Source organism: Bergeyella zoohelcum ATCC 43767 (assembly GCF_000301075.1).
Classification (GTDB): Bacteria; Bacteroidota; Bacteroidia; order Flavobacteriales; family Weeksellaceae; genus Bergeyella; species Bergeyella zoohelcum.
Genome location: NZ_JH932293.1, coordinates 1,918,195 through 1,975,865, shown reverse-complemented (window position 1 = coordinate 1,975,865; position 57,671 = coordinate 1,918,195). Strand labels below are relative to the sequence as shown.

The following is a 57,671-nucleotide window of genomic DNA, read 5'->3' as shown; positions in this document are numbered from 1 at the left end:
CCATCTGAGATTTGGCTTCTGCTGGGAAAAACTGATCTACATAGAGCTTACCGAATGCTTCTCCTAAAATGCCATTAATCAGGCTAAGTCCTCTTTTATCCATAGATCTTTGTTCCTTTTGCCCCTGCATATATCTTGAATAGAAATCAAAACTGAGGTCATCAGAAGTTTTGTCCAAGTTAGAAAGATTAGCTCTATACAGGTGAAATTTCAGATAATCTTTAATAAGGGGAAGATTTTTCTGGTTAATGGTTTGGTCTAAATTTTCATAATATTTTAGCTCACCGATGATTACTCTATCTGTTTGTACTCCAGCATTGGTAAGGAATTTAGGGAGGTTAATATGCTTAGAAACGCTCGCTAGTTCCGAAATGGTTTTAGGGTTATATCTTCTGTTGGCATCTCTGCTTTCTTCATTGGTCAAAAGTAAATTTGCCAAAGATTTTTCAAATTCTACTAATTTTTTTGCAGCAACACCTGGATTCTTATATTTTAGTTGTGCATAAAGCTTTTCCGCGAATTTGGTATATTCTTCTAAAGTCTTAGTATTCGCATCGTTTTTCTTTTGGTAGTAGTCTTTTCCCAAGCCTAAAGAAGGGCCGTTGAGGTACACAGCATTCATTTTAGAGTTTTTTAAATCCGTGTACACAGACCAACCATAGAGTCTATTTCCTCCATTTCTGGTGGCTTCATCCATGTATTTTTGGAGGTCATTAAGATTTTTAATGGCATCTATTTTCTTAAGATGTCCCTCGATAGGGGAGAGCCCTAATTGGTTTCGGGTATTCCAGTCTGTATAAGTGCCGTAAAGTGCTTGGATTTTTTGTCCTTCCGAACCTTGTGGATAGCTTTCAGAAAGGATTTTATTGAGAATACTGAGTGAATTATTATCTGTGTCTTCTCTAAGTTTGTTAAAAGATCCCCAGCTTGCTTTATCCGATGGGATTTCTGTGGTTTTGTACCAATTTCCATTTACAAAATTGAAAAAATCATCTTGCGGACGCACATTTCTGTCCATGTGGCTTAGGTTAATACCATGCTCTGCGTAGGAAATGCTTTCTTCTTTTTTAATTTCTTGAACAGTAGTATTTTCTGTTACTTTTTTTTGTGTATTACAAGACTGAGCAGCAAAAATAAGTGCCAATCCTAATACTGAATATTGTAATTTTTTCATAAACGATTTTTTATCACCGCGAATTTACTGAAAAAAAATAGGTTGTGTAGTGGTTTTAGATTTTTTTATCAATTCAAAACCGTAATTTTGCCCTCTAATATTTTACTTTTATGAGAAAAACACAAATTACCATTGATGTAGAGCTAGATGATAATCATATTCCTGAAAAAATATCTTGGAATGCCCAAGATGGTGGCGTAGAAAATCAAGAAACAAAAGCAACGATGATTTCCGTATGGGATGATAAAAAATTTGAAGCACTTAGAATAGATCTTTGGACGAAGGATATGCCTTTGGACCAAATGAAAATGTTTATCCATCAGATTATGCACTCCTTAGCAGTTACTTATCAGAGAGCTTCTGGGGAAGATGATGTAGCCAGATGGATGGAAGAAATGGCTGAAGAGTTCGCTGTAAAATCTGCTATAAAAATGTAATACAATGAAATTTAATACGAAAGTGATTCATGGAGGGCAACATACGGAGCCTGTAACAGGGGCAGTAAATGTACCTGTATTTCTTACTTCTACCTTTAAGCAAAAAAGCCCTGGCGTACACAGTGGCTACGAATATTCCAGAGCAGCAAATCCTACGCGTCAGGCATTAGAAGATGCTTTGGCAAGTATAGAAAATGGAGCCAGAGGTTTAGCATTTTCTTCAGGATTGGCAGCCATAGATTGTGTGATGAAATACTTACAGCCTGGAGATGAAGTGATTGCTTGTGATGATTTATATGGAGGTTCTTACCGAATGTTTACAAGGCTTTTTGAAAAATACGGATTGGTCTTTCATTTTGTCAATATGGATTCTATGACCAATATAGAGGAGCGAATGAATGACAAAACACGATTAATTTGGCTAGAAACGCCCACTAATCCTTTGATGAAATTGATTGATATAGAAAGTGTATGTAAACTGGTTCAAGGTAAAGATATTTTAGTAGCGGTGGATAATACTTTTGCTTCGCCTTATCTCCAGAAACCTTTGGATATGGGAGCAGATATCGTGATGCATTCGGCTACGAAGTATTTAGGTGGTCATTCTGATGTGATTGCAGGTGCACTGATTACCAAAACTCCTGAGTTGGGAGAAGCACTTCATTTCTTGCAGTTTGCGGGAGGTGCCACTTTGGGACCTCATGATGCATATTTGGTGCTAAGAGGTATTAAAACTCTGGCACTGAGGATGCAGAGGCACTCTGAAAACGGAATTCAGGTGGCAGAATATCTATCTCAACATCCAAAAGTAAAATCAGTGATTTATCCAGGTTTGGCTACTTATCCTCAGCATGACTTGGCGAAAAAACAAATGCAAGGTGGTTTTGGTGGTATGGTTTCTTTTAATTTTGTATCGGGGAAAAAGGAAGATGCAGTAGCATTTTTAGAGAAATTGAAAATCTTTACCCTTGCCGAATCATTAGGGGGAGTGGAATCTCTTGCCAATCATCCTGCACTGATGACCCACGCTTCTATTCCAGCAGAAAAACGAGCAGAAATAGGCATTATCGATGATCTGATTCGGCTCAGTGTAGGCATAGAAGATATTTCTGATGTATTGGCAGATTTAGAAAATGCATTAAGTTAAATTAATGGAAATAAAGGAAATAGCCGAGAGATTAAAAAATGGAGAAACATTGCTTTATCCCACAGATACTTCTTGGGGACTGGGTTGCGATGCTATGAGCGTAGTGGCGATAGAAAAATTGTATCAAATCAAAAATCGCTCTAGAGAGAAATCCATGATTATTTTGGTGGATAGTGAACAGAGGCTACAGTCTATTGTAGATGTGCCAGAGATGGCATGGGAAATTATAGATTTGTCTGAAAAACCGGTAACCATTGTGTATCAAAATCCTCGAAATTTACCTAAGGAACTTTTGGCAGAAGATGGAAGCATAGGCATACGAATAGTGAAAAATGATTTTTGTAAGCAATTGATTAGAAGGTTGAATGCCCCTTTGGTATCTACTTCGGCAAATATCAGTGGACAGAAAAGTTCGGTACACTTAAAAGACATTAGCTCCGAAATTAAAGATGCGGTGGATATAGTAGTAGATGAGCAGTATGCTACACCCAATGTGTATAGTGCCTCCTCGGTAATTAAAATTTGGCCTGATGGACAAATTAAAGTGTTAAGGGAATGATTTTTTCAAAATAACAATGAGCTGGATTATTTTAGTCATCGCAGGGCTTTTTGAAGTGGCATTTACCTTCTGTTTGGGAAAAGCAAAAGAAGCGGAAGGGAATATTGCCTATTTATGGTATGCAGGGTTTGTGGTGTGTACTATTATTAGTATGAGTTTGCTCACTAAGGCTACAAAAGTACTTCCTTTAGGAACGGCGTATGGCGTTTGGACGGGTATAGGAGCTGTAGGTACCGTGATTGTAGGGATTATAGTGTTCAGAGAACCTGCTAATTTTTGGCGTTTGTTTTTTATTTTCACGCTCATAGCATCTATTATTGGGTTGAAAATGAATCATTAATTTTTTTATATTGATTTTTTTTAATTATTTTTGGAAAGTAAAATTGAGACGATGGCATAAAATTACCCTTGATTTTAAATTTAATTATTATGAAAAAATCTGTAGTTGTGGGACTATTGTCCTCGGTGTTTTTATTGTCAGCGTGTAGAGAAGACGAAACTTATGACCCTGTACCGTTTTATAAGTATGATCTTTCTACCTCTTGGAAAATAATGTCAATCACCAAAGATGGAGTGGATATAGGCAATGGGAGTCTGTATAATCTTTGTGCTAATGGAAAAGATGTTCGGGCGTATGTTCGGTATGAAGATACAAATAAATTTGATGGAGCTTCCATTCTCTACGAACCTACCGCTGTACCTGATAGTTGTGGAATCCAGAGTCTAAATCAATTTCAAGCCCATTTGGATAGGGAAAAACTTACGATGGATTTCGGAACTGAAACCATTAATGCCACTATAGTAAAGCTCAAAAATGGAGAACTGATTTTAGAATATGAACTTACAGGCGGTGCTGGAAGTGATTATTGGGGATTAGGTGGAGGAAAATACCGAGAAGTTCTGAAGCACTAAATGGTTTTGTGTCATGGATTCACTTTAAAAAATTGAATAATAGGTTATGATACAGGAAGACATTGATTCTACAATCATTTCCTATTGATATAGGATTAAAAAGCCACTTCATTTCCGATGAAGTGGCTTTTTAATAGTATTGAATCTATAATTATTTTTTCAATTCTTTAGAAAGAAAATAATAGAAAAACATGGCTTTCATTGGTTTGGAAAGCTGAATTTTTCTTGGGTTCTCAGGTTTTGCAAATAAGAGCGAAAGGTAAGACTTATCAATGCCTATTTCAGCAGTAAGATCTTTTCTTTTTAGCCCATATTCATGCATTTTGTCATTAATCCATTCAGTGGTTACGCCACTGATTTTCTCCAATACTTTCTCACTATTACTCATAAGATTTTAAAATTTTTGTTAAATATTTTTTACTTTTTTGTTTTTTATTGCTGTTCGAAAAACATTTCTGTTTTTCTTTTATCTTCGTCTAAGCATTGTATTAAGCCATCCACCGAAGGGAATTTAATTTGCTCATGAAGAAAATCTCTGAAAACGACCTTCAATTCTTTTCCATAAATATTTCCAGAAAAACCAAGTATATGTACTTCTGCAGATACTTCTTGTCCATCAAAGGTGGGGTTATTCCCAATGCTGAGCATCCCTGGGTAAAAGTCATCTCCGAGATATACCTCTACAATATACGCACCAAACTGAGGTAAAAGTTTGTTTTTTTTGAAAAAAATGTTTGCGGTAGGATAACCTATGGTGCGTCCTAATTTCTTTCCATGGACGATCTCGCCTGAAAAAAAATAATTATACCCTAGTAAATTATTCGCTTTTTTTATTTCACCATTCAGTAATGCATTTCTTATTTTGGTAGAAGAAACTATTTCTCCTTCCACTTCCATAGCATGAGCTTTTTCTAGTGTGTACTGGTATTCTGTGGCTAGATTTTCTAGTAATTCAAAATTTCCACTTTTGTTTTTACCAAACACATGGTCATGCCCTATGACAATATGCTTTGCTTTTAAATGATGCACTACTACATTTTGGATAAATTCTTTTCCACTCAATTGACTAAAATTTTGGTCAAAAGGTTGAAAAATGACATTATCCACTCCTGATTTTCGGAAAAGTTCTATTTTTTCATCTTGTAAAGTTAGATGCTTGAGGGGATCTTGTGGATTAAAAAATAACCGAGGATGCGGTTCGAAAGTAAGCAGGGTAGAGGACAGATTTTCAGTTTTTGCTTTTTCCACAATACGCTGAATGATAGCGGTATGCCCTATATGGACGCCATCAAACATGCCAATAGAAAGAGCAGTGTTTAGGGGGGGTGAAAATTCTTTGTAATCCCTGAATATTTTCATTTGAAGTGTGAATAATTCGGTGCAAAAATAGTAAAAACGATAATTTTTTCAATAGTGAAATGAAAAATACAATAATTTTTAGAGTTAGAGATTATAAAAACTCATGTTTTTACAAAAAACCGAGTGTTTTAGTAAAAAAGACGATAAATTGCAAACATGATAAAAATCTTATTCATAGTACATTGTAAATTTGATTATTAATATGTATATTTGCACCCAAGAAAAAAAAATAGAATGGCAAACCAAATAAAAGGAAAGATTTCTCAAATCATTGGGCCGGTTATAGATGTTGTGTTTTCAAATGAAGCAGAGCTTCCAAAAATCTATGACGCACTTGAAGTAAAAAAAGACAATGGTGAAACATTGGTCTTAGAAGTTGAACAGCATATTGGTGAAGATACAGTGAGATGTATCGCTATGGACGCTACAGATGGTCTTAAAAGAGGACAAGATGTAGAAGGTCAAGGTCGCCAAATTACTATGCCTACTGGTGAGTCTGTGTATGGTCGTCTATTTAATGTAGTAGGAGACGCTATTGACGGTTTGCCACAAGTAAGCAGAGAAGGAGGACTTCCTATTCACCGTGAGGCTCCTAAATTTGACCAATTATCTACCTCTGCAGAAGTGCTTTTTACAGGGATTAAAGTAATAGACCTTGTGGAGCCTTATGCGAAAGGAGGAAAGATTGGTTTGTTTGGTGGTGCAGGAGTAGGTAAAACGGTATTGATTCAGGAATTAATTAATAATATTGCAAAAGGACACGGTGGACTTTCTGTATTCGCAGGAGTAGGGGAAAGAACGCGTGAAGGGAATGACCTTTTGAGAGAGATGCTTGAGTCTGGAATTATCAAGTATGGTGATGAGTTTATGCATTCTATGGAAGAAGGTGGATGGGATCTTACTAAAACAGATCTTGAACTGATGAAAGATTCTAAGTGTACTTTCGTATTCGGTCAGATGAATGAGCCACCAGGTGCAAGAGCTAGGGTAGCCCTTTCTGGTCTTACCATTGCAGAATATTTCCGTGATGGAGATGGACAAGGACAGGGGAGAGATGTGCTTTTCTTCGTAGATAATATTTTCCGTTTTACTCAGGCAGGTTCAGAGGTGTCTGCTCTTCTTGGGCGTATGCCATCTGCGGTAGGTTATCAGCCAACTTTGGCATCTGAAATGGGTGCAATGCAGGAGAGAATTACTTCTACTAAAAACGGATCTATTACTTCTGTACAGGCGGTATATGTACCTGCGGACGACTTAACTGACCCAGCTCCAGCAACTACATTTGCTCACCTAGATGCTACCACAGTATTAGATAGAAAAATTGCTTCATTGGGTATTTATCCTGCGGTAGATCCTTTGGCTTCTACTTCTAGAATTCTTACACCAGAAATCCTTGGAGAAGACCACTATAATTGTGCTCAGAGAGTAAAAGAGATTCTTCAAAGATATAAGGCACTCCAAGATATCATCGCAATCCTTGGTATGGAGGAACTTTCAGAAGAAGATAAATTAGTAGTATATCGTGCAAGAAAAGTTCAGAGATTCCTTTCTCAGCCTTTCCATGTAGCAGAACAGTTTACAGGAATTCCAGGTGCTTTAGTGGATATTAAAGATACCATCAAAGGGTTTAATATGATTATAGATGGAGAGCTAGACCATATCCCAGAAGCTGCGTTTAACTTGAAAGGAACCATCGAGGAAGCGATAGAGCACGGTCAAAAAATGCTTGCTGAAAACGCATAATAAAAATTGTTTCTGGCTGATGGTGATTTGCTATCAGCTAGAAGCTAAAATCTTGTGAATTATGAAGATACAAATATTAACTCCAGAAACTGTAATTTTTGATGGCGAGGTAGATTCAGTACTTTTGCCAGGAAAAAATGGTGAGTTTCATATTATGAAAAATCACGCCGCTATCGTTTCTGCTTTAGAATACGGAAAAGTAAAAATTTTCGTAAAAGATATTGAAGAAAAATACGCTAAGCATTTTACCAAAGAAAATAGACCTGAATCAGTCTATGCTTTTCCTATCAAAAGTGGTGTATTAGAATTCAATAGCAATAAGGGTATCATCCTTGCAGAATAATTTGTAAAAAAACTTTTTTCATACGGAGCCTTCTTTTTCCCTTGGGAAGAGAAGGTTTTTTTATTTAGATTTGTTACGCATTTATTGAAACAAATGATGAAAAATACACGCTTTATTTTCTTTTTCTTTTTTCTGTACACTGTTTTTATTAGTGCACAGTCATCTCTTGGTTCTTTTGTGATACCTCATTTTAAAAATATAGATGAAATGATGGTAGATGACTATGGAAATCTTTATCTCCAAAATCAAAGCCATTTTAATTTGATAAAAACAGATACCTTAGGTAATGAATTAGGAAGAGTACAGCTGACAATTCCTTTTAAAGTTCAGCCTATTGGTAATCATTTGAATATCATTCTTTTTTCTGAACAAGCACAAGAAATAAAAATGTATGACCAATATTTCACTGAGATTCAAAAAATAAATTTGCAGCATATAGGTTATATTACAGCGGCATATCTCCAAGATTCACAAAACTTATGGCTAATAGATACGGCCAATAGACGCATTATTCAGTATAATTTTCGGCAGGAAAGAGTAATAAACGCCACCACCATTTCTTCAGATATTACGGGGATTAAAGAATTACTATTTTTTAACAATCAATTTTTTGTGCTTCGGGATGATTTTTTTGAGGTCTATGATTCCCGATGGAATATCATTTTTTCTCATGCTCTAGATATGCCTTATCGGCTTCGTAGGGAAAACGAAAGAATATTGATTTTTGCTTCTCAGCATATATGGATCTATGAAAAAGGGCAACTGCAAATGTTCAGAGATGTACAAAAATCAACGCTTGTAGATAAGAATAATTCACACATTTTTTATTTACAAAATGGACAACTGACCACTGAAATCATTCCTAAAAGTAATTAATCATTCTTAAAAGTGATGAATTATTCCAAAAAGTAATGAGTCATGAGAAAAAGGAATGATGGTATTGGAGAAAAATGAAATTTTAAATTACAAGCTCGTCTTGACTTTTTATTTCAAACTATTATTCCAAAGTACTTTGCCAAGTTTTTATTTACCCATTAATAAATTTCTTTATCAAATAAGCCAAGACAACTTTTGTATAAGAGAACAGAGACAAGGTATATCCTTGTCTCTGTTCGTAGTCATTGAAACAATAAAACTGATATTAAATCATACTGTAATCATTTAATTTTGCAGGAAGTTAGGAGTACTAATTTTATCTGGATATTTTTAAAAATCGATAAATTAACATCACTGCGGAAATCGTAAGCCCAACTCCTAAGGCTATCCACATTCCCAAAGCCCCCATTTGTCTCATTACACAGAGGTAATAGCCTAAAGGGATGGTGATTACCCAATAAGCGATAAAAGTGATGATGCTGGGGATTTTTACATCTTGTAAACCTCTTAAGGCACCTAATGTGGTTACTTGGATACCATCAGAAAGCTGGAAAAGTGCAGCGATGACCAGCAGCTGAGAGGCTAAAGAGAGTACTGCGGTTTCCTCTTCTTTGGTGAAATACTGTGGCAGTACTTCTTTGAATACGATGAATACAATACCGCATATCGCCATATAAATAAAAGTGAGTCCGATATTATTCAGTCCTATTTTTCTTACCATAGTATAGTTTTTTTTGCCAAAATTTCTACCTACTAATATGGTAGAGGCAACAGAAAACCCGATACATAAATTAAATGTAAAGGAAGCCATACTCAGTGCTATCTGATGTGCAGCAATGTCTTTAGCAGAAACTAAACCACATATAAAGGCAGCTCCTGCAAATGCTGTAACTTCAAAAAACATTTGTAATGCGGTAGGCAGTCCTAATCTAAGCATTTTTTCAAACATTGTTTTTTTAAACCCGTGGATTTTTAAACTGAAATTTTGAATGTACTGCTTGGTTTTTGCATTTCGCCACAGAATAAAGAGCAGGAAGAAAAACATACATACTCTTGCTAAAAGCGTGGCATATCCAGCTCCTGCTACTCCCATGGGAGAAAAGCCGAATAATCCTTTGATAAAGATGTAATTAAAAACTACATTAATTACATTGGCAGTAATGGTAGCCACCGTCACCCCTATGGTAAAGCCCAGTCCTTCTGAAGTTTCTCTCAGTGTTTGGAAAAACATGAAAGGGATAATAGAAAAAGCCATGATTTTTAGGTAGATAGAAGTATCTGGCAAGATGTGTTCAGGCTGATTAAGATGGTACAGCAAAGGGTTAAAAAGTAAAAGTAGAGATAAGAGCAGTAGCCCTACCACAGTATTGAGTACGAATCCGTGCTGAAAAACCGATTGTATTCTTTGGATGTTATTTTTCGCAGAGGCCTCTGAAACTAATGGTGGAATGGCAAAGGAAATTCCTAATCCGAAGATGAAAATAGAAAAAAATACTGCATTTCCTAGTGATACCGATGCCAATGCATCTGCCCCGAGGAGTTTTCCTACAATGATATTATCCATGATATTTACAGATACTTGCCCCAGCTGGGTAAGCATCACAGGAAGTGCCAAGGTAAGAGTTTCTTTGGTAATGGAACGATGGAATAATTGCATAAAAAAACTTTGCTGCAAAAATACGGCAAAGTTTTTCGATTTTATTGATTTATTCCTTACTATTTCCTTACATACGCTGCTACATCTTCTTTGGTAATGGTTTCTCCACCTAAAATGATGAGTCTTTCCACTACATTTCTCAGTTCTCGGATATTTCCAGTCCAAGAATAGGATTGTAGTGCTTTGATAGCAGAATCATCAAATTTTTTCAGAGGTGTACCTTGTTCATTAGATATGAGCTGAGCAAAATGCGTTACCAGTTCTCCAATATCTTCTTTTCTTTCATCCAATGGAGGTACGAATATCTCAATCACAGAGAGTCTATGGTAAAGGTCTTCACGGAATCTTCCTGCTTCTATTTCTTTACGCATATCTTTATTGGTCGCTGCAAGGACACGCACATCTACCTTTATTTCTTTATCACTTCCTACGGGAGAAACTTTATTTTCTTGTAAAGCTCTGAGCACTTTAGCCTGAGCAATGAGACTCATATCCCCTATTTCATCTAAGAAAATGGTACCGCCGTTAGCAAGTTCAAATTTTCCTTGTTTATCTTTTATGGCACCTGTGAATGAGCCTTTTACATGTCCGAAGAGTTCAGATTCAATGAGTTCTGAAGGGATAGCGGCACAGTTTACTTCTACCATGGGGCCCTTACTTCTTTCACTACGCTGATGGATGCCATGTGCTACCAATTCTTTACCTGCACCATTGGGACCTGTAATTAACACTCGGGCATCTGATGGGGCTACCTTGTCCATCATGTCTTGAATTTTTTTTAAGGCAGGAGAAGAGCCTATCATTTGGTATTTTTTAGAGATGCGTTTTTTGAGTGACTTATTTTCTTGTTGTAAAAACTGATTGGTTTTTTGTAGGTGAGATTTGTCTAAAGCATTTCTTACGCTGGTAAGCAATCGGTTAATATCCACTGGTTTTTGGATAAAGTCAAAAGCTCCTTCTTTCAGGCAATTAACGGCACTATCTATATCTCCGTGTGCAGAAATCATCACAAATACCGTTTCTGGTTTTAGTTGTTTGGCCTGTTTCAGCATTTCATCGCCTGTCATTTTAGGCATTCTAAGGTCAGAAATTACGAGTGCATACTCATCTTTTTCTATTAGTTTTAGTCCCTGGACACCGTCTTCTGCTATTGCTATTTCATAATCAGGAAGTTCTTCTGTAAGGATTTCCTTTAGTATGCCAGAGATGGCTTTTTCGTCTTCTACGATGAGTATTTTTTGCATAATATTATTTTCTAATCGTTTTAGGGTAATAACAAAAATTATACCTCTTTTTTATTTTGTATAGTTTCTTTCGCCAAAAATTGCTGAGCCTATTCGTACGGAGTTACTACCGCAGGAAATGGCTAGGGGATAGTCTCCACTCATTCCCATAGATAGGTATTGGAGTGGATGGTCTTTTTTCTTTTGGTCAAAATATTTTTTCAGTGTGGTAAATTCTCTTTCTATTTGGGTTTCATCTTCCACAAAGGAGGCCATTCCCATCAGTCCGCGGATAGCAACATGAGGAAAATCACCTTGAGCCAACTTTTCTAACAAGGCATCGCAGTCCTCAAAAGTCATTCCGAATTTGGTGTCTTCCTCGGCAATTTTAATTTGGAGCAACACTGTTATCGTTCTGCCGTGCAATTGAGCTTGTTTATTGATTTCTGCTAAAAGTTTTTCACTATCCACACTTTGTATGGTATGGATAAATGGTGCAATGTATTTCACCTTATTGGTTTGCAGGTGCCCGATGAGGTGCCATTCTATATCCGAAGGTAAATTTTCGTATTTAGAAAGGAGCTCTTGCACTTTGTTTTCGCCAAAAATTTTTTGTCCAGCATCATAGATTTGTCTAATTTTTTCCACGGGATGTGTTTTAGACACCGCTACCAGCTGTACAGCTTCTGGAATTTGGTTTTTGACCTGAATATAATTCTCTTGTATCGTCATGATTTATTCAGCTTTTTCTAATACCATTGCGAATCCTTGACCTACACCGATGCACATGGTTACCAGTGCATATTTTTTATTTTGTTTGTTGAGCTCTAGTGCCGCAGTATAGGCTATTCTGGTGCCACTCATCCCGAGCGGATGTCCTAATGCAATGGCACCACCGTTCACATTTACTCGTGGGTCATCATGAGCGATGCCCAGTTCTTTTAGACATGCAATAGATTGGGCAGCAAACGCTTCGTTCAGTTCTATCAAGTCTATGTCTTGTAGTGTGATTCCTGCTCTTTTGAGGGCTAATTTTGAGGCTTCCACTGGGCCTATTCCCATAATTCTAGGTTCTGTACCCGTAGCGGCTGAGGAAAGGATTTTTGCCAAAGGTTGGAGCTGATATTTTTGCACTGCATTTTCTGAGGCGATGAGTACTGCTGCTGCACCATCGTTCAGTCCAGACGCATTTCCAGCAGTTACAGTGCCATGTTCTTTTACGAAGGCAGGTTTAAGTTTAGAAAGTCCTTCAAGGGTGGTATTTGGTTTAATAAATTCATCTTCAGAAACGCGGATGGGTTCTCCTTTTCTTTGAGGGATTTCTATGGTAATGACTTCTTCTGCTAATCGTCCACTTTCAGCTGCTTTCGTAGCTTTTTGTTGAGATGATAGGGCAAAGGCATCTTGTTCTTCCCGCGTGATTTTGTACATTTCTGCCAAATTTTCGGCTGTTTTTCCCATGGCTTCTGTGCCGTACATTTTTTCCATAACAGGATTAATGAAACGCCATCCGAAGCTAGAATCGTACATTTTTTGGTCTGTAGCGAATCCTGATTCTGCTTTTGATAATACAAAAGGAGCTCTAGACATTCCCTCTACACCACCAGCAATGAATACATCCCCTTCATCCGCCTTAATGGCTCTGGCGGCTTGTGCGATGGCACTGAGTCCCGAAGCACATAATCTATTGACGGTTTCTCCTGGTACAGAAGTGGGCATTCCTGCCAGGAGGAGTGCCATTCTGGCGATATTTCTATTGTCTTCTCCTGCTTGGTTGGCACATCCTATGATGACATCGTCCACTTTCTCCATGGGGAGCGTAGGGTTTTTCTCTAAGAGTGCTTTCAGTACCTGAGCCAATAGGTCATCTGTTCTAAGAGCAGCGAGGCTCCCTTTAAATTTACCAATCGGTGAACGAAGTCCGTCAATAATATACGCGTTTTGCATTTTCTTAATATTTTTAACAAAGATAAATAAAAAGCACTTTTCCTAAAATAGGAAAAGTGCAATTCATTAGAATAAGTAAGAAATTAATCTACTTTTTGTTTAGCATTGGTAAGTGCTTCGTTGGCTTTTGCTTTAAGGTCATTTCCTAATTTACAAAAACCGCCCATCAGTCCATTGCACTTATCTTTGAGGGCTTGTTTTTCTTCTTCTGAAGAGTTTTTGTATTTCCAAAATGCCAATGCACCAAGTCCTAAAAGTGCTAAAATACCGTTTCTTTTTGTTTTAAGATTCATAATGATTTTTTTTATATTGTTTTGCCATTCCTTATGGAAAATGTGTGCCATTGAACGAGAAATATGAAAATTATGAAAATATTTCGGTTAAAAGCTAAAGGCGTGGAGGCTTCATATCCTTGTAATGACTTTTTATTTTGAAATCATCTTATCTCTCCGCAAAGTGAGAGGGTTTCGCTGAAAGGAAAAACTATGTTTCCGCAGAGCGAGAAGGTTTTGCCGAAAGGAAAAAGTATGTTTCCGCAGAGCGAGAGGTTTTCGCCGAAAGGAAAAACTATGTTTCCGCAGAGCGAGAGGGTTTCGCCGAAAGGAAAAACTATGTTTCCGCAGAGCGAGAGGGTTTCGCTGATGGAAAAAGTAATGAAAATTATTAAATTTAATATTTTTCATAAATTTATCTATTATTTTTTAATAAAAAACAATATGATGACTTGCTTTTCTTTACTTCCTAATGGTTATTTTTATCCAATAAATTAAGATAGTTTGAATGAATTTTATTCAATATCATTGGGGTTCTATTTTTCAGATGGTGGAGCATCATTATTAATATCTAATCCATGTGCTTTTCGGTACATGAAATCAGTAAGGTCAGTGCCTTTTAAGATTCGGGTTTGGATGCCTTGTCTCTGATAGAATTCATTATCGTAAGAAACGGGTTTGTCATATTTAGGGATTTTTATTTCTAGATAGTCTAAGTTTCCTGCTTTATGAAAGATGAAATCTATTAAATGATTGATTTCTTTAGGAAAAGCTCCCACGATGAGCGACTGTATATGGTTTTGGTACTGGTCTAGACTTTTGATTTTTGGAGTGAATTTCAGGTCGTTTTCTAAACCTACTACTTCCCCAGTATCCTTCACGCCGATGAACAATGAAGAGCTAGGATTACTGCTATTTAAAAAACCACAGATAGACTTCATAATGACTTTTTCTTGCGATTCATGAGATGCAGAATAGAAAAGGGAAGATTTGAACTCTTGATTTTTAGTTTCTACACCGATGATTTTTCTTTCTTCTTCTGGCTGATGTATTATGGGGTCTGAAAAATCTTTAATTTTCTTGATTTCCTCAAGGAACTTTTGATTTTTGGCCAATCCGATGAATTCTAACTCTTTAAAAATTAATTTTATAAATAAGTTTTTCGCGGTTTCATCTTCTCCGTATTTTAATGTGGTATGGTAGGCCTGTACCAGTTGCTTCAGTGATGCCAATTTCCAGTTGGTTTCAGGGATTTCTTTTTTTGGTTGGTCAAATAAATGCATGATATGGAGGGCATCTTTACTGATATTACATAGCTGTTCTGAATTTTCTACAGTTTGTCCATTATTTTTTATTTCTTCCAATTCAGTATAATAATGGTAAGATCTTCCGCTTTTTATAATGCCAGATAAGATAATTTGAACGAAGAGACAGGTTATTTTTTCTCTATCGTCTAAGATGAAATTTTTATATTGGTCTAAACAATTTAAAAGTAAAACAACAGATTTTCTGAAATCTTCATTCAGATGAATTGTATTTTCAGGGTTGTCAATTGCTTCATTGGAGGTAGGGAGTAATACTCCTGCTTCTTCTAAATATTTTCTGTACAGTTCTGTAGGGGGTAGGTTGTCCCATGTTTCTTCTATTGGGGCAGCCATGGAAGGGATAAAGGCGGTGGCATCTTGGTCATATTCTGTTATCTCTACCTTTAAAACCGCATCTATAGGGAAACTTTGATTTTGGATTAACACAGGCCAGCCTTCTTCGGTAATTACATAAGTGTCTTTTTGATTTTCGAAAATAACAATGCCTTTTGTCAATTTAGGGGGGAGCAGATGATTTTCTGCGTGATTTTTTAAGAAGTTTAGACAAGAAATTTGTGTCTTATCATATGCTATGTTTTCTACTAAATAGCGTATGCTGTCTGAGGGAGAGAGGTATCTCTTTATATTTCCGAAGAAATTACTTCGGTTAAAACAATTGGTGTGTAGCAGCGGTTCTATATATTCATTCTCAAATTTGGACTGCAAAAAACAGAATAAATTATGCTGTACTGATTTTACCTTCCCTATATATTCATGCCCTATCTTAAATTTTTCAATGTTTTTGTTTGATTTGTTTTTGAAAAAGTTAAGAAAATGATGGATTTCCGTTAATAGCAATTTTTTCTCTGTGGAGAAGTCTATTTTCCTATCGAAATAGGAGGAATGAACTGAAATATTAAATTCTTCTATTTCAGCAATGGGATGTGTAAGGTGAGGAATTTTTTTGTTAAAATGATTTTGAGGAATGATGATAAGGTTTTGTGAAGACTGGATGATTTTTCCTTTACCTTCATAATGCCCTTCTTGGAAATCAGGGTAGGTAACCATGTCATTCATCTGTTCAAAACTCATATCAAAAACATCGTCATACAAAAAGAAATTTGGTGTAAAGTTCCCGTTTTTCGTTATGATAGAAATTGCTAATTTAAGGTATCTTATGTCTTGATAATACTGAGATAAAAAGCGTGCTAAGGTAACCGATGAGAAAAGATGATACATGGTATTTTCTGCATGGGCAGTGAATACGCATAAAAGATATTGGAAAGGAATTACTTTCTTTATTTGGCTTTTTTGGTTTTCGTGGAGTGAGTGAAATTCTGAAATGAATGATTTACTGCCCTGTAGTTTTTTCTCAATAAGTCTGCTGATATAAAATTTTTCTTGCTCTACTAGTAAGTTGTTTTTATAAAGTAGGCTGAAAATAGTATAGCAGAGACTTCTGGTTTCATCATGGTGTATAAAATCAATGATTTTGATGAGAGCTTTAAATGTGTCTTTCCTTTGTTTAGGGAGATAGCGTGTGTTTTTTAGTTGAGATAAAATTTGTTCAAAGAAAATGGTTTCTTTTTCATTGATGATGAGATGAATAGCTTCTTTATGAGCTTCAAGAGACTCTATTTTAGTTTCTGCTTTTTCTATGATAATTGCAGCTTTGTAGGGGAGGAAGTTTTTTAGATAATCAGAAGTGTAAATGAGCCATCTTTCTAGTCTGATATAGGTGTCTAATATTTTTTCAGTAAATGGATAATTATTTTCTTCAATAGTCTCATCTATTTTTTCATCTAAGAAATTAAAATAAGTGAAGAACCATAAATTTTCGCCATCATGATATTGCTCTAAGAATGATGGTTTTTCTTCTGTAGGTATTTGTTTTTCCAGCTGTTCCTTTCCTAAATCATAGAATAATTCTTGTTCGGCTCCTTGATAGCCTATTTGGGAAAATACATCTTCTATTTCGTATTTAGCACTTCTTATTACGGAAGCATTTTGGGATAAAGAAAGGTATCCTTTTTCATTGATTTTCCATACATAGAGCATTAATACATCTCCTTCTTTCACGGTAGGGAAATCATCATTTCTAGATAAGTCAGAATCGGGATAGTAATGGTTAATATAGCCGTTTTCATCTTTCAGTATCCAGCATTGTGTTGCGGTTTCTGCATCTAAGGTAATGCTTTGTAATGTAAATGGATATTGGTTTCCTTTTTTGTATTGGGCGGAGATGAGGGCGTATCTTGTCAGTTTTAGGTAGTATCTGTCTCCTTCGGGGTGATAGCTTAGCTGGCACCCAATTTCTTTTTCAAAAAGAGTATTCTTATGTTTTTCAGGGACGCTAATATGATAATGTTTGCCCTTATATTCTACCACTAAAAAACGAGTTCCATTTCTGTTAATATGGTTTTTTATAAATGGTAAATGATAAATTTTATTTTGCTCAAAAACGCTTAAATCGGTTTCGTAATACGGTGTACTCGGTGGAGTGTCATTTTCGTCTTTGCTAAAGAAAAGCTTATTTTTATCTAAGTCTATATTTTTTACGAAAAGCCTAATCTGTGTGGATGCTTTATCTTCTCTAAAACTAAGCGGTGCCGCAAAGGTGAGATGTGGAAAATTAGAAACAATGAGAAACTGTTCAGTTTCTTTGATGATATTGAAATCATAATAAGCATCTTTTTCATAGAGATTAAGAATGCTGTATTCAAAGGTGATATTTCCATTGTACGCATTGATACTCTTCTCAAAAAGCCAAAACACATCTCCCACTTTATGAGGAATTAGAAAGCAGTGGTTAGTGTGTCCGTCTTCTATATTTTGTACTATACAGTGATTTTCTTCAATGGAAAGGAGTGTGTACTTTCTGTGACTACGATGATTAGGAATTTCAAAATTTTTCATAGTTTAAATTTCAATAAAAAATAGTCATTGTAGCATAATCTGAAAACAAAGGAGTATTTTAATGGTTCACTAAGTATAAAGCGTTTTATTTTTTAATAAGAATTAATTTCCAATGGATTCAGTATGATGTCAATGATTGCATTATAAAAATATAGTTAGTAATTTCGATTTTTTAGAATCGCTAAGTCCACAAAAATACATTTTTTTGAAAAAAACACTACTCTTGAATTTTAGTTTTTCCTACTTCATAAAATTGTTGTACCTTTGGGTGGAACTATTCAATATGGAAACAAAAGTAGTATTAGTCAATGAAAATGATGAGGTTTTAGGCACTATGGAGAAGCTGGAGGCTCACCAAAAAGGAGTTTTACACAGGGCTTTTTCGGTTTTTCTTTTTAATGAAAAAGGACAAATGCTTCTCCAGAAAAGAGCTGCTACTAAGTACCATTCTCCCAATAAATGGACTAATACCTGCTGTTCTCATCCCATGCTCAATGAAACTTATCAGGATGCCGCACTTAGGAGACTGAGGGAGGAACTGGGAATAGATGCGGAAATTCAGCCTATTTTTCATTTTATCTATAAAGCAGATGTAGGAGATGGGCTTTGGGAGCATGAGCTAGACCATGTCTTTATAGGGAGTTATGAAGGAGAATTTCAGCTCAATCCAGAGGAAGTTTCAGAGATAAGATACATCACTTTAGATGATTTACTACAAGAAGTTTCCATGCATCCCGATGATTTTACCGAGTGGTTCAAAATCATCCTTTCAGAGTATATGAGTCATATTAAAATCAATTAATTTCATACATAACAAAATAGTTAATCACATGAATAAAACAGCTTTATACAATAAGCATGTAAGTATGGGGGCTAAAATGGTGCCTTTTGCAGGGTTTGAAATGCCTGTGCAGTATTCTGGACTTACAGAGGAACATTTTGCCGTAAGAGAAAAAGCAGGACTTTTTGATGTTTCCCATATGGGGCAGTTTTTCATTGAAGGAGAAGGAGCTCTGGCATTGCTCCAAAAAGTAACTACCAATAATGTGGCCAATATCGTAGATGGACAGGCACAGTATTCTTGTCTTCCTAATGAAAATGGAGGAATAGTAGATGACCTTATCGTGTACAAAATGGCAGATGATAAATATTTCGTGGTAGTGAATGCTTCTAATATTGATAAAGATTGGGCACATATCTCAAAATACAATAGCTATGGAGCAGAAATGAAAAATGTTTCTGATGAGATGTCTCTTTTAGCTATTCAAGGACCTTTGGCTACCCAAATTCTCCAAAAATTAACGGATACCGCTCTGTCAGAGATTCCTTATTACCATTTTACCATAGGTACAGTAGCTGGTGTGTCAGATGTAATTATCTCTAACACAGGATATACAGGAAGCGGTGGTTTTGAAATCTATTTCAAAAATGAAGATGCTGAAAAACTTTGGGATACTATTTTAGAGGCAGGAAAAGAAGAAGGGCTTCTGCCATGTGGCTTAGGAGCAAGAGATACGCTCAGATTAGAAAAAGGATTCTGTCTTTACGGAAATGATATAGATGATACTACATCTCCTATGGAGGCTGGTTTAGGGTGGATTACTAAACTGGACAAAGATTTTGTTTCAAAAGAAATTTTTGAGCAACAAAAAGCAGAAGGCGTTACGCGTAAACTTGTAGGCTTTGAAATGACAGAAAGAGGTATCCCAAGACATGATTATCCCGTAGTGGATGCCGAAGGAAATGTCATAGGTAAGGTAACTTCTGGTACCAGTAGTCCTATGCTGAAAAACGGAATTGGGATGGCCTATGTAGATTTACCTCATAATAAATTAGGGACAGAAATTTTCATCCAAATCCGAAATAAAAACATCGGAGCAAAAGTGGTAAAAATGCCGTTTGTGAAATAAATTCATAAGAGACTCAGTACTGAGTCTCTTTTATTTTCTCTTTTTACGGTAAAAAAATAAACTTAAATTTCTTATATTCAAATAGATTTTGTAGTTTTGCAACACTTTTTGTACGCTGCCTGAAAGTAATAAGAAAAACAATAATGTAAACTTCTTCCGAAATTTCTTTCTGTACAACTTGCAGGCGAGAGAGAAAAGACGGAATACAAATTTTATTTATTATGTCTGAAAATTTAGACAAGGTTCTTATGAACCAAAATGTTGCACCTGAACAATTTGACTGGGATTCTTTCGAATCTGGATTAGATGCAGATGCGAGAAAAGAAAAATCTGATTTGGAAGAAATCTACAAAGGTTCTCTTTCTGATCTTGAGGAAAACGATGTGCTTGTAGGTAAAGTGGTAAGACTTACAGACAAAGAAGCTATCGTGGACATCAACTTCAAATCTGAAGGTGTAATTTCTTTGAACGAATTCCGTTATAACAGCGGTCTTCAAGTAGGAGATGAAGTGGAAGTAATGGTGGACAGAAGAGAAGACAAAACAGGTCAGCTTCAGCTTTCACACAAAAAAGCAAGAACACTTAAGGCTTGGGATAAAGTGAATGAACTTCATGAGTCTGGTGAGATTGTAAACGGTTTCGTGAAATCAAGAACAAAAGGAGGTATGATTGTAGATGTTTTCGGTATCGAAGCATTCTTACCAGGTTCTCAGATTGATGTGAAGCCTATTAAAGATTATGATCAATTCGTAGGAAAAACTATGGAATTCAAGGTAGTGAAAATTAACCCTGAGTTCAAAAATGTAGTGGTTTCTCACAAAGCACTCATCGAGGCAGATATTGAAGGACAGAAAAAAGAAATCATCGCTCAGCTGGAAAAAGGTCAAGTTCTTGAAGGTACCGTTAAGAATATCACTTCTTACGGAGTATTCATTGACCTAGGTGGTGTAGATGGTCTTATCCATATTACAGACCTTTCTTGGTCTAGAGTAAACCACCCATCAGAAATTTTAGAAGATGGACAAACAGTGAAAGTGGTAATCCTTGATTTCGATGATGAGAAAACAAGAATCCAGTTAGGTATGAAGCAGCTAGAGCCACATCCATGGGATGCACTTTCTGCTGAGCTTAAGGTAGGAGATAAAGTAAAAGGTAAAGTAGTGGTTCTTGCAGATTATGGTGCATTCGTAGAAATTGCTCCAGGAGTAGAAGGACTTATCCATGTATCTGAAATGTCTTGGAGTACTCACCTTAGAAGTGCAGGAGATTTCGTAAAAGTAGGTGACGAAGTAGAAGCAGAAGTACTTACTTTAGATAGAGAAGAAAGAAAAGTTTCTCTAGGTATGAAACAACTTTCTAATGACCCTTGGGAAAATATTGAAGCAAAATATCCAGTAGGTTCTCAGCATTCAGGTTCTGTAAGAAACTTTACTAACTTTGGTGTTTTCGTAGAATTAGAAGAGGGAATAGATGGGCTTATTTACATCTCTGATCTTTCTTGGACCAAGAAAATTAAGCATCCATCAGAGTTCTGCTCTGTAGGAGATAAATTAGATGTAGTAGTTCTAGAGCTAGATAAAGCAGCGAGAAGATTATCACTTGGACATAAGCAATTAACTGAAAACCCTTGGGATAAGTTCGAAGCTAAATATGCTGAAGGAACTGTACACAGTGGAACTGCTTCTGAAGTTTTCGATAAAGGAGCTCAGGTAGTATTTGAAGATGTAGAAGTAGAAGCATTCTGCCCTGCAAGACTTCTTGAAAAAGAAGACGGAACTAAAGTGAAGAAAGGAGATGTGGTAGATTTCAAAGTAATTGAATTTAATAAAGAATTCAAGAGAGTGGTAGTTTCTCATACAGGAATTTTCCGTGAAGAGGAGAAAAGAAATGTAAAAGAAGCTGCTGCGAAAGCAAGTTCTTCTAATGAAGAAAGAGCTACTTTGGGAGATATTGACGCTTTAGCTGAACTTAAGAGAAAAATGGAAGGTAAATAATTTCCACCATTTTATACACTATTCACCGCAGTCTTAGGACTGCGGTTTTTTTGTTGGATATGTAATTATTGTCCTATATTTTTATTATTTTTGTCCAAATAATCAAAAGCATTTTTTTATTACAACCATTTTGAAATCATCTAAACATGAGCAATACTTATAAATCTGCAGGGGTAGATAAAGAAGAAGGCTACCAAACGGTAGAAAAAATTAAAAAAGCAGTAAGTGAAACCCATAATGAAAATGTACTCAACGGTATTGGGAGTTTTGGAGCTTTTTATCAAATCGCAGGATATAAAAATCCTGTTTTGGTAAGTGGAACCGATGGGGTAGGAACGAAACTGAAAATAGCGATAGATACTCAAAAGTTCGATACCATAGGTATTGATTGTTTTGCAATGTGTGCCAATGATATCCTTTGTCACGGTGCGAAACCTCTCTTTTTCTTAGACTATTTGGCGTGTGGAAAATTAGATTCTGATGTGGCGGCGGAAATTGTTTTGGGAATTACTAAAGCTTGTAAAGATAATGAATGTGCCCTCATTGGTGGCGAAACTGCTGAAATGCCAGGGATGTATAAGCCTGGGGACTATGATGTGGCAGGTTTCTGTGTAGGTATTGTGGAGAAAGACCAAATCATAGATGGAAGTAAAATTCAAAAGGGACAAAAAATCATTGCATTACCTAGTTCAGGATTTCACAGTAATGGCTTTTCTTTGGTAAGAAAAGTTTTTCCTGATTTCAATGAAGTCTTTGAAGGAAAGCCGCTTTACGAAACGCTTTTGGTGCCTACAAGGCTTTATTATCAGTCTATTTTTAAACTATTAAAAGAAGTAGAGTTAAAAGGGATAGCTCATATTACGGGGGGGGGATTAATAGAAAATGTACCGAGAATTATTCCTAATGGGCTTTGTGCAGAAATAGATACTTCTAAAATCCGTATTCCTGCTATTATGCTGGAGTGTGAGCAACGAGGAAATATAGCGAGAATGGAGATGTTCGGAACTTTCAATATGGGCGTAGGAATGGTGGTAGTGGTAGATGCTGATGATGCCGAAAAAGTCCTTACTCTCCTTGATGATGCTTATGAAATAGGGGAGATTACAGAAGGAAATGAGAAAATTAATTTGAAATAATTTTAATTTGAGCACAAAAAAACTCCGAGAATTTTCTCGGAGTTTTTTAGTTTATATCAGTACGCTTATTTGATGATGTACTCTTTTACTAGTTTTTGAGCTTCTTTTGTTTGGTTTGCTTCTAACTTCATTAATGGGTCATAAAGATAAGTATCTTTTACATCTTTTTTCACCCATATATCTTTTTTCTGAGCCATTCTCTCATCCCAAGTTTGGCGTACAGCTTTCCAAAGTGGAGCATATTCTTTCCAGTAATTTTCAGCAATGATACACTTGCTATTGTCCACCTTTCTGTAGTATTCTAATCCTTTTTCTTCTGCTATTACTACATCTTTTTGCCCATCTTGTCTAAGAACTTTCTTGTTATCTTGGTCATGTAACCATCCCCAGTCAAAATGTTCCTGCTTATTGGTTCTTACCAATACATTGTAATCATTTCTAGTGGTGTATTCACGGCGTGGAAGCGGAGCATCTGCAGTAGATTCCCAGTATCTTCTTCCATCTGCATGAATCCAAGTTCCTGAACCAGAGTATCTAGGTGCATCGTCTACTTGGTACACTACTTGAGTCCATTGTCCTTTTACATCTTTTGAGTTAAGTTTTTCATACTTCCAGTGATTTTCTTTATCAAAAGTGTAGAGGTCTGTATTTTGGTAGAGCCAGTCTTGTCTCCAGTGTTTTACAATAGCATTTTTCCCTGCTCCTCTTGGATTAACTACAAGAATGTGTTGAAGAGCAATTTTACCAGGTGCTTCCTCAGCCACAGTTACCCACTCAAGACCTTTAGAAGTGTAGTTTTTCTTTTTTTCATAGTCTTTGTTTGGGGAAAAAGTTTCCGCAAAATTAAAACTTACCTCATAACATCCCGTCATGTCTTTGATGGCTTTTACATCTTCTTTTTTCTGAGCATTAAGACTCACCATTCCAGCAACTAACATTGCTGACGCAAAAATTGTCTTTTTCATGTTGTTTAAATTATGATATTTTATTTTTTATAATGATTGATATTCAAATTCAGGATATCCTCTTTCTCCTTGAGCCGATCTCATTTTTAAGAAACGAATTTTGAAATAAGTACCATTCGCATCTTTTAGAATGAAAAATCTATCAGCTCGGACACTTGCCTCGCTTGTGCTTTGCTCTGCAATGCTTCGCCAATTAGAACCAATAGCTCTTTGGTCATCATTATTGAGTTTTGTTTCATCTACATTACTCTTCTTAAAATTAGCAAAATATTCATCAGTATTTACTCCGTTAGGAACAGTTACCATGTAAGATTTTACTTGATGATGAATATTGGTAAGTACCACATCTGAAAAGATATAAGAAGTGTAGAATGTACCTACATCAGTAAGATTAGTCATTACCGTATAGACAAAGTGCCATTTGTTTTTTTCTGGCTGAATAAGCACTTCAGATTCATTCATAAGGCTGAAAAACTGAAAATTATAAGCTGTATTTTTCTTGATTATTACTTCCTTATGCGTAGTCTCTGAGAGTTTAGCGTATTGTAATTTATATCCATCCTGATGTCTTAATACCCGTATTTTCATCCATCCTCTTTCCTGTCCATCCGTGGGCATAGATGCCCCTACATCCACTTTTCCTTCAAAAATTTTTCTACCTAAATTGAGCAAATATACAGGATTTTCATTATCATTGCTACTTACAGGTGCCATTCCAGAAGTTTGGGTGGCGTAGTTTCCTGAAGGGTCATCAATGTATTTTGAATTGTCAGAAAAATCAGCAATTTGTACTTTGTATTTTAGCTGAGCTACAGAGCTTTCTGTAACTGCATCTATATCATAAGCATTAGGAATTTCTCCCACTGCCATCATGATAGAAGAATTAAGGAGTACTCTAAAATGTTTGTCATTGGTAAATGCCAATTCCCAAGCATCTCTTCGGTTAGTGGTTTGATGTTCTAAGTTAAGGTCTATCCATACCTGATTAGGCTGCGTAGGACCTCCTACAAGCGGAGAAATAACGGTACCAATAGGAGGAATTTCTATAGGACTAGCATCTTCTCTAATACATGAACTTAAGGAAAAGATAGCGAGAAGTGCTGCGTATATTAATGAATATTTTTTCATATTTAAAAAATATTAAAAATTAAAATTAAGTCTTGCAAAATAACTTCTTCCATAGAAAACAGAAGCGTTGGAACCCACACTACCATGAGCACCGCCACTGATGGCTGTACCTATTACATTTTTTACATCAAGGATGTTTTTGGCTCCCAGAGTAAATGCAATTTTGTTTTTCCAGAATTTTTGAGTTAAGGAAGCGTCTAATAATTGGAAAGGAGCTCTTTCTACAACGAGGTATTGTGTTACCCCCAGTGATTTATCTTCCTGAACTTCATAGCTTTTACTAATTCCTCTATATAGTGCAGAGAAAGAAGTATTGGATTTTGGAAAATCAATGGTGAGTCCTGCATTCAGCTCAGAGGCATAGCGGTAAATATTTTCTGTTTGGGCACTGATGCCATGGGAACGCCCTAAGATGGAGCCTCCAGCATTGAGACTGAACTGCTTGTATTTTAATTTCAAAGAAAGTGAATTGAGCCAACTTTCATATGAATTGATATTAGCAAACTGATATTGTAGTGGTGATGCGTTAATAAGTGCCATGATAATTTGGTTTCTCACTAACATATACATTGAGTTAAAGTCCACCGTCCAGCGTATATCATTTTCTGGCGTAGAAGAAATGGTGTAAAAAATAGAACCTGAATAAGAAGTTTCTGGAATGAGGTTTTCATTCCCTCTGATGTCATGGTTGCTATCTACGAAGTAGGTGTATAATTCTTCAAAGGTAGGGTTTCTATTAGAAGTTCCTACCACTGCCCGAAATTCAGAGCGTGGTGTGATAGTGTTTTTGAGTACCAATGAAAAGTTAGGGACGGTCTTAAAAACATTAGAGAAGTTATACCTTATCCCTGGTTTTATAAACCAATTATTGGCAAAATTAAATTCTGCTGAGGCAAATACTCCTCCTGAAAATACCCCTCTGCTAAGATTTTTTCCTGCATATCTTCCAGTGGTATGACTGGCAAAGCCTTCGGTATAATCGGCTTCATAACCCAGCTGTGCTCCCCAAGTATTGGAGGGAAGAAAGTAATGAAGTGTTCCTCTTGAAAAGAATGTATTGGCTTTATAGTAGGTGTATTTATCATCCGCTTGTAATACAGTTCTTTGTGGAATATCAAAAATTCTATTGGTCAGTGCTCTTTCTTGAGATTGGTAAGAAGCGTCTATGCTTAATTTAGACTGTTGAAAGACATTACTATTTAAAGCGAAGTGATGTAGCCAGCGCTCTGTATGGTAATCTTTATCTCTAGAAATATAAGTCCATTTACCATTATTTAATCTTTCAGGTTGTATTTCGCTATTATATACATTTACTTCTTCATTCAGATAGTCCACTTTATACATCAGCTGAGTATCTTTATCAGAATACCTTAGCATTAATGAAGGGTTAAGCTGTTCTTTCGGTTGCCATTCATAGCCTCTTTTTTTATCTCTTAAGACATGATTTTTCCCTTGCATTTCACCCCAAAAACCCTGAAAGTCTGTTCTATTGATTCCTGCTTGTGCATATATTTTGGAGCCTATTTTTTTTGAGATAGAAAGGGACTGGATATGTTTTCCTTTTCCATAATCTATCCAATCATATTCTTTCCCTACGGTTTCTTCCTGTATGAAACCACGAACAGAGAAATCTTTATTATGATTTTTTTTAGTAATAATATTAATCACCCCAGCTATGGCATTGCTACCATATTCTACCCCCATAGAACCTCTTACGATTTCTATTTTTTCTATATTATCAAGGTTAAGTTTGGTAAGGTCTATATTGCTCCCTAAGCCTTCATCTCCTACCAAAGGAATGTTGTCAATCAGTATTTTAGTGTAATTGGCCCCCAGTCCCATGATATTGGCCTTAGAATTTCCAGAGTTCCTTTCTGGGATAATGAGGATATTGAGAGATTGATTAAGGACATCGGCTACATTATTAGCACCCATTTTTTCTATTTGAGCTCTTCCTATGACTTCCACTTTATAAAGAGACTGTTTAATAGAACGGTTTCCAAACTGCCCCGTGATGACTACTTCATCTATCACTTTATCTTTATCATACCTTATGGAGTCTTTTTTTTGGGCATTTATATTATTGAAAAAAAATAATGCAGCTATAAGACTTATTTCTCTTCTCATGATGATTATGGAGTAAAAATTTCTTTCTGCAAATTTACGGATTTATTTAGAATTATTAAAAATTATTTTATACTTTTGTGCCATAAAATTTTCAATCATGACTAAAAAAATATTTTTTTCAGCCGCTTTAGCATTAGGTATTTCATTGCCAATGAGTGCTCAGCAAGTGGATGCAAATGGCTACACTACTGTACCTGCTACTATGGGTGCGAACTATGTTAACCGTGTATTCTTTGACTTTTCTACGGGGAATCTGTTGTCTCAAGCAGCTAATAATTGGGATTTAGCACTTAGAAGAGATCATTCTATGGCATTTGGTACTAGAGTGAATGATGCAAGAGGAATTAAAGTGTATCAAGTTTCAGCTAATCCTGCAGATTTTGATACTGTGGATATTGCTAATATATCGAATTGGGGAGCACCACTTTATAATCCTAGTGAGACTAACAACTTATTCAATGGAGCACTAGAACAAACTAATATCAATACAGCATGCAGCAATCCTAATTTTACTTATGGCTGGGCATGCTATAATATGTTCACTCATAAGTTAGAGGGAAAAGTGGTTTTCGTTTTGAAATACCCTGATAATACATACATTAAATTATTTATTGATAATTATTATCATGGTTATACATTCCGCTATGCCAAAGCAGGAGCTAATGGGGTGTGGGGAAATGTAATCACTAAAACCGTTCCAAATGGTAATGATAATAAGTATTTTAACTATTTCTCTTTCCAGACAGATGACCAAGTAGCAAATAATGAACCTGATAAAACCGAATGGGATATGATGTTTACACGCTATTATTATGATTTCGGAAGTGCAGGAGCTCCGTATTACTATCAAATGTCTGGAGTAATCCAAAATCCTAATGTTCGTGTAGCTAAAAAAGTGGAGCAACAAGATGTTGCTACATTCACTCAGCCAGCGGATGCGGATTATTCAGATAATATTACGGCTATTGGTCATAGTTACAAGCAAATTACTACTCTTATCCCAGATATTGTATACTATATTAAAGATAATGAGGATAAATATTATCGTATGTATTTTACTCAAAATGGTGGTGTAGCGAATGGAAATGTATTCTTTAAGTACAAAGAAATTACAGCCCAAATGGCAACCAATGAAGTGAATAAGGATGTGAAATTCGGAATGTACCCTAATCCTGCTCCTAATAAGCAAGTTTCTGTGATTTTTGATGTGAAAGATGAACAGAAGAGAGAGGGTAAAATTCAGGTTTTTGACATGTCTGGTAGAGTGGTATATGAAACAAATATCTCAAAAACAAAAGGGTTTTTCCAAAAGGATTTAGATTTAAGCCAATTAAAATCAGGGAACTATATCGTTCATTTCATCCTTGGTGATTACAAAACTTCTAAGCAGCTGATTCTAAAGTAAACAGATTTTTCATAGTATCTATTTTTTAGTGTTATTTTAGAGAAAACCAAAGCGAAAGCTTTGGTTTTTTTATGGTAAAAGATATGACTCGTTTTGACTTTTTATCTTACTTAAATTTTTTGAGTCTTAAGGAGATTTTAAAGTGCTTTGCCAAAGTATCCAAAACAATAAAATTCATTAAACTTAACATTCTTCATCAGTTTATTAATGCATTTTTAATAAACAATATTGTACTTCATTTTTTTAATTTTTTAATAGTGTTTGTTATCAAATAAGTAGAGATGACTTCATATTGTTTCAGTATTTTTAAGATGTGAAATAAACAAAGTTTTTCAGATTATCCTTATTTTTACAGCCTTAATAATATCATCATGGCTTTTTTAGATGCATCTTTTACAATGCTCAATGATTGGGTGAGAGAGAGGAACCCTTCTAAGATTTTTATTTTGGTAGATGAAAATACACATACGCATTGCTTACCGTTGTTTTTGGGAAACCTAGAAACCACTGCTCCATTTGAAATTTTAGAAATAGAAGCTGGAGAAGAGATGAAAAATATAACATCTGCCACCATGCTTTGGGAGATTTTATTAGAATATGAGGCAGATAGAAATGCTATTTTGGTGAATCTGGGGGGAGGAGTTGTTACGGATTTAGGTGGTTTTGTGGCATCTACATACAAAAGGGGAATTGATTTTTTACAAATCCCTACTTCGCTTTTAGCCATGGTAGATGCTTCTATAGGAGGGAAAACAGGGATAGATTTAGGGGGAGCTAAAAATATGGTAGGTACTTTTACGCTTCCCAAAGGGGTGTTTGTTCATCCTGATTTTTTACAAACGCTCCCTCATCAGGAGTTAATGAGTGGTTTTGCTGAAATGCTTAAGCATGGATTGATTGCAGATGCACTGCATTGGAAAACATTGGTAACTATTTCGGAATTAAATTATGAAAATTTGGCTCCGTTGATTTCAGATTCGGTACATATAAAAAAAGCGATTGTAGAAAGAGACCCTACAGAAAAGGGCGAAAGGAAATTACTGAACTTCGGGCATACCATTGGTCATGCTATTGAGAGCTTGCATTTAATAAATGAGCAACCAATATTACACGGTTTTGCAGTGGCGATGGGAATGTATTGGGAGGCAAAATTGGCAAATAATGCACATATTCTTCCAAATGAAGATTTTGCAGAGATTCAAAATCAATTGGTAAAATTTTATCCTTTTATTCAAGAGATGAATTATACGCTAGAAATGCTTTTGCCATTCATGAAACAGGATAAGAAAAATGACGCGAAAGGTATAGGTTTTGTGGCACTGGAAAGTATTGGTAGGGCAAACTATCATTGGAATCTTTCTGAGGAGGAACTGAAGCTTTTATGGAAATAGAAGTAAGAGAATGCCGTTTAGAAATAGTAGTGTTTTTATATTGAGTTAAAAAAATGTCATATTCTCCCCAAAAATATTTTGCCTTTACCTTAATTTTGATTACTTTTAGCTCCTAAATTCTAATACCCTTAATTCATATGAACAAAAAATCTATACTCGTAAAATCATTTTTGGCTTTGTTTTCTTTGGCTGTGGTCTCTTGTACTAAGGATGTGAGGCTCATAGATACTGCCACTCCTATAGAGCAGAGTCCTTTTTTGTCTCCTAAGGATTATTATTTGGAATTTTTATCGGCAACGGGTTTTTCTCAAACGAATCCTAATATAGGACAAGTGCCAACAGAAATGGGCTATGAATTTGAGGCAACTACCAATGGTGAGATTTCCTCTGTATATGTGAAAATACCTAGCATAAACCCTGCGGTAAGGGTAACTATTTGGGATGCAGATAATGCTTCGCCATTGGTTACCACTATGGTGAATGTTACTGCAGCGAATAATGTTTTTGAAACAGCTATCACGCCGCTTACTATTGTTAAGAATAAGAAATATGCTATCACGATGAATTCTAAGGATTGGTATCATCATAAACATCCTGATGTGCTAAATGTAACCTACCCTTTGGTTATTGGTCCGCTGAAATATAATAAAGTGCTACATGCGGTGGGAAGTAACCAAACGCTTCCTAAGCCTACAGCACCTATCTTGAATCACCTCAACGGAGATGTGAGGTTTAAGTTTAAAATTACCCATTAAGAGAATTTTTCATATTAATATTTGTCAGAAAAGCCGTTTCTATCATATAGATGGAAGCGGTTTTTGCTACGGGAAAGGGATATCTGTATGCAATTTTTTTGAAAGAAGAAGCCAATGGTCTTCTATTTCTTATTCCTTTGTACCGAGCAAATCCTAATTGCTTTTCTCATAAAAACTTATTATCTTTGTAAGATATTGAGCAAGATAAACACATGATAGACACGCATACTACAGAGTACACAGAAGATAATATTCGGTCATTAGATTGGCAGGAGCATATTCGTATCCGCCCTGGGATGTATATAGGGAAGCTAGGTGATGGCTCCTCGCCCGATGATGGTATTTATATCTTGCTAAAGGAAATCATTGACAACTCTATAGACGAGTTTGTAATGAAAGCAGGAAAGAAGATAGATATTAAGATAGATGATGGAAAAGCCGTCATTAGAGACTATGGTAGAGGAATCCCTCTGGGAAAAGTGGTAGATGCGGTATCTAAAATGAATACGGGAGGTAAATATGATTCCAAAGCCTTTAAAAAATCAGTAGGACTGAATGGGGTAGGTACCAAAGCAGTAAATGCTCTTTCTGTCTATTTCAAGGTAAAATCTGTACGGGAGGGCAAAGTGAAAATAGCAGAGTTCTCTAAAGGTGTGGTTACCATAAATCATGACGAGGCAGAAACTTCTGAGAGAAACGGAACGGAAATTACTTTCTCTCCAGACCCAGAAATCTTTGTGAATTTCAAGTTCAGAAAAGATTATATAGAGCGAATGCTCAGAAATTATGTTTACCTAAATCCTGGGCTGAAAATTACTTTTAATGGCGAAACATTTTTCTCTGAAAATGGATTGAGAGACCTATTAGAGGAACAGCTGGGAGAGGAACAAACACTCTATCCTATCATTCATCTTAAAGGAGAAGATGTAGAAATAGCCATTACTCATAGTGATAAGTCCCAATCCGAAACTTATTTTTCTTTTGTGAATGGGCAAAATACCACTCAAGGAGGGACACATCTTGCTGCTTTTAAGGAAGCGTATGTGAAAACCATTCGGGAGTTTCTTAATAAAAATTTTGAATCTACGGATATTAGAAAATCCATCATCGCAGCTGTCTCTATTAAAGTGATAGAGCCTGTTTTTGAGTCTCAGACTAAAACTAAACTCGGCTCCAATGACATGGAGCCAGGAAAGGAAACTATCCGTACTTTTATGACCAATTTTCTCAAAAGAGAATTAGATAATTTCCTTCATAAAAATCAAGAAATTGCTGAGGCGATTCATAAGAAAATCCTCGTTTCTGAAAGGGAAAGAAAAGAGCTCTCGGGAATCCAAAAATTAGCAAGAGAAAGAGCAAAGAAAGTTTCTCTACATAATAAAAAACTTAGAGACTGTAGGCAGCATTATAATGACCAAAAAGCAAGCAGAAAAGGAGAATCCCAAATCTTTATTACCGAGGGAGATTCTGCATCGGGGTCTATTACTAAGAGTAGAGATGTAGAAACTCAAGCCGTATTTTCATTGCGTGGAAAACCGCTTAACTCTTATGGGCTTACCAAAAGAGTAGTCTATGAAAACGAAGAGTTTAACCTTCTACAGGCGGCTCTGAATATAGAAAACTCTCTGGAAGATTTAAGGTACAATCAAGTGATTATTGCTACCGATGCTGATGTGGATGGAATGCACATTAGACTTTTGATGATTACTTTCTTCCTTCAGTTTTTTCCAGATTTAATTAAAAATGGACATCTCTACATTCTTCAGACACCGCTCTTTAGAGTGAGAAATAAAAAGGAAACAAGGTACTGCTATACCGAAGAGGAGAGAGTAAGAGCCATAGAGGAACTCGGTAAAAATCCTGAAATTACAAGGTTTAAAGGTCTAGGAGAAATTTCCCCTGATGAGTTTAAGCATTTCATAGGAAAAGATATTCGTTTAGAACCCGTAATCATAGGAAAAGATACTACCATAGACCAACTTCTTGAGTTCTATATGGGTAAGAATACACCTGACCGACAAGGATTTATCCTTGAAAACCTAGTGGTAGAAGGAGCAATTTAACTGGAGAGAATAAAGAAGATAAAACAATGACCGTGTGAAAACATGAAAAGGATGAAAGGATAGTAAAAACTACAATTCATCATGATACATAAAATGAATTAAGATTATGAGATTAACGACAAAAAGACGAACAGTATTCATCAGTTCCATTAATGCACTGATGATTTTATCACTTGTATTTGGGATATTGGCTTTTGTTTTCAATTATAAAGCGAAATTGTTACCTCATAACTATCTTTTTCTTGTTTTTTCAGGTCTTGTAGCACTTATCTATTTCATGCGAGGGAAAGAACATTTTGATTATGACAGTGATGGGGAAGCGTTGAACTTTAAAAACTATAGCCCTATTCCTTTTTGGTCAAAGAAGTCGGATGAATTTCCCAAATATAAACTTAAGGAGTTCAGCATTGCCGATGCTTTCTTGTACAAAAAATTATACATAAAGATAGATAGCAAAAAGGGAAAAGACATCATTTTGAGATATGATATTTCCTATCTTAATACAAAAGAAATTAGAGACCTTCACCGCTCTTTATCTAAGGTGATTAAGAAAAATAAAGCCCAAAATTTATAGTGGAAAATCATAAGATGACAAATAATAACGAGCGTAGCGAAAGCCTAAAAAAGGTATCTGGACTGTATAGAGACTGGTTTTTAGACTATGCTTCCTATGTAATTCTAGATAGAGCCATACCTTCGGTTTTTGATGGACTCAAGCCTGTGCAAAGGCGTATCATGCATTCCATGAGAGAGTTAGAAGATGGTAGGTATAATAAAGTGGCAAACATTGTGGGAAATACCATGAAATATCACCCCCACGGAGATGCCTCCATCACTGATGCCATGGTGCAGATAGGGCAGAAGGAGCTCCTTATAGATACTCAGGGAAACTGGGGAAATATCTATACAGGAGATTCAGCAGCAGCAGCAAGGTATATAGAGGCAAGGCTTACCCCTTTCGCATTAGAAGTAGTTTTTAATCCTAAAACTACAGAATGGACGAAGTCTTATGATGGAAGAAATAATGAACCTATAGACCTCCCTGTGAAATTTCCTTTGCTTCTGGCACAAGGTGTGGAGGGAATAGGTGTAGGGCTTTCTACCAAGATTCTTCCCCATAATTTTAATGAACTCATAGAGGCTTCTATTACTTATCTCAAAGGAAAAAAGTTTCAGATTTTTCCTGATTTCCTTACAGGAGGTATGTTAGATGTCTCTGAATACAATGACGGTGAAAGAGGAGGAAAAGTCCGTGCCAGAGCTAGAATCATACAGAAAGATAAAAATACTCTTGCCATCACAGAACTTCCTTTCTCTAAAAATACAGGAGAACTCATAGATAGCATAGTAAAAGCTACAGAGAGAAATAAGATAAAAATTAAGAAAATAGAGGATAATACTTCTGATAAAGTGGAGATTTTGATTCATTTGTATAATGATTCATCTCCCGATAAAACCATAGATGCTCTCTATGCGTTTACAGATTGTCAGGTTTCCATTTCTCCCAATGCTTGTGTCATTGTGGGAGATAAACCTATGTTTCTTTCTGTTTCGGAGATACTCAAGAGAAATACAGATCATACCGTGGCTCTGCTCAAGAGAGAATTAGAAATTGAGCTAGGGGAATTAGAGGACAAATGGCACTTTGCTTCTTTGGAAAAAATCTTTATAGAAAATGAAATCTATCAAGAAATTAAAGGGAAAACTACCAAAGAGGAAGTGTATGCAGCAATAGATACTGCACTGAAACCTTTTATAAAACATCTTATGAGAGCGGTGGTTACAGAAGATATTGTCCGACTTACCGAACTTCCTTTCATGAGAATATCAAGGTATGATAGAGATAAGGCATTAGAAAATATTGCGGCATTAGAAGGCAAAATGGAGCAGGTAAAGTACGATTTAGAAAATTTAGTTGCTTATGCAATAGCGTACTACCAAAAAATTCAAAAAAAATACGGAAAAGATAAAACTCGCCGTACAGAGTTGAGGGTTTTTGATACCATTGATGCTACCAAAGTGGCCGTTGCGAATGAAAAATTCTATATTAATAGAGAAGATGGCTTTATCGGAACTTCCTTAAAGAGAGATGAATATCTTTTTGATTGCTCAGACATTGATGATATCATCGTCTTTAGAAAAAATGGAGAAATGAAAGTGGTAAAGGTAGAGCCAAAGACATTTGTGGGAAAAGATATACTCCATGTGGCCGTTTGGAAAAAAGGAGATACCCGAACCGTTTATAATATGATGTACCGTGAGGGAAGAGATGGAGCTACTTTTATGAAGCGTTTTTCGGTAACTTCTATTACTCGGAATACAGAATATTCACTGGCATCTGAAACCAAAGGTTCTACCGTTTTGTACTTCTCTGCAAATCCTAATGGTGAAGCCGAAATAGTATCTGTTTTTCTAAAACCGAATCCTAGAATTAGAAAAAATAAGATGGATATTGATTTTTCAGATTTAGCCATTAAAGGCCGAAATGCAAAGGGAAATATCGTAACGAAATTTGCTGTGAAAAAGGTGGAGATGAAGGAAGAAGGTGTATCTACATTGGCTCCAAGAAAAATATGGTTTGATGATACCGTTCGTAGGCTGAATGTGGAGGAAAGAGGAACATTTTTAGGATATTTCAAAGGAGATGATAAGATTCTTACCATTAATTCTTCGGGGGAGGCTAAGCTCGTTTCCTTTGATTTGATGAACCGATTTGATGAAGAATTTATCGTATTAGAAAAATGGAATCCAGAGCAACCTATTTCTTGTATTTATTTCGATGGCGAAAAAAAGATATATTATATCAAAAGATTTTTATTAGAAAACACACCGAATGTACAATCTTTTATGCCTAGTGAGCACCCGAAATCTTTTATAGAATTTGTAGGCACTGCTCAGGGGATTACAGCGGAAATCATCTACCCGAAAGATAAAAATGGAAAAGAGAAAGAACCAGAATTGGTGGATATTGATGAGTTTATTGCGGTAAAAGGCATTAAAGCAATGGGAAATCAGTTGATTAAAGAGAAGGTAAAATCTATTAATATCAGCATCCCAGAACCTGTAGAAGAAACACCAGTACCTGAAGCAGCGGAGAAACCATCTGCCTCTGATGAATTTCCAGAGGAGGGAGTCATTGAAGAGTTGCCATTTGAATAGCAGGGGTAGCCTATTCCGAAAGAAAATGTAAAGATGAATGATTTTGCCAAAAAGCCAATGGTCATAAGCTAAAGAGATGAAAAATTTATACTTAAACAGCCGATTGTATTGGGCATTGTTTGCCGTTGCATTATGCTTTGTATTGGCTTTCTTTTTTGAAGAATTGATGAGTGTAGCACAGGGAGCGTTCGTGCTATTGGTCATTCTGGTTATGGTAGATTATCTCTTACTTTTCGCATTAAAGGACAAGGTGAAAGCACAACGCTTTTTGCCCGAAAAACTCTCTAATGGAGACGAAAATCTAATTCAGCTCGAAGTAGAGAATCGTTATGATTTCCCTGTTCAGGTAAGCATCATAGATGAAGTTCCTTTTCAGTTTCAGCTGAGAGATTTTGAGATGAAAAGAAAGCTATCTCCTAATCAGCATATAGCGTTACAATATACCCTTTCGCCTAAAGAAAGAGGTGTGTATGATTTTGGAGGTCTGAATGTTTTCGTGAAATCACCTATTGGATTGGTTGCTAAGAGATTCGTTTTTCAAAAGGGGGCGAAACTGCCTGCTTATCCCTCATTTATTCATCTAAGGAAATATGAACTTATGGCATTGCAGAATGAGTTTATGCTCGGAGGTATCAAAAAAATCCGAAAATTGGGGCATACCATGGAGTTTGAACAAATTAAGGAATATGTGCAGGGAGATGACATAAGAACCATCAATTGGAAAGCCACTTCTAAGCAGAATAAGCTCATGGTAAACCAATACCAAGATGAAAAATCTCAACGCATTTATATGCTCATAGATAAAGGACGAACCATGCAGATGCCCTTTGATGGACTGAGTCTATTAGATTATTCTATCAATGCTACCATGGCACTGGCTCACATTGTCCTAAAAAAAGGAGATAGAGCAGGAGTGATGGCTTTCTCCCGAAAGATGGAAAATAAGGTAGCGGCGGATAATAAAGCCACTCATCTGAGACGGATTTCAGAGGCACTGTATAATCTCCAAACCGATTTTTCAGAGAGTGATTTTGGCAGATTGTACCAAGATATAAGCGTGAATATTACTCAGCGAAGTTTGGTATTACTCTTTACCAATTTTGAAACTTTAGATGCCGTAAAAAGACATATGAAATACCTGCGAGGTATTGCCAGAAATCATTTATTGGTAGTAGTTTTCTTTAAAAACTCTGAACTTCAAAAAATGATACACTCTACCCCAAAAAATATGCAAGAAGTGTATGATGAAATCATTGCAGAAAAATTTGAGTTTGAGAAAAATCTCATCATCCAAGAACTTAAAAAATATGGCATTTATTCCATTTATACAGCTCCTGAAAACTTGAATATTGATGTGATTAATAAATATCTGCAAATTAAAGCGAGAGGGATATTGTGAGGTTAGGATATTAAAAGATTAAAAAATTAAAAAGATTAAAAAGAGATGAAAATTACTTTAAACCGACTGAATGACGAGTTTTTGTTTGAATGTAAGAATAGTGCTGGAAACACTATTCTTTTAGACAACACCAGACAAGAAGATGCCAAAGGAGTTTCGCCTATGGAAAGCGTACTGATGGCAGTGGCAGGGTGTAGTGGAATAGATATTGTGATGATTCTTAAAAAACAGAGACAAATCATCACCTCCTTTAAAGCCGAAGTAGAAGGAGAAAGAGTAGAAGTAGAGGAGGCGAAACCTTTCAAATCTATACGAGTAGTATTCTTCTTGGAAGGTGAAATAGACACTAAGAAAGCTCTAAAAGCAGTGCAATTGTCTTTTGAAAAATATTGTTCTGTATCCAAAACACTGGAACCGAATGTTACCGTAACTTATGGGCTTTGGGTAAATGGAGAAGAGGTAATTTCTGAATAATACTTTGCTGCTCATTAGTACAATTAAAAAGCTGTCCTTTTTGGACAGCTTTTGGGGTATTATTTCCAAGTTTGGTTGTGCTTATTTTCTGAGCGTTTTATGCCATTATCTATATTGTAAGAAAGCCCCACACCTAAGGTTTCTCTCATCTGCATTTTCTTAATTTGGTTATGGTCATACACTAAATCCAAAGTGAGAATGGTAGAGATGTATTTATTGATTTTCATGTTTAAAGCTCCATTATACCCTAAAACTAATCTTTCAGGATGCTCTAAGTAGTTGGAAAACACAGAGGCAGAGTTGAGGAGCGTGATATTATCCATTAATGGTACTTTATATACAGCAGAAGCTGAGAATCCGAACTGGAATAGAGATGAATCTCCATCGTTCTTTAGACCGAAATTACCGGCTCTCTGAAGGCTCTTATCCATTACTACAGTCCATCTGGCATTTGCTGGACGAAGCGTAACGGTGAGGTCATTACTAGGTTTATAGGTAAAACCTACTCCTGCCATAATATACCCGGGTGCCATAAAATTAGAAATCAGACGATTCCCATCATTATCCGTTTTAGTTCCTAAAATTTTGGTGGAATTATTATAATCATATCCAGGAGCAAACTGAGATTGTACACTTACCCCGCCAGAAGCATACCAGCTTTTAGAAATTTTTCTTCCGTAATTAGTAGAAAGATGGATAATGTCTTGTGTTTTTCTTGTTCCAATGCCTTTGGTGTTATTTTGTCCGTATCCTAAGATGATAAAGTTTTCCCAAAGATTTTTATCTTTCTCGTAGGTAAGGTTATAGTTGCTTCCTGCAATCCACCCAACATTATTGGCACCTCCACCTACCCAGTTAGAGAAAGCGGCTTGGTTCAGGGTAAGGGAATTTTGACCAGTAATAGACCAGTTTTTTTTGGTTTGTAGACTATCAGTCTCTTGAGCAGATGCTGTAATGCCTAAAAGAGCGGCAGATAATAATGCAATTTTTTTCATTAGGTGATATAAAATTTAGATTTTTTTATTTAGCTATGTTTTGTACTTGGTTTTCAGAATAGGTACGAAGGACCTCTACCCACTCATCATCATCATTTAAACAAGGCAGGTAAGTGAATGATGCTCCACCGGCTTCTAAAAACTCTTCTTTACCTTCTACGGCAATTTCTTCTAAAGTTTCTAGACAATCTGAGACAAAAGCAGGACAAACTACCGCTAGCTTTTTAATTCCTTTTTTAGGAAGATTTTCCAGGGTTTCATCGGTATAAGGTTCTATCCATTTATCTTTTCCTAATCTAGATTGGAAGGTTACCATCACTTTCTCTTCAGGGAGTCCCAGTTTTTTTCTTACCAGTTCTGTGGTCTTGTAGCACTGATGACGATAGCATAATGTATTATGTAACGCATTATTGCTATGGATGCAGTGGGTATCATCTATCTTACAGGTTTTGCTTTTATCGGTTTTGTATAGATGTCTTTCGGGTACACCATGATAGGAGAAAAGGAGCATATCAAAATCTTTGGGAAGATTTTTTTCTATGCTATTTGAGAGACATTCAATGTATTTTTCCTCTTGATAAAAAGGTGGAACATAGTCTATGGTAAGGTGAGGGAAATACTTTGCTCTTACTTCTTCGGCTTTTTCTATTACCGTTTCTGTAGTACTCATGGCGTATTGTGGGTAGAGTGGGAAGAGGATGACTTCATTTACGCCCTTATCTACTAGTTTTTGTAGTCCTGTTTGTATGCTCGGTTCGGCGTACCGCATTCCTATTTCCACCGGAATGCTTACGCGGTCTTGGAGCTTCTGCTGAATTTTTTCAGTAATCACAATGAGTGGCGAGCCCTCAGGCGTCCATACGGTTTTGTATGCTTCAGCAGATTTTTTAGGACGAATGTTCAAGATGATGCCCTTAACGAGCAATGCACGGAAAATCCATCGGTAATCAATGACTTTTTCGTCCATTAGAAATTCATCAAGGTATTCTTTTACATCTTTTACTGAGGTGCTTTTGGGAGAGCCTAGATTGACCAGTAAGATTCCCTTTTTTGGTGATTGCATAGGAGTATATTGGGGTTCTAATAATTTATTTATCCATTCACTGCTTCCACGCTTTGTACCAGCTCAGGAAGGAATTGTTTTAAGACATTTTCTATCCCTCCTTTTAGGGTAGCGGTAGAGCTTGGGCATCCAGAACAGGCACCTTGTAGGAGCATTTTGGCTACTTTTGCCTCGGCATCATATTCCAAAAGGGAAATTTTTCCACCATCATTTTCCACAGCGGGAGCTACATATTCATTAAGGATATCTTGAATTTTTTGTTCATCTTCGGTGTATTCTCTGTTCAGGATTTTTTCTACAGGGTTTTCATGAGGCTGAGCAGGGATATTAGCAACAGTTTTTCCCTCTTGCAGATATTCTGCGATGAAACTTCTTACCGGCACCATTACTTCATGCCATTGTACAGAGTGGTCTTTGGTAACGGCTACAAAGTTATCAGAGATAAACACTTCTTGGGCAAAATCGAACTCTTTTAACACGGCTTCTGCCAATGGAATGTCTTTACTTTCTTCTAAAGATTTAGCCTCTAAAAATCCATCGATAATGAGTTTCTGAGCAACGAATTTCATCACCGCTGGGTTGGGCGTCATTTCGGCATAGATAGGGAAGACTTCCTTTCTTTTGGCTCTGTAGATTCTAGGATTTTCTAGCAGAGCATCTTCTATGGTATTTTTTAAGTTGGTAGTGATATGTTCCCACTCTACAGTGTCATCTTTAGCGATGGCTACGAAATTAGCAGTGATGAATATTTTTTCTACAAAAGGAAAATTAAACAAGTCTTCTGCGATGGGAATTTCTGAAATGTCTGAATCTCTGTCCAGTTCTACCGCTCCTTGGATGAGCGTATAGTCTGCAATGAATTTCATGACTTTCGGATTTGCAGTAGGCTCTATGATAATTTGTCTCATTATGATTATATTTGAACCACAAAAATACACATTTGAAAATAGATGGGTAAAGTAAAATGGATAGATTTCATCAATAGTGGTGTGAAAAAGATGCATTTGAACAATCCGAAAGATTAAAAAATATTCAAAAAGATATGGCAAATATTAGGACTTTATTAGGGAAAACCCCTCAGATAGGGGAAGACACTTTTCTTGCAGAGACGGCTACGGTCATTGGGGATGTAGTCATGGGTAAAGAATGTAGTATATGGTACAATGCTGTGATTCGTGGAGATGTTCATGAAATCCGAATGGGAGATAAAGTGAATGTTCAGGATAACGCAATGCTCCACTGTACTTACCAAAAACATCCATTGCATATTGGGAATAATGTGAGTATAGGGCATAATGCCATTGTACACGGCTGTACGCTGCATGATAATGTACTGATAGGTATGGGAGCCATTGTAATGGACGCTTGTGTGGTGGAGAGTAACTCCATAGTGGGGGCAGGCTCTGTAGTAACACAGGGAACGCATATCCGCTCTGGGGAAGTATGGGGCGGTGTACCCGCTAGAAAAATCAAGGATATATCTGCGGAACTTTTAGAGGGCGAAGTAAATAGGATAGCAAATAATTATGTAAAATACTCCTCATGGTATAAGGATGAAAATGACTCTGATAAAGATGATTCAAAGTCTTAGGCAAGAGTGGAGCAAAACAAAGCTAAGAGTTGGAAGAAACATAGCTAAGAGTTTTATAACTCTTAGCTATGTTTTTTTATGGCAATGTGGTAAAAAATGGTACTTTTATAATTGATAAAAAATGCTTATATTTCGCACATTGATTGGAAGAGGAAACAAGCTCTGCTGAGGAATAAGCGAGAAAAAGCGAATAGCTTTTACGAAGGTTACGAACATAGTTCATTGTCAGCAATACAATCAATGTTCAAAACGATAGTTTTAGGGGTGAGTTTTTCTCACCCTTTTTTATTAAAACTATCGGATGAACCCTATGGCTAAAAAAACCTTATCCCCCTTGATTTTTAAAATATAAATACCATTTTATAAAGTTCTTTTTAGCCTCAAAACGAAGTCCTCTATGCAAGGTTAATTTCTCTTTCAAATGCGTAAAATAGGCTTCTAAACGATTGGTAGTATAAGGGATTTCACTATCTTGCAGATATGCAAACATATTGGGTAAGGCATTGATAATATGATAAGTAGCTAAGTGTAGATTTTTATGTTTAAACCACTGAAATCCAGTTTCTTCATTCATTGATTTTTCTTCTATAAAATATTGATTTTCAACATACCACTGGTAAAATCTATTTACCCAATCGTTAGCCTGTTCATTGGTTTTTAGATGCGTAATTTCTTTGGATAAACACAAAAGCTGTTGGCTAATAAAATGTTTTGGGCTACCACTTAAATAGTTCTTAATCTGTCGTTTAATATGCACTAAACATCTTTGGATAATCACCTCTGGAAACACCTTTTTTACCGCTCCTAAAATAGATTTATGCCCATCGCAGGTTACACTGTAAACTGCCACATTCAGCTTCTTTAAGTTTTCCAAATCTTGCTTTATATCACGAAGTTTTTCCTTGTTGGTTTGGCGGTAAAGTTGCACATATCGAATGTCATAATCGTAGTAGAGTATCAGGCATAATCCATTGGAAAAGTAGGTGCCATCAATCAAGAGATGAACCTTTGTCTTGCTTTTGATGCTGAGGGTAGGAACTTGTGAAAGGTAATGTTTAAAGAGGTTTTGAAGGGTAGATTGGCTCATTGAGCTATCCCTCGAAAGGGTTTTATAGACTTGCCTTTCCATTATCCATTTTCTGAACCAAATGAATTGATTTTTTCTTTTTACACCAATGTTTTTAATCGTAAAATTTGCCTGACAATCTCCACATTGAAAGCGTTGTTTTCCATTTCTTTTTCCTTTTTTGATGATGTGATTAGAATCACAAACTGGACATTTTTTATTCGTTTTGGACATAAAATAAGAGTTATAATGAAACCACTTTCATTATAACTCTTATAAGTCTATAAAAGACAATGCTTTACAAGGTTTTTAAGCACCATTTTTTGTTATATTGTCTTTTTTATTGTTTTATCATCGAGGATTAAAAAATCTTTTCTCTGTTCGGAAGGAGTATGCTTTGGCGTACTGAGTGAAGTTAAATGATAAGTGAGAGGAAAGGAGTTTATATGCCTTATTTATAGAGGGTATAGCAACTATAGGATATAAAAATCCCGAGCCAAAAGCTCGGGAAGGTGGTTATTCTTTTACTCTTTCTATATAAGAGCCATCTTCGGTATTGATTTTAATTTTATCTCCTGGCTCTATGAAAAGAGGTACCATTACTCTAGCACCAGTTTCTATGATAGCGTTTTTCAGTGCATTGGTAGCGGTATTTCCTTTTACGCCTGGGTCTGCTTCTATGACTTCCATATAAACCGTCAAAGGAAGTTCAGCAGAAAGAGGGGTTTCATCAGATTCTTTTAAGATGATGGTAACTTCTTCTCCTGCTTTCATGAACTGGGCATTCTCTATCATTTCTTTGTTAATATAGATTTGAGAGAAATCATCATTATTCATAAAGTGGAAGCCATTATCATCATCATAGAGATACTGGAATTTTCTGGTAATCACTTTTACTTCTTCTATTTTGTGTCCTGCGGAGAAAGTATTGTCCACCACTTTTCCATTGGTTACAGACTTTAGTTTCGTTCTTACGAAAGCAGGTCCTTTTCCTGGTTTTACATGTAAGAATTCAATTACCTTGTAAATGTCATTGCTAAATTCAATGCAAAGTCCTTTTCTAATATCAGCTGTTGTTGCCATTTAATTAAATATTATTTTAATCTTTAAATTTTTTAATTTCTAAATTCTACACTTTCACCAATCCAGAGCCATATCCCTTCACGATTCCCGCTTTTGAATTTTGAATGAAAAGCAAAATTTCATCTCTTTCTACTGTAGGGAGCATTTCTTTTTCTATATAATGCATGGCTTGGGTTACATTCATTTTCATTTGGAAGATGGCTCTGTAGATATTTTGGATTTCGAAGATTTTTTCATTGGTAAAACCTCTTCTTCTTAGTCCTACAGAGTTAATTCCAGCATAGGAGATAGGGTCTCTTCCTACTTTGATATAATGCGGAATATCTTTTCTTACCAGTGAACCTCCAGATATCATGGTATGTTTTCCTATCCTTACGAATTGCTGAACGGCAGACAACCCTCCCATTACGGTATAATCTCCTATTTCTACATGTCCTGCTATGGCACATGAGTTGGCAATGATTACATTGTTTCCTACTACGCAGTCATGGGCAATGTGTGCTGTAGCCATAATGAGACAGTCATTGCCTACTTTAGTATATCCTAATGCTTTGGTGCCTCTGTTAATGGTAACACATTCCCTTAGTGTAGTATTATCACCGATGAATACTTGGGTATATTCTCCTTCAAATTTTAGGTCTTGTGGAATAGCAGAGACTACTGTGCCAGGGAATATTTTACAGTTTTTACCTATTCTGGCACCATCCATTATGGTTACATTAGGACCTATCCATGTACCTTCGCCTATTTCTACATCGGCAGCAATGGAGGTAAATGCTTCTATTACTACATTTTTTCCGATAGAGGCTCTTTTATCTACAGCGGCTAATTGATGTACCATAATTTTTACTATTTATTTTTGATTACTTGTGCCATAAGTTCTGCTTCCACTGTTACTGCATCTCCCACATATCCATAGCCTTGCATGTGTACTATCCCTCTTCGGATAGGCTCTATGAGTTCTATTTTGAAGATGATGGTATCTCCTGGTACTACTTTTTTCTTAAACTTTACTTTATCTATTTTGATGAAATAAGTAGAATAGTTTTCAGGGTCTGGTACCGATGCTAAAACTAAAATACCTCCCGTCTGTGCGAGGGCTTCCACTTGTAGTACTCCCGGCATTACAGGCTCACTAGGGAAATGCCCTACGAAATAAGGTTCGTTAAAGGTGACATTTTTGAGCCCTACCACATGAGAATCAGACATTTCTAAAACTTTATCTATAAGTAAGAAAGGGTATCTGTGTGGGAGGAGTCTCATCACTCCATTGATATCAAAAACAGGTGGTTTAGATAAATCAAAATCAGGGACATTTCTCTTTTTCAGCATTTTCCAATGTCTGTTCAGTTTTTTTGCAAACTGTGTATTTACGAAATGCCCAGGTTTATTCGCGATGACTTTTCCTTTGATTTTCACCCCTACCAAGGCAAGGTCTCCGATGACATCTAATAGTTTATGTCTTGCAGCTTCATTAGGATGATTGAGGGTAAGATTATCTAAAATACCATTTGGGCGGATAGAGACTTCATCTTTATTGAATACCTTTTTCAGTTTTTCAGCTGTTTCTGGGGTAAGCTCCTTGTCCACATATACAATGGCATTAGAAATATCTCCACCTTTAATGAGTCCTGCCTCTAAGAGCATTTCTATTTCGTGGAGGAAACTGAAAGTTCTAGCAGAAGCAAATTCGGTAGCAAATTCAGAGATATCTTTCATGGTGGCATTCTGAGTGCCGAGTACCTTTGTTCCGAAATCTACCATGGTGGTTACCTCGTATTGGTCAGAGGGAATGATGGTCATTTCCGAACCTGTATTAGGGTCAGAAAAAGACATCACTTCTTTGATTTGTAGATACTCTCTTTCTTGTTCTTGTTCTATGATGCCTGCTTTCTCTATGGCTTCTACAAAGTACTTAGAGGAGCCATCCATAATAGGAGGTTCACTGGCATTCATTTCTAGAATCACATTATCCAAATCACATCCCACGAGAGCAGCCAATACATGCTCACAAGTATGGATTCTTACGCCTAATTTTTCTAAGGTGGTTCCTCTTTCTGTAGTGGTAACGAAATTTACATCTGCCTCTACCTGAGGATGTCCTTCAAGGTCTGTTCTTACGAATACAAATCCTGTATTTTCTTTTGCAGGTTTCATAGTGAGGGTTACTTCGTTCCCTGTATGAAGCCCTATTCCTGATAGCGAAATCTCACTTTTCAGGGTTTTTTGCATATCATTCATATTGTTTATTTACTATTTGATGTTGGATATTTTATTTTACAATCTGAAAAGCATCAGTTATGGGCTAATTTTTTCTCTAGCTCGTCTATTCTTTTCACTAGTGCGTCCAAGTGTTTAAAGTGGACATAATTTCTTCTATAATCTCCTGCTTTGATGGCGGGCGAACCATAGAGCGTCTCTTTATCTTTCACATGAGAATTTACTCCACTTTGAGCTTGAATTTTCACTTGATTTCCGATGGATATATGCCCCACAATGCCTACCTGTCCACCAATCATATTCCAATCTCCAATGACAGTGGAGCCTGCTATTCCGGCTTGAGAAGCGATGACATTATGTTTGCCGATGCTTACATTATGAGCAATCTGGATAAGATTATCCATTTTAGTACCTTTTCCTATGGTGGTAGAGCCTATGGTACCACGGTCTATAGTACAGTTGGAACCAATTTCCACATCATCTTCTATCACTACATTACCCAGTTGGGGAATTTTAGAATAGCCATTAGCAGAAGGCTGAAAGCCGAAACCATCACTACCAATGACGGTGTTAGAATGTATCACGCAGTTATCTCCGATGACCGAGTATTCATGAATTCTTACGCCACTATGAATCTGGCAGTTCTTGCCTATTTTTACACTATTTCCGATGAATACTTGCGGAGCGATTTGGGTATTTTCTCCTATTCTTGCCTTCGCAGAGATATAGGTAAAAGCACCGATGTAGATATTCTCTCCCAGCGTTGCCGTATCATGGATGAAAACATTCTCCTCTATTCCAGATTTTTTTCCTTTCATCTCTTGATACATATTGAGGAGGATTTGGAAAGAAAGGTAGGCATCATCTACAGCGATGAGTGTAGGAGAATAGTCTTTATTTTCTTGGATAAATTTTTCTGAAACTACCAGTACAGAACACGGTGTGTTTTCTAAAAAATGAACGAATTTTTCTTGTGAGATGAATGAGAGGTGTCCTTCTTCGCCTTTTTCTATAGGAGAAACCCCTGTGATGGCTCTGTTTTCATCACCAATGATTCTTCCGTTAATCAATGAGGCTATTTGAGATGCTGTAAACTCCATAATTTTGCAAATATACAATTTTTTTATTTTGATATTCATGCCTTGTACAATGATAGAATCTTTTTCATCAGTAAATTCAAAAAAGAAATGACTCCTGCCCGAAAGTTTTCTATTTTCGGGTCTTTTTATTTGTAATTTAAATGATTTTTGGAAACCCTTTCAGCGTTTAAAACGCTGAAAGGGTTAGTTAAAAAGTGATTTTGGAAGAAATTTTATCATTCCTGCATAAAAGTGAGTGCTACTGTAAGGTATATTCATCTACCTGAATGATATTTAATCTTTTCGCTATTTTTTAAATATGTCTTTTGAATAGTCGTGATAAGTTTGTTATCCTCTCATCCACTAGTAAATTGAACAAAAGAAATGTCGTACTTTTGTCGCCGATTGATCATTCCTATCTCATACCGTAGTGAAACCATCGCAAAAAGAAGCCATTAGCCAAAAAATAAAAACCTTTGCGGAAGCATTGGGCTTTATGGCGTGTGGAATTTCTAAGGCTGGATTTTTAGAAGATGCGGCTCCTAGGCTAGAGGAATATTTGAAAAATAATAGACATGGGGAAATGCGGTACATGGAGAATTATTTTGATAAAAGATTAGACCCTACACTGCTGGTGCCTGGTGCTAAAAGTGTGATTTCCTTTCTTTATAATTATTATCCCGAGGAAAAAATAGATGCCCAAAATGGTTTCCAAATTGCCAAATACGCTTATGGGCTAGATTATCATGATGTACTAAAAGAGAAACTCAGAACACTGGTGGCGATGCTGGAAGAGGAAATAGGAGCTTTTGAGCATAGAGTTTTCGTGGATTCGGCACCCGTCTTAGAGAGAGCATGGGCAGAACGAGCAGGGCTAGGATGGATAGGGAAGAATGGCAATCTTTTAGCCAAAAAATCGGGGTCTTTTTTCTTTCTTGGTGAAATTATTTGTGATTTAGAACTCATCTATGACCATCCTACTACAGATCACTGTGGTAATTGTAGAAAATGTATAGACGCTTGCCCCACACAGGCCATTATTGCTCCTAAGGTTTTGGATGGTTCTAAGTGTATTTCTTACCTTACCATTGAGCTGAAAAATGAGATTTCTACTGAGTTTACAGGAAAAATGGGCGATTGGATTTTTGGCTGTGATATATGCCAAGATGTTTGCCCGTGGAATCGGTTTTCAGTGTCCAATCCTGCCTCTTGGCTACAGCCTCATCCTAAATTATTGGAATTGAACAAAAAAGATTGGCAAGACCTTACCCAAGAAACTTTCTCTCAAATCTTTAGAAAAAATCCTGTAAAAAGAACCAAATACACGGGACTGATGCGGAATATAGAATTTGTGATGAAACAAGATATGAAGGATTCAGAAGATGAAAAGATGATGAAATTATAAATTGTATAATGTAAAAAGTAAAAAGTATAAAGATTTTAGAAATTGTACGATGTGCCATGTATAAAGACTTTTGGATTATGTTTTGGTACTTTACCAAAGTGCTTTGGGATAGTAATTTATAATAGAAAGTCGGTTCCTTTTATATAACGTACAATGTAAGGAATGGATATTTCTATTCCTATTCTTACCAGTAAGGCAATCTTATTGAATAATCATATAATATTACAAAATTATTAACAAGAGGATTTTTCTTGTTGTATTGATGAATATTTCATTATTTTTGAAGCATTACTCAATATTATGGCGAATCTTTTTAATCCAAGAGATATTACTTGGCTTTCATTCAATGAAAGAGTACTTCAGGAAGCGATGGACGAAACGGTGCCGCTTCATACTCGGATAAAATTTTTGGGCATTTTCTCTAATAATTTAGATGAATTTTTTAGAGTTCGTGTGGCAGGGCTGAGAAGAACCATGGACTTTAAAGAAAAAATAGTGCATGATGCTTTCTTTGATGCTCCTAATAAAATTCTTGCACAGATTAATGACATTGCGATAGAACAGCAGAAAACTTTTAATAAAACTTGGAAACACATCCAAAAGGAAATGGCTGATAGAAAAGTCTTCATCCTTTCGGCAGAAGATTTAAGTGCCAAGCAAAAAGAGTTTGTCAAAAAGTATTTTGATGAGGTAGTAGAGTCTCACATTGTGCCTATTTTATTAGATGAAAATAAAAATATGCCTTACCTTAGGGATAAGAGTTTGTATCTAGGTATAGCACTGAGAAAGAAAGACTGGATGTATGAGAGTAAATACGCCATCATAGAAATCCCTTCCCGATTTGTGGGCAGATTTCTCATCCTCCCTGATGAAGAGGATAAGAAGCAAGTGATTCTTTTGGAAGATGTAGTAAGAGCCATGCTGCCAGAGATTTTTAATTTCTTAGGCTTTGATGAGTTCGAAGCACATGCGTTTAAGGTAACCAAAGATGCAGAGTTTGACATTGATAATGATATCAATACCACTCTTGCAGATAAAATAGAGAAAGGAATAAAAAACCGTAGAAAAGGAAGACCTACCCGCTTTACCTTTGATAAAAACATGGATAAAGCCGTGCTAGAATTTCTGATAAGAAAACTTCATCTGACTAAAAAAGATAGTATCATCCCAAGTGGTAAAATTCATAATTTTAAGCATTTTATGGATTTTCCAGACATTATCCCTGAAAAGCATTTAACGCAGCAGAGGAAACCTTTCCTCCATCCTAAATTCCCGAATGACACCCGAGTAACAGAGGTGATTTTGAAAGAAGATGTCATGCTCTCTTTACCTTATCATGACTACAGACCCGTGATTGATTTACTCAGAGAATCTGCAATGGACCCCGAGGTAAAATCTATACAAATTACCGCTTATCGTTTGGCATCAAATTCTAAAATAGTCAATGCCCTGATAGGAGCCGCCAGAAATGGAAAGGAAGTAACGGTGATGCTGGAGCTTAGAGCCCGATTTGACGAAGAAAGTAATCTAGAGTGGAAAGAAATCTTAGAAGCCGAAGGTATCAAAGTGCTTACAGGAATCCCTCATAAAAAAGTGCATGCTAAACTATGTATCATCAAAAAAAGAACGGAGGGAAAAACCATTCAGTACGGATTTATCAGTACAGGGAATTTTAATGAGAAGACCGCAAGATTCTATGGAGACCAGTTGCTCTTTACCGCAGATAGAACCATCATGGCAGATATTAATAAGATTTTTTCGGTACTCAAAAAGCCTAAAAATGATATACTGCCCGTACTAAGTACTTGTAAAAAACTCTTGGTATGTCCACAATTCATGCGTGAGAAGATTTTTAAACATATAGATAAAGAAATAGAAGAAGCCAAAGCAGGGAGAAAGGCAGAGATGATTATCAAGGTGAATTCTTTAAGTGATAAAGAATGTATCCTAAAACTTTACCAAGCCGCCAAAGCAGGCGTGAAAATTAGAATGATAGTAAGAGGGATTTTTTGTGCTATTCCTCAGAAGAATTTTAAAACAAAAATAGAGGCCATTTCTATTATAGATGAGTATCTAGAACATGCCAGAGTAATGTATTTCTATAATGCAGGTGAGGAAAATATGTACATCTCTAGTGCCGATTGGATGACGAGAAATTTAGATAATAGAATAGAAGCCGCAGTGCCTATTTTGAAAAAAGAACTCAAAAAAGAACTCAAAGATATTCTTAAATTACAACTGTCTGATAATGTGAAGGCAAGAATTTTGAATAAAGCCTTAGATAATGAATATGTAAAGAATGATTTGCCACCTTGTCGTTCACAGATAGAAACTTATCATTATCTTCGCAAAAAACTTAAAGAAAAGGAATAATTCAATGAAATTAGCCGCAATAGATATAGGAAGTAATGCCGCAAGACTGCTGATCAATGAAGTGAAAATAGGTAAGAAAGGACAGCCTGAGTTTATTAAACTGAACCTATTAAGAATACCACTTCGTTTAGGAATGGATGTGTTTTCTCATGGAGAAATTCTTTCAGAGAGAAAAGCGATGGTGATTAATTCCATGAAAATTTTTTCAGACCTTATGAGCCTCTATCAGGTAGAAAATTACAGAGCATGTGCTACTTCTGCCATGAGAGATGCTGCCAATGGAGACGAAATCCGGGAAATAGTAAAAGAAACTTCAGGTATTCAGATAGAAATTATCTCTGGAGACGAAGAGGCGGGGCTTATTTTTGGAAATCATGTTGCCGAAACTCTGGATGAGGAGAATGATTATTTGTACATTGATGTAGGTGGCGGATCTACAGAATTATCTTATTTTGAAAACCAAAAATTGACTTATAAAAAATCTTTTAATATTGGTACTATCAGGTTGCTCAATAATTTGGTAACCGATGACCAATGGAAAGAATTAAAGGTGGAAATAAAAAATCATATCCACCATGATAGACCCATAGTAGCCATTGGTTCAGGAGGGAATATTAATAAAACTTTCTCTATGAGTAAGACCAAAGATGGTAAACCGCTTACACTCTCTGCACTCAAAAAATTCCTAAAAGAACTCAGCCAACTTACCGTGGAGGAAAGGATGAAAACTTATCATATTAGAGAAGATAGGGCGGATGTTTTGGTGCCTGCATTAGAAATTTATACTAAGGTGATGAGTTGGTCGGGTATTAATAAAATCTATGTCCCTAAGATATCTGTTGCCGATGGACTCATCAAAAAAATGTATCAGAAAATCACTAAAGGAGAAGAAGAGTAGATTTGAATTTTATTTGTAATTAGCCTAGGATAGTCTTTTCTCTTCTTTTTATTTTTTATTTTTTTTCTTATCTTTGCAAAATATTTTGGCACAGAGAATATTTTTTTACGATGAACAGATGAGATAACTCCTTTTTTCAAAGGGGTGTTTCTTGTTTGTATGTGGTAGAGCGTTTTCTTTGTTCAAAATTAATTTACTAAAAATATTTTGCACTACGCCGTGAAAAGATATACCGGAGTTGCAGTTTGGATAGATTTTTAGAAATATGCTCTTATCTGAAAGACTGCTGAATGGATGTGCCAAAATCAAGGTCTTTCTAAGAATAAAGTGTTTTCTATCTTTCTTCCAGATATTTTTAAGCAAAATCAAAATATTTTTTAACCCAACACTTTATTTATTACTTTATGAGTAAAACTAAAGCTTCAAAAAGCCCTGCTGCTACAGAACGAATTAATTTCGCTTCTGCTAAAGGAAGAATAGCAGCACCGGATTTTTTGGATATCCAAATTGAGTCTTTTAAAGACTTCTTTCAGCTGGATACCCTTCCGGAAGACCGTGTAAATGAAGGTCTTTACAAAACTTTTCAAGAAAATTTCCCAATTTCTGACTCCAGAAACCAATTCGTTTTGGAGTTTTTAGATTATTTGGTAGATTCTCCTCGTTATTCTATAGATGAATGTGTGGAGAGAGGACTTACTTATTCTGTACCTTTAAAAGCAAGGCTTAAATTATACTGTACAGATCCTGAACACGAAGATTTCCAAACTGTAATTCAAGATGTATATCTAGGCCCAGTACCTTATATGACGCCGTCAGGCTCTTTTATTATCAATGGGGCGGAGCGTGTTATCGTAACTCAGCTACACCGTTCTCCAGGGGTGTTCTTTGGGCAAACTTATCATGCTAATGGTACTAAGCTCTATTACTCCAGAATTATCCCATTTAAAGGGTCTTGGATGGAATTTACTACCGACATCAATAATGTGATGTATGCTTACATTGACCGTAAGAAGAAATTACCACTCACTACGCTACTCAGAGCCATTGGTTATGAATCAGATAAAGATATTCTTCAGATTTTTGACCTTGCGGAAGAGGTAAAAGTATCTAAAGCTGCACTGAAAAAGGTAGAAGGAAGAACCTTGGCAGCCAGAGTGCTGAATACTTGGTTTGAAGATTTTGTGGATGAAGATACGGGAGAAGTGGTTTCTATCGAAAGAAATGAAATCATTCTTGAGCGTGAAACTATCCTCGAAAAAGAACATATTGATATTATTTTGGAAGCAGGTGTGAAATCTATTTTGATTCACAATGAAAACTCATCAGAATTTTCTATCATCCAAAATACACTTCAAAAAGACCCTACCAACTCAGAAAAAGAGGCGGTAGAGTACATCTATCGTCAGTTGAGAAATGCTGATCCACCAGATGAGGAAACCGCAAGAGGAATCATTGAAAAATTATTCTTCTCAGAGCAAAGGTATTCATTAGGGGAGGTAGGTAGATATAGGCTAAACAAAAAGCTAGGTCTCTCTATTCCAGAAGATACTGAAGTGCTTACTAAGGAAGATTTCATCGCTATTGTTCGTCATTTGATAGAATTGGCTAACTCTAAAGCAGAAGTAGATGACATTGACCACCTTTCGAACAGAAGAATTAAGACCGTTGGAGAGCAGCTGGCAGGTCAGTTTGGAGTAGGGCTTTCTAGAATTGCTAGAACTATTCGTGAAAGAATGAATGTTCGTGATAATGAGATATTTACACCTATTGATTTGGTGAATGCAAAAACATTGACTTCTGTGATCAATTCATTCTTCGGTACCAATCAGCTTTCTCAGTTCATGGATCAAACCAATCCACTTTCTGAGATTACGCACAAGAGAAGATTATCAGCACTAGGGCCTGGTGGGCTTTCTAGAGAAAGAGCAGGTTTCGAGGTGAGAGATGTTCACCATACCCACTACGGAAGAATTTGTCCGATTGAAACGCCAGAAGGTCCGAACATTGGTTTGATTTCTTCCCTAGGTATTTATGCTAAAATCAATAATTTAGGATTCATTGAAACGCCATATAGAGAGGTAAAGAATGGTAAAGTAAACCTGAATGGTGAGCCTATTTACCTTAATGCCGAAGATGAAGAATCTAAGGTAATTGCTCAGGCGAATGTAGAACTGAGTGATAAAGGAGAGTTTGAAACAGACCGTATCATCGCTCGTCTAGATGGTGATTATCCTGTGGTAGAACCTAATCAAGTAGATTTAATAGATGTAGCTCCGAACCAAATTTCTGGAATTTCAGCATCACTTATTCCTTTCTTGGAACATGATGATGCGAACCGTGCACTCATGGGATCGAACATGATGCGTCAGGCAGTACCTCTATTAAGACCTGAAGCTCCAATTGTAGGTACAGGATTGGAGAAACAAGTGGCGAAAGATTCTAGAGTCCTCATCAATGCAGAAGGAACGGGAGTAGTACAGTATGTAGATGCGAATAAAATTGTTATTAAGTATGACCGTACGGAGGATGAGGATATCGTATCCTTTGAGTCAGCGGAGAAAACTTATAACTTAACCAAATTCCGTAAGACCAATCAATCTACTACCATTACCCTTCGTCCAAATGTAAGAGTAGGAGATAAAGTAGAGAAAGGACAAGTACTTTGTGATGGATACGCTACTGAAAATGGAGAATTGGCCATCGGTAGAAACCTTGTAGTGGCATTCATGCCTTGGAAAGGGTACAACTTCGAGGATGCGATTGTAATCAATGAAAAAGTGGTGCGTGAAGACTGGTTTACTTCTATCCATATAGATGAGTATTCATTGGAAGTTCGTGATACCAAACTAGGTATGGAAGAATTGACTTCTGATATTCCGAATGTTTCTGAAGAGGCTACCAAAGATTTGGATGAGAATGGAATGATTCGTATCGGAGCCGAGGTGAAGCCTGGAGATATCATGATTGGTAAAATTACACCAAAAGGAGAGTCTGACCCTACGCCAGAGGAAAAACTCCTAAGAGCCATCTTTGGAGACAAGGCGGGAGATGTGAAAGATGCTTCACTTAAGGCAGATTCGTCACTCTACGGTGTAGTAATTGATAAGAAATTATTCTCTAGAAATATCAAAGATAAAAAGAAGAGAGCGGAAGAAAAACTTAAGCTCGAAGAAATAGAAAATAAATTCCAAAAGAAATTTAATGAACTTCGCTCTATCCTCATAGATAAATTGAATGTCTTAGTAAATGGTAAAACCTCTCAAGGGGTGAAAAATGACCTAGACGAAGAAATCATCGGTAAAGGACAAAAATTCAGCTTGAGACTATTACAGTCTGTAGAAGATTATGTGCATGTAAGTGGGTCAGACTGGACGGTAGATGCAGAGAAAAATGATTTGATTAGACAATTGATTCACAATTATAAAATCAAGTACAACGATATTGCGGGAATTAGAAACCGTGAAAAATATGCACTTTCTATCGGTGATGAGTTACCAGCAGGTATCATGAAACTTGCTAAGGTGTACATCGCTAAGAAGCGTAAACTGAATGTAGGAGATAAAATGGCAGGGCGTCACGGTAACAAAGGTATCGTTTCTAGAATTGTTCGTGAAGAAGATATGCCATTCCTAGAAGATGGAACACCAGTAGATATTGTACTGAACCCACTGGGGGTACCTTCTCGTATGAACATTGGACAGATTTATGAAACCGTTCTTGGATGGGCAGGTAAAAAACTCGGATTGAAGTTTGCTACACCTATCTTTGATGGTGCTTCCTTAGATGAGATTACCAAATATACTGATGAAGCAGGATTACCAAGATACGGAAATACTTATCTGTATGACGGAGGTACTGGGGAAAGATTTACTCAGCCAGCTACTGTGGGGGTAATCTATATGCTGAAACTCGGACACATGGTAGATGATAAGATGCACGCTCGTTCTATTGGTCCTTACTCGCTCATTACGCAACAGCCACTCGGTGGTAAAGCACAGTTTGGTGGTCAGCGTTTCGGAGAGATGGAGGTTTGGGCATTGGAAGCCTTCGGTGCGTCTAATATCTTGAGAGAAATCTTGACCGTGAAGTCTGATGATGTCATTGGTAGAGCCAAAACTTATGAAGCGATTGCGAAAGGTGAAGCGATGCCTGAGCCAGGTATTCCAGAATCTTTTAATGTATTGCTCCATGAGTTACAAGGTCTTGGACTTGATGTGAGACTTGAAGAGTAATTTAATGTGAGAATGGGATAATTTGGGAATGAGATAATTATCAAATTACCTAATTACCTAATTCTTTAATTAATCTTTTAATCAAAATTAAAATGTCAAATAAAAATAAAACAAGTAGATTTAGTAAAATCTCAATAGGGCTCGCTTCACCAGAATCTATTCTTCAAGAATCTAGAGGGGAAGTACTAAAGCCAGAAACGATTAACTACCGTACGCATAAGCCTGAAAGAGACGGGTTATTTTGCGAAAAAATATTCGGCCCTGTAAAGGATTATGAATGTGCTTGTGGTAAGTATAAGAGAATCCGCTACAAAGGTATCGTGTGCGACCGCTGTGGAGTGGAAGTTACTGAAAAAAAGGTAAGAAGAGAAAGAATAGGACATATTAATTTAGTAGTACCTATCGCCCATATTTGGTATTTCCGTTCTTTGCCTAACAAAATAGGATACCTTTTAGGAATTCCTTCTAAAAAATTAGATATGATCATTTATTATGAAAGATATGTGGTCATTCAGCAAGGAATCGCTAAAAAAGCGGACGGCTCTGATTTTGAAGAAATGGAGTTTCTTACGGAAGAAGAATATCTAGATGTATTAGATACACTTCCAGTAGAAAATCAATATCTTGATGACTCTGACCCTAATAAATTCATTGCAAAAATGGGGGCAGAAGCTATTGAAGATTTATTGAAAAGAATAGACCTTGATGCCTTATCTTTTGACCTCAGACATAAGGCACATAATGAAAGCTCTAAACAAAGAAGAACGGAAGCACTTAAGCGTCTCAATGTGGTAGAAGCATTAAGAGGAGCTAACACCCGAATGATTAACCGCCCAGAATGGATGGTGATGCGTGTACTTCCTGTAATCCCGCCAGAGCTTAGACCACTTGTTCCATTGGACGGAGGGCGTTTTGCTACATCAGATTTGAATGACCTTTATAGAAGGGTAATCATTAGAAACAATCGTCTGAAAAGACTTTTGGAAATCAAAGCTCCAGAAGTGATTTTGAGAAACGAGAAGCGTATGCTTCAGGAAGCAGTAGATTCTTTATTTGATAATACTAGAAAATCATCTGCAGTAAAATCAGAATCCAATAGACCACTTAAATCTCTTTCAGATTCACTCAAAGGTAAGCAAGGGCGTTTCCGTCAGAATCTATTAGGTAAGCGTGTGGATTACTCTGCTCGTTCGGTAATTGTAGTAGGTCCAAACCTACAACTTCACGAATGTGGTATTCCTAAGAATATGGCTGCAGAGCTTTATAAGCCTTTTATCATCAGAAAATTAATTGAAAGAGGCATTGTGAAAACGGTAAAATCTGCCAAGAGAATTATCGATAAAAAAGAACCTGTAGTGTATGACATCTTAGAAAATGTGATGAAAGGTCATCCTGTGCTTCTGAACAGGGCACCTACGCTTCACCGTTTAGGTATCCAAGCTTTCCAGCCTAAGATGATTGAAGGAAAAGCGATTCAGCTTCACCCACTAGTAACTACGGCATTTAACGCCGACTTTGACGGTGACCAGATGGCGGTACACTTGCCATTAGGTCCAGAGGCTATCCTAGAAGCTCAGCTTTTGATGCTCGGTTCTCAAAATATTTTGAACCCTGCTAATGGCTCTCCGATTACCGTACCGTCTCAAGACATGGTACTAGGGCTTTACTTCATGACCAAAGAAGCACATTCTACAGAAGATAATAAAGTGCTAGGAGAAGGACTCGCATTCTACTCACCAGAGGAAGCGGAGATTGCTTACGCAGAAGGAAAAGTTTCTCTTAATGCTAAGGTAAAATGTAAATTACCAGTAAAACAAGAAAATGGAGAAATCGTTACAAAACTTATTGATACTACGGTAGGTAGAATTTTGTTTAACCAAATCGTACCAGA

At 36.4% G+C, this 57,671-nt stretch carries 46 protein-coding genes (2 of these 46 only partly in view); 26 read left to right on the top strand and 20 right to left on the bottom strand.

The annotated features are described in order from the left end of the window. On the bottom strand, positions 1–1,174 hold the 5' portion of the coding sequence (locus HMPREF9699_RS09030; protein WP_002664262.1) for a M13 family metallopeptidase. The gene continues 914 nt to the left of window position 1, outside the view; only the first 1,174 of its 2,088 coding nucleotides appear in the window; the start codon lies at positions 1,172–1,174; the stop codon falls past the left edge of the window. Positions 1,175–1,284: 110 nt separating this feature from the next. On the opposite strand from HMPREF9699_RS09030, the gene gldC reads away from it, so the two are divergent. From gldC to HMPREF9699_RS09005, 5 genes are all read left to right on the top strand, one after another. Further along, complete coding sequence (gene gldC / locus HMPREF9699_RS09025) at positions 1,285–1,611, top strand: gliding motility protein GldC (protein WP_002664261.1); 327 nt, start codon at positions 1,285–1,287, stop codon at positions 1,609–1,611. A 4-nt stretch (positions 1,612–1,615) separates the two neighbouring features. Then, the gene (locus HMPREF9699_RS09020; RefSeq protein ID WP_002664260.1) at positions 1,616–2,758 is read left to right on the top strand and encodes a trans-sulfuration enzyme family protein; all 1,143 of its coding nucleotides are present in this window, start codon (positions 1,616–1,618) and stop codon (positions 2,756–2,758) included. 4 nt (positions 2,759–2,762) lie between these two features. Beyond that, entirely contained in the window at positions 2,763–3,317 is a 555-nt protein-coding gene (locus HMPREF9699_RS09015; RefSeq protein ID WP_002664258.1) for an L-threonylcarbamoyladenylate synthase, read from the top strand. Positions 3,318–3,333: 16 nt separating this feature from the next. Next, the gene (locus tag HMPREF9699_RS09010) at positions 3,334–3,657 is read left to right on the top strand and encodes a DMT family transporter (protein ID WP_002664257.1); all 324 of its coding nucleotides are present in this window, start codon (positions 3,334–3,336) and stop codon (positions 3,655–3,657) included. A gap of 89 nt (positions 3,658–3,746) precedes the next feature. Then, positions 3,747–4,229: a hypothetical protein gene (locus HMPREF9699_RS09005; protein WP_002664256.1), complete on the top strand. Its 483-nt coding sequence runs from the start codon at positions 3,747–3,749 to the stop codon at positions 4,227–4,229. 151 nt (positions 4,230–4,380) lie between these two features. Here HMPREF9699_RS09005 and HMPREF9699_RS09000 read toward each other — a convergent pair whose 3' ends face one another. Then, entirely contained in the window at positions 4,381–4,617 is a 237-nt protein-coding gene (locus tag HMPREF9699_RS09000; RefSeq protein WP_002664255.1) for a hypothetical protein, read from the bottom strand. Positions 4,618–4,661: 44 nt separating this feature from the next. Continuing rightward, complete coding sequence (locus tag HMPREF9699_RS08995; protein WP_002664254.1) at positions 4,662–5,588, bottom strand: bifunctional riboflavin kinase/FAD synthetase; 927 nt, start codon at positions 5,586–5,588, stop codon at positions 4,662–4,664. A 234-nt stretch (positions 5,589–5,822) separates the two neighbouring features. Between HMPREF9699_RS08995 and atpD the strand changes: the two genes are divergently transcribed. The 3 genes from atpD (at position 5,823) to HMPREF9699_RS08980 (ending at position 8,550) form a co-directional block, all read left to right on the top strand. Continuing rightward, entirely contained in the window at positions 5,823–7,331 is a 1,509-nt protein-coding gene (atpD, locus tag HMPREF9699_RS08990; protein ID WP_002664253.1) for a F0F1 ATP synthase subunit beta, read from the top strand. A gap of 61 nt (positions 7,332–7,392) precedes the next feature. Continuing rightward, on the top strand, positions 7,393–7,674 hold the full coding sequence (locus HMPREF9699_RS08985; protein WP_002664252.1) for a FoF1 ATP synthase subunit delta/epsilon: 282 nt from the start codon (positions 7,393–7,395) through the stop codon (positions 7,672–7,674). A 93-nt stretch (positions 7,675–7,767) separates the two neighbouring features. Continuing rightward, on the top strand, positions 7,768–8,550 hold the full coding sequence (locus HMPREF9699_RS08980) for a hypothetical protein (protein WP_245946135.1): 783 nt from the start codon (positions 7,768–7,770) through the stop codon (positions 8,548–8,550). Positions 8,551–8,866: 316 nt separating this feature from the next. On the opposite strand, the gene HMPREF9699_RS08975 is transcribed toward HMPREF9699_RS08980, so the two are convergent. From HMPREF9699_RS08975 to HMPREF9699_RS08945, 6 genes are all read right to left on the bottom strand, one after another. After that, positions 8,867–10,207 carry an MATE family efflux transporter gene (locus tag HMPREF9699_RS08975; RefSeq protein ID WP_034985906.1) on the bottom strand — a complete coding sequence of 447 codons (1,341 nt, stop codon included), beginning with the start codon at positions 10,205–10,207 and terminating at the stop codon, positions 8,867–8,869. Positions 10,208–10,266: 59 nt separating this feature from the next. Continuing rightward, positions 10,267–11,451: a sigma-54-dependent transcriptional regulator gene (locus HMPREF9699_RS08970; RefSeq protein WP_002664248.1), complete on the bottom strand. Its 1,185-nt coding sequence runs from the start codon at positions 11,449–11,451 to the stop codon at positions 10,267–10,269. A gap of 51 nt (positions 11,452–11,502) precedes the next feature. Next, the gene (locus HMPREF9699_RS08965) at positions 11,503–12,162 is read right to left on the bottom strand and encodes a YggS family pyridoxal phosphate-dependent enzyme (RefSeq protein WP_002664247.1); all 660 of its coding nucleotides are present in this window, start codon (positions 12,160–12,162) and stop codon (positions 11,503–11,505) included. A gap of 3 nt (positions 12,163–12,165) precedes the next feature. Beyond that, positions 12,166–13,377 (bottom strand): 3-oxoadipyl-CoA thiolase, encoded by a 1,212-nt coding sequence (gene pcaF, locus HMPREF9699_RS08960; protein ID WP_002664246.1) that lies wholly within the window; start codon positions 13,375–13,377, stop codon positions 12,166–12,168. Positions 13,378–13,460: 83 nt separating this feature from the next. After that, the gene (locus HMPREF9699_RS08955; protein ID WP_002664244.1) at positions 13,461–13,670 is read right to left on the bottom strand and encodes a hypothetical protein; all 210 of its coding nucleotides are present in this window, start codon (positions 13,668–13,670) and stop codon (positions 13,461–13,463) included. A 515-nt stretch (positions 13,671–14,185) separates the two neighbouring features. Beyond that, the gene (locus tag HMPREF9699_RS08945; protein ID WP_002664243.1) at positions 14,186–17,869 is read right to left on the bottom strand and encodes an AlbA family DNA-binding domain-containing protein; all 3,684 of its coding nucleotides are present in this window, start codon (positions 17,867–17,869) and stop codon (positions 14,186–14,188) included. A gap of 283 nt (positions 17,870–18,152) precedes the next feature. Between HMPREF9699_RS08945 and idi the strand changes: the two genes are divergently transcribed. From idi to purM, 4 genes are all read left to right on the top strand, one after another. Continuing rightward, on the top strand, positions 18,153–18,671 hold the full coding sequence (gene idi, locus HMPREF9699_RS08940) for an isopentenyl-diphosphate Delta-isomerase (RefSeq protein ID WP_034985904.1): 519 nt from the start codon (positions 18,153–18,155) through the stop codon (positions 18,669–18,671). Positions 18,672–18,699: 28 nt separating this feature from the next. Then, entirely contained in the window at positions 18,700–19,779 is a 1,080-nt protein-coding gene (gcvT, locus tag HMPREF9699_RS08935; protein ID WP_002664237.1) for a glycine cleavage system aminomethyltransferase GcvT, read from the top strand. Positions 19,780–20,000: 221 nt separating this feature from the next. After that, positions 20,001–21,773, top strand: coding sequence for a 30S ribosomal protein S1 (gene rpsA, locus HMPREF9699_RS08930; RefSeq protein ID WP_002664236.1), 1,773 nt, complete (start codon positions 20,001–20,003; stop codon positions 21,771–21,773). Between the two features lie 146 nt (positions 21,774–21,919). Then, the gene (purM, locus tag HMPREF9699_RS08925) at positions 21,920–22,909 is read left to right on the top strand and encodes a phosphoribosylformylglycinamidine cyclo-ligase (RefSeq protein ID WP_002664235.1); all 990 of its coding nucleotides are present in this window, start codon (positions 21,920–21,922) and stop codon (positions 22,907–22,909) included. A 65-nt stretch (positions 22,910–22,974) separates the two neighbouring features. On the opposite strand, the gene HMPREF9699_RS08920 is transcribed toward purM, so the two are convergent. From HMPREF9699_RS08920 to HMPREF9699_RS08910, 3 genes are read right to left on the bottom strand one after another with little or no spacing between them, the layout of a single operon-like run. Beyond that, entirely contained in the window at positions 22,975–23,874 is a 900-nt protein-coding gene (locus HMPREF9699_RS08920; RefSeq protein ID WP_002664234.1) for a DUF6607 family protein, read from the bottom strand. Positions 23,875–23,901: 27 nt separating this feature from the next. After that, positions 23,902–25,002, bottom strand: coding sequence for an HmuY family protein (locus tag HMPREF9699_RS08915; protein WP_002664233.1), 1,101 nt, complete (start codon positions 25,000–25,002; stop codon positions 23,902–23,904). Positions 25,003–25,014: 12 nt separating this feature from the next. Continuing rightward, on the bottom strand, positions 25,015–27,129 hold the full coding sequence (locus HMPREF9699_RS08910; RefSeq protein ID WP_002664232.1) for a TonB-dependent receptor plug domain-containing protein: 2,115 nt from the start codon (positions 27,127–27,129) through the stop codon (positions 25,015–25,017). Positions 27,130–27,226: 97 nt separating this feature from the next. Here HMPREF9699_RS08910 and HMPREF9699_RS08905 point away from each other — a divergent pair, with 97 nt between their 5' ends. From HMPREF9699_RS08905 to HMPREF9699_RS08865, 8 genes are all read left to right on the top strand, one after another. Further along, the gene (locus HMPREF9699_RS08905; protein ID WP_002664231.1) at positions 27,227–28,534 is read left to right on the top strand and encodes an HmuY family protein; all 1,308 of its coding nucleotides are present in this window, start codon (positions 27,227–27,229) and stop codon (positions 28,532–28,534) included. A gap of 371 nt (positions 28,535–28,905) precedes the next feature. Next, a complete protein-coding gene (aroB, locus tag HMPREF9699_RS08895; protein WP_002664230.1) occupies positions 28,906–29,925 on the top strand; it encodes a 3-dehydroquinate synthase in 1,020 nt (339 codons plus the stop codon). 137 nt (positions 29,926–30,062) lie between these two features. Continuing rightward, entirely contained in the window at positions 30,063–30,680 is a 618-nt protein-coding gene (locus HMPREF9699_RS08890) for a DUF4082 domain-containing protein (RefSeq protein ID WP_002664229.1), read from the top strand. 212 nt (positions 30,681–30,892) lie between these two features. After that, the gene (locus HMPREF9699_RS08885; RefSeq protein WP_002664225.1) at positions 30,893–32,743 is read left to right on the top strand and encodes a DNA topoisomerase IV subunit B; all 1,851 of its coding nucleotides are present in this window, start codon (positions 30,893–30,895) and stop codon (positions 32,741–32,743) included. Positions 32,744–32,849: 106 nt separating this feature from the next. Continuing rightward, positions 32,850–33,317, top strand: a complete 468-nt coding sequence (locus HMPREF9699_RS08880) for a hypothetical protein (protein ID WP_002664223.1) — start codon at positions 32,850–32,852, stop codon at positions 33,315–33,317. A 14-nt stretch (positions 33,318–33,331) separates the two neighbouring features. Beyond that, positions 33,332–35,902 (top strand): DNA gyrase/topoisomerase IV subunit A, encoded by a 2,571-nt coding sequence (locus HMPREF9699_RS08875; protein ID WP_002664222.1) that lies wholly within the window; start codon positions 33,332–33,334, stop codon positions 35,900–35,902. A 76-nt stretch (positions 35,903–35,978) separates the two neighbouring features. Beyond that, a complete protein-coding gene (locus tag HMPREF9699_RS08870) occupies positions 35,979–37,301 on the top strand; it encodes a DUF58 domain-containing protein (RefSeq protein ID WP_002664221.1) in 1,323 nt (440 codons plus the stop codon). Positions 37,302–37,346: 45 nt separating this feature from the next. Then, positions 37,347–37,775 carry an OsmC family protein gene (locus tag HMPREF9699_RS08865; protein WP_002664220.1) on the top strand — a complete coding sequence of 143 codons (429 nt, stop codon included), beginning with the start codon at positions 37,347–37,349 and terminating at the stop codon, positions 37,773–37,775. A 59-nt stretch (positions 37,776–37,834) separates the two neighbouring features. On the opposite strand, the gene HMPREF9699_RS08860 is transcribed toward HMPREF9699_RS08865, so the two are convergent. Genes HMPREF9699_RS08860 through HMPREF9699_RS08850 form a run of 3 tightly spaced genes read right to left on the bottom strand, consistent with a single transcriptional unit; the run spans position 37,835 to position 40,741 of the window. Then, complete coding sequence (locus HMPREF9699_RS08860; protein ID WP_002664219.1) at positions 37,835–38,770, bottom strand: DUF3078 domain-containing protein; 936 nt, start codon at positions 38,768–38,770, stop codon at positions 37,835–37,837. Positions 38,771–38,795: 25 nt separating this feature from the next. Continuing rightward, positions 38,796–39,833, bottom strand: coding sequence for a ferrochelatase (gene hemH, locus HMPREF9699_RS08855; RefSeq protein ID WP_002664218.1), 1,038 nt, complete (start codon positions 39,831–39,833; stop codon positions 38,796–38,798). Between the two features lie 29 nt (positions 39,834–39,862). After that, complete coding sequence (locus tag HMPREF9699_RS08850) at positions 39,863–40,741, bottom strand: NifU family protein (RefSeq protein ID WP_002664216.1); 879 nt, start codon at positions 40,739–40,741, stop codon at positions 39,863–39,865. Between the two features lie 134 nt (positions 40,742–40,875). Here HMPREF9699_RS08850 and HMPREF9699_RS08845 point away from each other — a divergent pair, with 134 nt between their 5' ends. Further along, complete coding sequence (locus HMPREF9699_RS08845; protein ID WP_002664214.1) at positions 40,876–41,424, top strand: gamma carbonic anhydrase family protein; 549 nt, start codon at positions 40,876–40,878, stop codon at positions 41,422–41,424. A 325-nt stretch (positions 41,425–41,749) separates the two neighbouring features. Here the strand turns inward: HMPREF9699_RS08845 and HMPREF9699_RS08840 are convergent, their stop codons facing one another. The 5 genes from HMPREF9699_RS08840 to lpxD form a co-directional block, all read right to left on the bottom strand. Next, entirely contained in the window at positions 41,750–42,724 is a 975-nt protein-coding gene (locus tag HMPREF9699_RS08840; protein ID WP_002664213.1) for an IS256 family transposase, variant Zn-binding type, read from the bottom strand. A gap of 282 nt (positions 42,725–43,006) precedes the next feature. Next, positions 43,007–43,573, bottom strand: a complete 567-nt coding sequence (gene efp / locus HMPREF9699_RS08835; RefSeq protein WP_002664211.1) for an elongation factor P — start codon at positions 43,571–43,573, stop codon at positions 43,007–43,009. A 46-nt stretch (positions 43,574–43,619) separates the two neighbouring features. Beyond that, positions 43,620–44,414 (bottom strand): acyl-ACP--UDP-N-acetylglucosamine O-acyltransferase, encoded by a 795-nt coding sequence (lpxA, locus tag HMPREF9699_RS08830; RefSeq protein WP_002664210.1) that lies wholly within the window; start codon positions 44,412–44,414, stop codon positions 43,620–43,622. Between the two features lie 8 nt (positions 44,415–44,422). After that, positions 44,423–45,814: a bifunctional UDP-3-O-[3-hydroxymyristoyl] N-acetylglucosamine deacetylase/3-hydroxyacyl-ACP dehydratase gene (locus tag HMPREF9699_RS08825; RefSeq protein WP_002664209.1), complete on the bottom strand. Its 1,392-nt coding sequence runs from the start codon at positions 45,812–45,814 to the stop codon at positions 44,423–44,425. A gap of 53 nt (positions 45,815–45,867) precedes the next feature. Beyond that, positions 45,868–46,893 (bottom strand): UDP-3-O-(3-hydroxymyristoyl)glucosamine N-acyltransferase, encoded by a 1,026-nt coding sequence (gene lpxD, locus HMPREF9699_RS08820; protein WP_172539689.1) that lies wholly within the window; start codon positions 46,891–46,893, stop codon positions 45,868–45,870. A gap of 409 nt (positions 46,894–47,302) precedes the next feature. Between lpxD and queG the strand changes: the two genes are divergently transcribed. The 5 genes from queG to rpoC all read left to right on the top strand — a co-directional run. After that, positions 47,303–48,277, top strand: a complete 975-nt coding sequence (gene queG, locus HMPREF9699_RS08815) for a tRNA epoxyqueuosine(34) reductase QueG (protein WP_002664207.1) — start codon at positions 47,303–47,305, stop codon at positions 48,275–48,277. 300 nt (positions 48,278–48,577) lie between these two features. Further along, on the top strand, positions 48,578–50,650 hold the full coding sequence (gene ppk1 / locus HMPREF9699_RS08810; RefSeq protein ID WP_002664206.1) for a polyphosphate kinase 1: 2,073 nt from the start codon (positions 48,578–48,580) through the stop codon (positions 50,648–50,650). 4 nt (positions 50,651–50,654) lie between these two features. Next, positions 50,655–51,548 carry a Ppx/GppA phosphatase family protein gene (locus HMPREF9699_RS08805; protein WP_002664204.1) on the top strand — a complete coding sequence of 298 codons (894 nt, stop codon included), beginning with the start codon at positions 50,655–50,657 and terminating at the stop codon, positions 51,546–51,548. Positions 51,549–51,952: 404 nt separating this feature from the next. Beyond that, on the top strand, positions 51,953–55,780 hold the full coding sequence (gene rpoB / locus HMPREF9699_RS08800) for a DNA-directed RNA polymerase subunit beta (protein ID WP_002664203.1): 3,828 nt from the start codon (positions 51,953–51,955) through the stop codon (positions 55,778–55,780). Positions 55,781–55,872: 92 nt separating this feature from the next. After that, positions 55,873–57,671: the start of a DNA-directed RNA polymerase subunit beta' gene (gene rpoC, locus HMPREF9699_RS08795; protein ID WP_002664202.1), read on the top strand. 2,467 nt of this gene lie beyond the right edge of the window; the window shows 1,799 of its 4,266 coding nt (coding positions 1–1,799); the start codon lies at positions 55,873–55,875; its stop codon lies beyond the right edge, outside the window.

Coding starts and splice junctions, on each gene's coding strand:
- HMPREF9699_RS08840 (WP_002664213.1), bottom strand. CDS start 42,724: ATGTCCAAAACGAATAAAAAATGTCCAGTTTGTGATTCTAATCACATC.
- hemH (WP_002664218.1), bottom strand. CDS start 39,833: ATGCAATCACCAAAAAAGGGAATCTTACTGGTCAATCTAGGCTCTCCC.
- HMPREF9699_RS08980 (WP_245946135.1), top strand. CDS start 7,768: ATGATGAAAAATACACGCTTTATTTTCTTTTTCTTTTTTCTGTACACT.
- rpoB (WP_002664203.1), top strand. CDS start 51,953: ATGAGTAAAACTAAAGCTTCAAAAAGCCCTGCTGCTACAGAACGAATT.
- purM (WP_002664235.1), top strand. CDS start 21,920: ATGAGCAATACTTATAAATCTGCAGGGGTAGATAAAGAAGAAGGCTAC.
- gldC (WP_002664261.1), top strand. CDS start 1,285: ATGAGAAAAACACAAATTACCATTGATGTAGAGCTAGATGATAATCAT.
- HMPREF9699_RS09015 (WP_002664258.1), top strand. CDS start 2,763: ATGGAAATAAAGGAAATAGCCGAGAGATTAAAAAATGGAGAAACATTG.
- HMPREF9699_RS08970 (WP_002664248.1), bottom strand. CDS start 11,451: ATGCAAAAAATACTCATCGTAGAAGACGAAAAAGCCATCTCTGGCATA.
- HMPREF9699_RS08965 (WP_002664247.1), bottom strand. CDS start 12,162: ATGACGATACAAGAGAATTATATTCAGGTCAAAAACCAAATTCCAGAA.
- HMPREF9699_RS09000 (WP_002664255.1), bottom strand. CDS start 4,617: ATGAGTAATAGTGAGAAAGTATTGGAGAAAATCAGTGGCGTAACCACT.
- HMPREF9699_RS08870 (WP_002664221.1), top strand. CDS start 35,979: ATGAAAAATTTATACTTAAACAGCCGATTGTATTGGGCATTGTTTGCC.
- HMPREF9699_RS08880 (WP_002664223.1), top strand. CDS start 32,850: ATGAGATTAACGACAAAAAGACGAACAGTATTCATCAGTTCCATTAAT.
- HMPREF9699_RS08915 (WP_002664233.1), bottom strand. CDS start 25,002: ATGAAAAAATATTCATTAATATACGCAGCACTTCTCGCTATCTTTTCC.
- HMPREF9699_RS08975 (WP_034985906.1), bottom strand. CDS start 10,207: ATGCAATTATTCCATCGTTCCATTACCAAAGAAACTCTTACCTTGGCA.
- lpxD (WP_172539689.1), bottom strand. CDS start 46,893: ATGGAGTTTACAGCATCTCAAATAGCCTCATTGATTAACGGAAGAATC.
- HMPREF9699_RS08955 (WP_002664244.1), bottom strand. CDS start 13,670: ATGAATCTTAAAACAAAAAGAAACGGTATTTTAGCACTTTTAGGACTT.
- atpD (WP_002664253.1), top strand. CDS start 5,823: ATGGCAAACCAAATAAAAGGAAAGATTTCTCAAATCATTGGGCCGGTT.
- HMPREF9699_RS08885 (WP_002664225.1), top strand. CDS start 30,893: ATGATAGACACGCATACTACAGAGTACACAGAAGATAATATTCGGTCA.
- HMPREF9699_RS08985 (WP_002664252.1), top strand. CDS start 7,393: ATGAAGATACAAATATTAACTCCAGAAACTGTAATTTTTGATGGCGAG.
- HMPREF9699_RS08805 (WP_002664204.1), top strand. CDS start 50,655: ATGAAATTAGCCGCAATAGATATAGGAAGTAATGCCGCAAGACTGCTG.
- idi (WP_034985904.1), top strand. CDS start 18,153: ATGGAAACAAAAGTAGTATTAGTCAATGAAAATGATGAGGTTTTAGGC.
- HMPREF9699_RS08910 (WP_002664232.1), bottom strand. CDS start 27,129: ATGAGAAGAGAAATAAGTCTTATAGCTGCATTATTTTTTTTCAATAAT.
- aroB (WP_002664230.1), top strand. CDS start 28,906: ATGGCTTTTTTAGATGCATCTTTTACAATGCTCAATGATTGGGTGAGA.
- HMPREF9699_RS08890 (WP_002664229.1), top strand. CDS start 30,063: ATGAACAAAAAATCTATACTCGTAAAATCATTTTTGGCTTTGTTTTCT.
- efp (WP_002664211.1), bottom strand. CDS start 43,573: ATGGCAACAACAGCTGATATTAGAAAAGGACTTTGCATTGAATTTAGC.
- lpxA (WP_002664210.1), bottom strand. CDS start 44,414: ATGGTACATCAATTAGCCGCTGTAGATAAAAGAGCCTCTATCGGAAAA.
- pcaF (WP_002664246.1), bottom strand. CDS start 13,377: ATGCAAAACGCGTATATTATTGACGGACTTCGTTCACCGATTGGTAAA.
- HMPREF9699_RS08860 (WP_002664219.1), bottom strand. CDS start 38,770: ATGAAAAAAATTGCATTATTATCTGCCGCTCTTTTAGGCATTACAGCA.
- gcvT (WP_002664237.1), top strand. CDS start 18,700: ATGAATAAAACAGCTTTATACAATAAGCATGTAAGTATGGGGGCTAAA.
- HMPREF9699_RS09020 (WP_002664260.1), top strand. CDS start 1,616: ATGAAATTTAATACGAAAGTGATTCATGGAGGGCAACATACGGAGCCT.
- HMPREF9699_RS08865 (WP_002664220.1), top strand. CDS start 37,347: ATGAAAATTACTTTAAACCGACTGAATGACGAGTTTTTGTTTGAATGT.
- HMPREF9699_RS08845 (WP_002664214.1), top strand. CDS start 40,876: ATGGCAAATATTAGGACTTTATTAGGGAAAACCCCTCAGATAGGGGAA.
- HMPREF9699_RS08825 (WP_002664209.1), bottom strand. CDS start 45,814: ATGAATGATATGCAAAAAACCCTGAAAAGTGAGATTTCGCTATCAGGA.
- HMPREF9699_RS08875 (WP_002664222.1), top strand. CDS start 33,332: ATGACAAATAATAACGAGCGTAGCGAAAGCCTAAAAAAGGTATCTGGA.
- ppk1 (WP_002664206.1), top strand. CDS start 48,578: ATGGCGAATCTTTTTAATCCAAGAGATATTACTTGGCTTTCATTCAAT.
- HMPREF9699_RS08850 (WP_002664216.1), bottom strand. CDS start 40,741: ATGAGACAAATTATCATAGAGCCTACTGCAAATCCGAAAGTCATGAAA.
- HMPREF9699_RS08920 (WP_002664234.1), bottom strand. CDS start 23,874: ATGAAAAAGACAATTTTTGCGTCAGCAATGTTAGTTGCTGGAATGGTG.
- HMPREF9699_RS08945 (WP_002664243.1), bottom strand. CDS start 17,869: ATGAAAAATTTTGAAATTCCTAATCATCGTAGTCACAGAAAGTACACA.
- HMPREF9699_RS09005 (WP_002664256.1), top strand. CDS start 3,747: ATGAAAAAATCTGTAGTTGTGGGACTATTGTCCTCGGTGTTTTTATTG.
- HMPREF9699_RS08905 (WP_002664231.1), top strand. CDS start 27,227: ATGACTAAAAAAATATTTTTTTCAGCCGCTTTAGCATTAGGTATTTCA.
- HMPREF9699_RS09010 (WP_002664257.1), top strand. CDS start 3,334: ATGAGCTGGATTATTTTAGTCATCGCAGGGCTTTTTGAAGTGGCATTT.
- rpsA (WP_002664236.1), top strand. CDS start 20,001: ATGTCTGAAAATTTAGACAAGGTTCTTATGAACCAAAATGTTGCACCT.
- HMPREF9699_RS08995 (WP_002664254.1), bottom strand. CDS start 5,588: ATGAAAATATTCAGGGATTACAAAGAATTTTCACCCCCCCTAAACACT.